The following is a 57,362-nucleotide window of genomic DNA, read 5'->3' as shown; positions in this document are numbered from 1 at the left end:
AAAGTATACTGGTGGCGGTCGTGAAGCTGGTTCAGATGCGTGGAAGGCATATATGCGACGTCAAACTAGCACTATTAATTATGGTAAGGATTTACCGTTAGCACAAGGAATCAAATTTAATCGGGAAGATTAGTTATGAGTTTTAAGATTTTAGATAAACTTTGGGATCAGTATATTGAGACTAATCCACATGTCAAACAGGTTTATGACGCATTTGTAGAGGAGGGTGAAAAACCTGTTAATGACCATATAGCTTTAAGGACTTTAGATAATCCAAAAATAGATATAAATGTATTATCAAAGCCTTTTATAGATATTGGTTATAAGGTATGTGGATATTATGACTTTGAGGTCAAGAAGCTAAAAGCTATACATCTTGAGCACAGTGATCATACTCAACCTAAAGTTTTTATTAGTCAGCTTTTGGTTAAGGAATTTAGTTCATTTTTACAAAAAACAATAGAGGTTTGTGTAGAAGCTATACCTAATAGTTTACTAAAAAATCCTGAAGCTTTGTTGACATCTGGAGCTAGTTGGAGTTTTATAAGTTACAAAACTTACCAAAAGCTTCTCGAAGAGTCTGAATATGCAACTTGGTTTTATGCTTTTGGTTTTAGAGCGAATCATTTTACTGTCTTTATTAATGATTTGAAAAAGTTTAGAGAAGTTTCTGAGGTTAATGATTTTCTAAAATTAAATGGCTTTGTATTAAATACTTCAGGCGGAGAAATCAAAGGAACACCCGCAGATTATTTAGAACAATCAAGTACAGTTTCAGGTAATTCTGAAGTTAAATTTATAGAAGGTAAGAAAGAGATTCCTTGTTGTTACTATGAGTTTAAGACTAAATCAAAGTGGAACATTTTGGATGCATTCTCACTATGGCTTTCAAGAGCAAACATATGTTGAGGCGCCGTTAATAGTCTATCCAAAAAATTATGATAATAAAAATGATATTGTTGTGATGTTTCAGGATTTTAGTTTTAAGAAGCCTGAAAAAATAATGAGTGATTTAAAACATAATGATAATAGTAATGACCATATACACCATATGTATAAGGGTTATATGGCTATGAAGCCAAATATGCAGATGGATTTAAACGATGTTGAGTATGATGATTTTTTAACTAATTATAAAACAGATGATAATCCTGAGATTAAAACTGTCATACTAGGTCAAACATACAGATTAAGGTTTATAAATGGTTCTACATCGACAAATTTCTGGATAAATTTAGGTGATTTAAAAGGCAAGGTTATTGCTATAGATGGAGTAGATGTTAAACCTTATCAGAGTAATATTTTTCAGTTAGCAATTGCTCAAAGGATGGATATTGAGGTTACAATTACTAAAGCAGGAACTTTTCCTATTTTAGGTCAAGTTGAAGGGCAGAAAAAACAAACAGGAGTTATCTTAATTACTGATAAAAGTAATAAAGACCTTACAGTTTCTAAAGAAGCAAATACTGATTTAGGAGCTTTTAATTATAAACAACTAGAGATGTTACATCCCCAAAAAAGATTCTATCAAATTAGATAATGTTGAAAAAACTATAGATTTAAAGCTAACAGGCAATATGAAGGATTATGTTTGGAAAATTAATAATCAGACATGGCCAAATGTCACTCCTATAGAGTTAAAATATGGTAAGATGCATTTGTTTGAAATAGATAATGAGACAGAGATGTCTCATCCTATACACATTTATGACTATGATTTTAAAGTTGTTAAAATTAACGGAAAATCTATAGATGATGGGGTTATAAGAGATACATTATATGTAGAGCCTAAATCTAGCGTAACCATAGCACTAAAAGCAAATGAGTTAGGAAAATGGTTTATTCACTATCATATGCATTCAGGAATGATGACTTTTATAGAAACCAAAAGAACTAACGTTTAACAGTATTTGAAATTATCTCACTAATTTTTATAAATAAATCTTCATAAATCGAGCTTTTACGCATAACTAAATCTATTTCTCTGAAGAAATCACCATTATCAATATCGATATATTTAACATTTTCAGCTTTAGTACAAGCTGTCTTAGGAATTAATGTAACACCCTCATCAATAGATACCATCTGTCTTAGAGTTTCTAAGCTACTGCCTTTGAAGTCATTATTATTAAAATCCTTTAATGAACACAATTTCAATGTTTGATCTCTTAGACAGTGTCCTTCATCAAGCAACATAAGATTTTGTTTAACAATTTCAGTTATACAAATTTTTTTATTTTTTGCTAGTGGATTAGTCTTTGCCACAGCTACATAGAATTTATCGTCAAAAACTTTTTTTCTTTTAAACTGATAGTTATCCGTAGGAGTCGCCAAAAGAGCAAAGTCGATCTTACCTTGATCAAGCATATTTACAAGAGTATCAGTTTTTTCCTCAATTATAGAGATACTTAGATTCGGAAATTCTTTTTTGATTTCAGGTAAAACTTTTGGCATCAAGTATGGGCATAATGTTGGAAATGCTCCTATTGATATGCTTATTTTTCCGTTATTTAAATGTAGTTCAGATATCTTTTCTAAATTTTTTACTTCATCTAAAATCTTATAAGCTTGATTAACTATTTTCATACCGGCTTTTGTAATTAAAACTTGTTTCGTACCACGCTCAAAGATTTGAATACCAATAAGTTCCTCAAATTTTTTTATTTGCATACTTAGAGCTGGTTGACTAACATAGCACTTTTCTGATGCTGTAATAAAGCTTTTAGTTTCATATACGGAAATGATATATTCAAGAGTACGAGTATTCATATAAGTAAAGCTTATAGTTTCTATAAAGATTATATATTTTAAATTATCTGTCAAAGTAATACAATATCAGTGTAACTTAACAAAAAAAGAGTTAGATATGACTAAAAGAGTTCCTAATGTAACTTTTAAAACTAGAGTAAGAGATGAAAGTATCGGTGGATCAAGTCCATTTAAATGGCAAGATGTTACATCTTCAGATATTTTTGATAACAAAAGAGTAATAGTTTTTTCATTGCCAGGAGCATTTACTCCAACTTGTTCTACTTATCAGCTACCTGGTTTTGAAAATAACGCAGCTAGATTTAAAGAACTAGGAATAGATGAAATTTATGTTTTATCTGTAAATGATAGCTTTGTAATGAATAAGTGGATACAGGCTTTAGATGTTAAAAATATTAAACCAATTCCTGATGGTAATGGTGAGTTTACAGAAGCTTTAGATATGTTAGTAGACAAATCAAACCTAGGCTTTGGTAAAAGGTCTTGGAGATATGCGATGATCGTTAATAATCACGAAATTGAAAAGATGTTTGTAGAGCCAGGTAAGCGTGATAATGCTGAAGATGATCTATATGGAGAGTCTTCTCCTGAGAATCTTCTAAAATATTTAGAAGCTAAATAGCAATAAAAGGAGTCTCTAATGAGCAAGAAAGTAGTTCTAATAGGTACAAGCGGAGTAATAGGATCAGCAACTTTTAATAAGTTTATTAGTTCTGGTTATGAAGTTATTCCCGCAACATTTAGTGGAAGTAATGGTTCACACCATATTGATATCTTAAGATATAGAATCTATCGAGAATTTCTTTGAAAAAGTAGGTTCTTTTGATGCTTTAATATCTACTACTGGTAAAGTTGCTTTTAAAGCTGTTGATGAACTAACTCAAGAAGATTGGAGTTTTAGTTTTAGAAATAAGCTACTTGGACAAATTAATCTAGTGCAAATTGGTGCAAAATATATTAATAAAGGTGGCTCATTTACTCTAACTACTGGGATATTAAATGTTGAGCCAATTGCTTTGGGTGTTGTAGCAGCCACTGTTAATGTTGCAGTAGAAGGATTTGTACAAGCGGCAACTCTTGAATATAAAGATTTCCGTATAAATACTGTTAGTCCAACTGTAGTCAAAGAATCGTTAGCAAAGTATGGGTCATTCTTTGTAGGCTATGAACCTATAGAAGCAGAAAAAGTAGCTAACATATGTCTAAAATCAGTAGCTGGTCTAGCTAATGGAATTGTTATAAAAGTTGTTATAATTTTTAATTATCAAAAACCTATTCTATATTTGAAGTTCCTAATAATATTGACCAATTTATATACTATTTTAGTTAGTAATTACTTTTACGATTATATCTGATAATTATTGTTATACTTGTGATATAAGTAATTGATATTTATCTAATGAGGAGAAAACATGAACAAAATATTAACCGCAGCGAATGGTGCTCCAGTACCTGATGATAATACAAGTATTAGTGCAGGTAAAATGGTTCACTCACATTTGATAAATTTCGATTATTTGAGAAGTTAGCACATTTTAATCGCGAGAGAATTCCTGAGCGTGTAGTACATACAAGAGGTACTGGTGCATATGGTACTTTTACTCTTGAAAAAGACTTATCAGATTTGACAGTAGCAGATTTTTTAATAGATCAGAACAAACAGACTGAGGTTTTTGTATGTTTTTCTACTGTTGGAGGAGGTCAAGATTCAAGTGATTATGTTAGAGATGTGCGTGGCGTAGCTATTAGATTTTATACCAAGCAAGGTGATTTTGATATTGTAGGTAACAATACTCCAGTATTTTTCATAAGAGATCCTAGTAAATTTCCTGATTTTATTCATTCTCAAAAAAAGAATCCTCAAACTAACTTACCAGATCCTGCAGCCCAGTTTAAATTTTGGTCAAAAAATCCACAGTCTTTGCATCAAATGACAATATTGATGTCTAATAGAGGTATTGCAAAGAACTATAGACATATACATTTATTTAGCTCACATACATTAAGCTTTTATAATGAAAAGGGTGAACGTTTTTGGGTTAAATGGCATTTTAAAACACAACAAGGAATTAAAAATCTTACAAATGAAGAAGCAGCTAAACAACCAAGCTATGGAGCTCAAAAAGATTTGTTTGATGCTATAAAGAGTGGTAACTATCCCAAGTGGGATGTTAAATTACAAATTATGACTGAGGATCAAGCAAAACAATATAACATAAATCCTTTTGATTTGACTAAGGTTTGGTCTCATAAAGATTTTCCACTCCAAAAAATAGATGTTTTAGAGTTAAATCGTAATGTTAATAATTATTTCGCTGAGGTAGAGCAAGCTACTTTTGCTCCTAATAACCTAGTACCTGGTGTTAGTGCATCTCCGGATAAGATGTTACAAGCTAGACTACTAGCTTATCAAGATGCTCATAGGTATCGAGTAGGTGTAAATGCAAATCATATACCAGTAAATGCTTCAAAATGTCCCATACATAATTAGCAGCGTGATGGAGCAATGGCTGGTACAACTCTTAATATATCACAGAATGAAAAGCCTAATTTTTATCCAAATGCGTATTCTGATTCTCCTTCAGATGTCAAACAATATATAGAACCTCCTTTAAAAATAGATGGTTATATTGATTATTATGATGCTCAAAGTGAAGATAACTATTCACAAGCTGGAGATCTCTTTAGATTAATGAGCGAATCTCAACAGCAACAGTTAGCTAGTAATATCGCAGAAGGGTTGGTACATGCTAATCAAGAGATTCAAGAAATAATGCTTGACCAGTTTGCTCAAGCAGATAAAAACTATAGAGTTAAGGTCAAAAAAGCTCTTCAAAATATCTAATTAGAAATTATTTTTACGTCAGATTATCAGATGTTAATAGAAATAACTTAAAATAGAGCCGCGATATAAAATAAGTTTTTATTTTCTAATAGATAATTATTAAGTGATATTTTATATATTATGGACTTTAAAAAGTTTTTATAAAACATTATAGTATTAAAATCGAACCATAAATTTTGTACTTTATGAAAAAATACATATTAATTTTACTCAGTCTGGCTGCTTTTAGTTTATCATTTGCTATGAGTCCAAGTAGTTTTGTTGCTAAATCGACTTCAGGGAAATATGAATCTGAAATTATGGACGCAGATGAGCAAATCATAAAGTTCATAGCAAAGCGTCAAGAGTTAAGAAATCAAATGTTGGATCTTCAGAAAAATCAGAAATTACCTAGTAATGATCCATTTGAAGATAAAGATTTAGCGGCTACGCGTACTAATTTTGCAATACAGTATAATGCAAGCCCTAAGCTGGTCGATCAAGTATTTGATGTTCTGAATTCTTCGTCTCAAAAACCAGCAAAATAATATTTTAAATAAAGTTTATAAGAGGTAATACAATGTCAATTTATGACTTTAAATTAACTAGGAATGATGGCTCAGAATATTATTTACCCAAGAATAAGGTTCTCTTGATAGTAAATGTTGCGAGTAAGTGCGGATTCACTAAGCAATATAGAGGACTTCAACATTTACATAAATTACATCCAGATCTAGAGATAGTAGCTTTTCCATGTAATTCATTTGGTGGACAAGAACCTGGTAGTGATGAAGAAATTAAAAACTTTTGTCAAACTAACTATGATGTTACATTTCCAATAATGAAAAAAACAAAAGTAAATGGTAAAGATGCAGAACCACTATATGAATATCTTAAAGAAAGAGCAAAAGGTGTACTTGGTACCGAAGCTATAAAATGGAATTTTACAAAATTTTTAGTATCAAAAGATGGTGGAACTGTCATTAGATATGCACCTAAAACAATTCCTGAAGATCTAATCGCTGATATCGAAAATTTTCTTAAAGATTAAGTTCAAAAAAAAAAACTGTATAATTTGTTTATCTGTGTTTTAAATTCTAAAATATGATTTCAACTTCATTATCTTATATATCATTTTTATTGCTAATATGCGGTCTTATAGTTTTACTATCAAGTAAGTCAAAATCGAAATTATTTGAATATTTTCCAGTAATTGTAATTATTTATTTTGTCATAGTACTGCTTTCAGCTATGGGATTTTGGGATTCAAAATCTTCAGAAATTATTCAAACAAGGTCTCAGCTTCAAGATTTAATATCTGCTAAGACTTGGACAATTCTGTTGGTAACATTATTGGGTTTTGTAGGAGCTATGACTCCAATAGCCAAAATTAGAAGTGATAGCATTATTGCAAGTATCTTCTTATATTTTTTGGCCGCACTTATAGCATCAGGCTCAAGTTTTAAAGGATTTTCTCAAGCGCTAATATATATATAGTTTGTGGGCTTATGGTACTTGTTATTCATGCTATACTTGTGGCAATAATTGCTAAGATATTCAGGCTAAATTTAGCAATGTGCTCTATTGCCTCATTAGCAAATATCGGAGGAATAGCAGGAGCACCTATATTAGCAAGTGCATATACTAGAAGCTTGGTATCTATCGCAGTTGTTATGGCTTTATTTGGGTTTTTGATTGGTACCCAAGGTGGATTAATCGTAGCTAAGATACTTTCAGGATTTGCAGTATGAGTAAGATAATTGAGATAAAAACATCTATTATTAAAATACCTCTTAAGAGAACATTTATAACAGCTGTACGAAGTATAAACCATATTGATTCTTTAGCAGTTGAGTTAACTTCAGATAATGGAGTTAAAGGTTATGGTGTAGCTCCAGCAACCACAGCAATTACTGGGGATACGCTGCAGGGTATTCAATATATTATTATTAGTAAAATATTTGCCCAATGATACTTGGCTCAGATTTATCTGATTATAAACAAACTTTAGAACTAGCTTTTAAAAAAGTTATGTTTAACTCTGCTGCAAAAATGGCTATAGATTTGGCGTATCATGATTTATTAGCTAAAGAGCAAAATATATCTGTAGCTAAATTACTTGGTGCAAAAAAAATATCATTGAAACAGATGTTTCTATAAGTTGTGGTAGTATTGCAGAAACTATACAAAATATTCAAAATGGTGTAGAAGCTAATTTTACTGCTATTAAGGTTTAAACAGGAGCTGATTTTAATAGACATATCGAGTTGCTGAAAGCTCTTGATAATGAGTTTAGTAAAAACATTAAATTTAGGTTTGATGCTAATCAAGGTTGGAATAAAGCGCAAACAAAGCAGTTTATCGAGGAGATAAACAAATATAGTTTAAATGTAGAGATAATAGAGCAACTAGTCAAATATTACGATATAAAAGCAATGGCTGAGATTACAAAATTTAGTAATATTCCTGTGGTGGCAGATGAGTCAGTATTTGATGCTAAAGATGCAGAGTGAGTTATAGATGAGCAAGCATGTAATATGATTAATATTAAACTTGCAAAAACAGGCGGTATTTTAGAAGCTCAAAAAATTAAGAAACTAGCAGACAGTATTACAGTAGCTGATCTTGATCCTTTAGACTGGGTAGCTAAAGATTTATATAGTAATTATATTACGTTTAATGAACCTGATATTATCCTAAAAGATAATCTAAAGGGTTTCGGTTTTAATCTCTAAGTAATATATATAATAATGAGTAAAGACATGTCATCTTTAGCTAATTTTTTGAAAGATGGCTATGATGAGATTATAGCCGTTGATTTACCAACAACATTTGTAAGCATTGATATAGCAGTTAATAAACTATGTCAAATTGTAAAAAATATTCCATCATCAAAGTCGTTGATATTGTCCTAATAGGTGTAGGTGTACGTAAGGATTATGATTGTTTTTACTTATTTGAAAAATTAGTCAACGTAGTTCATCAATATGCAACTACTGCAAAAGTTTGTTTTAATATAGGACCAACTGATAGTGTACAAGCAGTTCAGCGTTGAGATTTTTAACTTATCCCTAAAGATATTTTATGATATCAAATGTCTTATCTTTCGCTTATCATATTTACAGACTTAGTAATTTTTAGGATTTTAAAAAGTGTATTTCTTAACAGAAAAACAAAACCGTGAAATTGAAGAGTATGCTATTTCTCAAGGATTAAACCTAATCGAGAATGCTTCAGATGAAATTGTTAAACTTATTAGTGCTAAATTTGATAAACAGAATAAAGTATTAGTAATTGTAGGCTCAGGTAATAATGGCAGTGATGGAATTGTTGTAGCTATCAAGTTGTTTAATTTAGGATATAATGTTGATGTTTATCGAGTTTTTCCAAAAGGTAATCTAGATAACTAAAGTTATTATCAAGAGTTTTCAAAGTTAAAGGCTCCTTTAGATAAATTGCTGGATATTAATAATTATGATGTTGTAATAGATGGAATATTTGGCATAGGGCTAGATAGAGATTTAAAAGGAGATATTTTAGAACTTGTTAAAGTTATAAATCAAAATTCAAAATACACATTAGCTATAGATGTACCAAGTGGATTAGGCGCTTTTAATGCTAAAGTATATAGTGAAGCTATCCAAGCCAATGAGACAATTACATTCTTAGCAGATAAGCAAGGGCTACATACAAGTGATGGTCTTGATTATGCTGGCAAAGTAACTGTTAAAGAGCTGATTGATAATCAAAATATCAAGATTACTCAATCAGAGTATCAAGTTTATAAAAATGATATTCAAGATATAAATATAGACAATATTATCAGAAAAAAGAAAAATACTAATAAAGGTACTTATGGCAATCTAGCTATAATTGGTGGTAATGTTGGTATGAATGGGGCTTTACAATTAGCTGGGAAAAGTTCGCTATATAGTGGCTGTGGTAAGATCTCAATGATATCTCTAGATAAAGACTTCCGTGCTGATATGTCTATGCCTGAACTAATGACAAAATTCCTAGGAGATATTTCTAAAAATCTAAATACTTTCTCAGCTCTAGCGGTAGGGGTTGGTTTTGATATAACTGATGAATCTAAACAAGTCTTAGAGTTAATAATTGATAATTTAACTCAACTTGCAATTTTTGATGCAGATGCTTTAAATATAATCTCAACAAATCAGCAAATTAGAGAAAAGTTTATTAATTTAGAAAATAAAATAATAACTCCACATCCTGCAGAAGCAGCAAGACTACTTGGTTGCACCACCAAAGAAGTCCAAGATGATAGATTTGTTGCAGTTAGAGCTTTAGCTAAAAAATATAACTCCATAGTAGTACTAAAAGGAGCTGGTAGTCTAATTTGTAAAGATGATGAAATCTATATAAATGCTACAGGAAATCAAGGCATGGCAATAGCAGGGTAAGGAGATGTATTATCTGGAATCATAGGAGCATTTTTAGCTCAAGGTTTGGATACTCTATCAGCAAGCATGTTAGCAGCATATATACATGGTTTAGCTAGGTGGCTATGTTAGAATATTTCCTAGTAGAGCGGCTGAGGAGATTAGTATTATTTTGAATAATTATTAGTTGTCAATAAGTCATTTTTAAAACTCTTATTCAAAATCCTCAACACATCATCATGAAATCTTTCTCTTTTTTGCTGTGTGTATCTACCACAGAACAACTCAGCGAATCTACTAGTTGGTCATTCAGCATCGACATGGACAGCCCCATTAATTTTGATAAGAGTATTATCTTTTAGACTTATTATGAAATCTTTGTAGTTATTATTGGCATTATATGCGCTTGCTAGTGCAGCTATTATATAGGTAGGGCAGTTTATATTCTTTGCAGCTTGAGAGCCAAAATTGCCTACATCTACAGGGTCTAATCCTATCCAAAGTTTGACCTTAGTATTCTCTGATGTCGCTATCAAAGTAGCTAATTCTCCAGCAGAGAAACCAACCAAAGCGAGATCATTATTTATAGTGCTCGTATAATCGCTATTGCTATAGATATAGTTTATTAGCTCAGATATAAATTCAGCATTTTTACTATGATTAGCCCAAAATGGTAGATTAGGCACTACTACAAAATATCCATGGCTAGCTAGGAAATTCCCCCAACCAAACATATTATCTTTTGATCTTGAGAAACCATGTACTACTATAACTACGGGTAGGCGTTGATTAGATTTTTGATAAAAACATTATAGTTAGAGCTAGCAATATTTAGAGAAATATTAGCTAATTCTTTGATAATTTTAGATGAGCTCTTGTTATTTATGGTATTTGACATACCAAAACTAAAAACAAGTGCAAATACAGAGTATAAGATGAAACTAAGAGAAAATTTAGTTATAGACATGAAATTATAATTAAGAATCGATTTCTATATCACTAAACTGGATATCCATAACATTATTTTGAGCATCAACTACTTCTACATAAGTTATAGTTTCACCACCTTTTAGAGTTACTTCTTTAAGAGCTTTTGATAGTAATTCAGTTTTTGGAGTCAGTACTAATGTCCAATTATTCGTAGTACCACTAAATTTAGTGTTAAAATTATCATAAATTACTTTTGAATCACCCTCTAATATGGATAAGAATATTTTAGTGAATGAGAATACCATTGGACTATCTTCTTCACCAAATACATATTTAGGGCTATCTGCTGTCTTGATTGTAATAGTATCTTTTGTTGCTTTTAGAGAAGATTTAAATGGCTTCTCTTGATTCCATTCTAGTCCTTTTTTCTTAGGTAGCTCAAATTCACCAGATGCAAGAATAGGCTTATCTAATCCTTGAATTTTGCGTGATTGGATGAAGTGACCAGAGTAGTTATCATTTTTAACTAGTTGCTCTTCTACTTTGGCAAAATCTGGTGAAGGAGCAGTATAAACTAGACCACTGACTAATATACTTGTAGCAATAGCAACTTTTTTAACATTGACATTTCTCCTGTATTTTCTATAAATTGACAATATCAGCTTTGTAAGCTAAGCATGGTAAATATTACATTTATTCGCTGAATATACTAGAGTTATAGTATAGATATTAACAAAAATTAATAATCTATGGGTGTTTTAATAGAGGTGATCTGTGATTCTAGGTTTAGATTAAAAAGGAGTAATATCATGAAAAACATCATCTACAATTTGGAAAGGAAGTTTTAATATACAGCTATTCAAATTGATGCAACAGATAGCAATTGAGAAAGCAAATAAAACTTTTTTTAATTTCATAATTCTTAAGTTATGTATTAACACTGTAACATATATTATAGTACTAAAATTTGTTTTTCTAGAGGTGTCTTTTATTTGATATAATATTCAATAATGTCTAAATTGGCAAATATAGTGAAACATCAACTTAAATGGATGGCATGGGAGACAACTAGACGTTGTAACCTTAAGTGTGTGCATTGCCGTTTATCTTCGGAATGTGAAGTAATAGGACATCCAGATTTCTCAACTGAGGAAGGCTTTAGAATCATTGATAACATAGTGGAGTTTGCTAAACCTGTATTAGTACTCTCTGGAGGAGAACCTCTTTTACGGACAGATATTTTTGAACTAGCTGAAATATGGTGCTAGTAAAGGTCTACGTATGGCTTTAGCTACCAATGGCTCATTAGTTACTGATGAGATTTGTGAGAAAATCAAAAACTCAAGCATAAGTATAGTATCTTTGAGTATAGATGGTGCTACAGCTGAGACGCATGATGATTTTCGTAGCCAAAAAGGTGCCTTTGAAGCAACCATAAATGCTGCAAAACTATTTAAGAAACATAGTGTACCATTCTTGATAAACTCATCATTTACCAAACGTAATCAACACGAGATCAAAGATGTATATAAACTAGCAAAATCTCTTGAAGCTACAGCATGGTATTTGTTTATGATAGTACCAACAGGACGTAGTGAAGAGCTTATGCAAGAGTTGATAGATATTGATGATTATCAAGATATCCTAAATTGGCACTATGATATGGAAGCTGATGAGCAAGATATGCTTGTGCGTCCAACGTGTGCGCCACATTATTATCGTATTTGTTTCGAGCGTAATAAAGAAGATGGAGCAAAAGTTCGCTCAAGAGCTCTTAGCTTTGGTACTGGTGGTGGTAAAGGTTGTATAGCTGGGCAAAGTATATGTCTGCTAGATGTTGATGGTAATGTTTATCCATGCAGCTATCTACCTGTTAGTGCAGGAAATATTAAAGAAAAATCATTTGCAGATATTTGGCAAAACAGTGATGTAATGCATGATATGCCTGATTTTAGCGCTTATGAAGGTAAGTGTGGCTCATGTGAGCTCATCAAAATATGTGGTGGCTGTAGAGCTAGAGCTTATAATATTCATGGTAGCTATCTTGCAGAAGAGCCATTTTGTAATCACATGCCTATTAAAATGAAGCAAAAAGAAAATTAGGTCTTATTTTTACTGTCTTTGTAAACCAACAACTTCAGACATTTCAATAATTTGTTTGATATTTTCTTTTGGAGTTGGTTTTTTTCCTCTACCTTGTACTTGTGGTGGGATATCTGTGAAATTCATAGCCTTCAGATCATAAGTAACATAACCAGTATCTATACTCATAACATACACACCAACAGATCCAGTTCCTTGATATGCGGCATTATCTTTATAAGCCACGGTTAGATTCTTTAGATCTTTGATAGTAGTCCAAAGGGTCATAGACTTTTCATAAGGTAGAACAGAAACATTAGCTATAATAGATGTAGCATGATAAATAGCCTCTCTATTTGATCTTGGTTCAAGCATAAGTTCAAATAACGTATAGGCTTTCACAAAGCGAGATGTAGAGCTAAAGTCTCCGGGCATACCAATTAGTTGGCAACCTCTGGTCGTGAGCTTTTCACAGTTTCATCATAATTTATAAATTTACCAGCAAAAGTTTGGTTAGAATCTTCAAAAGGCTTAAGTAGCGATCGGTATTCTTTGATATTTTCTAAATGCCAATTATAGCTAGGAGCATTGGTTAAGACATTACCAGTATTTTCGTATATATAAATTTCACCATTAAGAAATTCGATCACAGCACTATTACCCAGAGAATCTCTAAGCGAGATATGTAAAGGAATATTTTTGACAAAAACACCAGGTTTTAGTTCGATTGTACTATTTACGAGTTGATATTCAGATATCAGTTTAAGAGCCTCAGGTACATCTTTTGCCATTGTTAATTGGAAGTTACCAATATCATATATCGCAAGGACAGGGCGTGTATCTTTAGGATCGTATTTAGGATACTGTGTTATATCTAGATATAACACGCTAAATGATAATCCTTGTGTATTTAATCCGTCAGAAATAGATCTGTCAAAGCCAAATCTGCCAAAATAGCCATATTTATTTTTCCTATTTGCAAGTTGATTTGTAGGAATTTTGTCTGCATCAATTATTACATTTGTAGTATTCTCAACCCCCACGTAATCCCAGCCATTTTCAAAAGCGATATTAATTGGAAAATCCATAGATCTTGCTTCGATTTTATATTCATTTTTATTTATAAAAACATTTGTACACATAACTTATCCCTTTTTTATATATGAGTTTATATTTCTAGGTGGTATACTTTACGTTATCAAATATACAGTATTCAGAGTTATAAAAAAATGACAAATCAATTTAAAAATATAGTCCTATACAGAATGGTAACACCAGAAAAAACTTGTCCATATGGTTTAAAAGCAAAGGCACTTTTCGAGGAAAAAGGTTGGTGTTTTGAAGATCACATTTTAAAGACTAGAGCTGAAACAGATACTTTTAAAGAAAAGTATAATTTAGAAACTACACCTTTGATCTTTATCGATGGAAAGCGAATTGGTGGCTATAGTGATTTAGTAAATTTTTTAGGTAAAAAATGAAAGACCAATTAAAATATTTTGTTTATGAAACAAAAGTTTTACCTGAGCATATCGATCCTAATAATCATTTAAATAACATAGTATATTTACAATGGATGCAAGATATTGCAATTGCTCATGTAAAGGCTAATGGCGTATTTGATGTTACAGAGGCTCATGGTCTGACATGGTTCGTAAAGAAGCATACTATCGAGTATTTAGCTCAAGGTTTTTTAGGTGATGATATTGTGGTAATAACTTGGGTAGAGAGCATGACAAAGATCTCAACGTTTAGAAAATACCACATTTACAGAAAGTCAGATAAAACCCTCTTATGTAAAGCAGATACTATATGGGTAATGGTAAATACTCAAAAAGGGCGGCCTGCAAGGATTCCTGCAGAACTAGTTGAAATATTTGATGAGTATAATGATTTCGAGATTGCTAATATTGAGAGCTTAATTTAAAAAGGGCATTTAAACTATTTTTTATTATTTGTAATAACTTCTACTGGTCCATGATCATCACAATGATCACCATGAGGGTGGTGTAATTTACCATCAACAATATAATCTATGTGGTTACCATGTGGTACGGCTTCATGACCACAATTAGGTCCATGAGTATGTCCAGAACAATCTTCTTTAATTGGATGACAGCCCTCTATATTTTTTTCTGTTACTTCTAACTTATGTTCATCATAGTGACCACTATGCTCATGATGAAGATGACTATCATGTATGTAGTCGTAATGATCACCATGTTTAATTTTTGTGTGGCCACAGCCATCTTTGTGTTCATGATCATGATTTTGATGTGTTTTACATTTGCTCATGGTACTTCTCCTCTTTCGATTTGTATATTTATTTTAGCATCTTTTGTCTTAGGCCTTCAAATAAATATATCGTAGCAGCTTGAGCCACATTTAAAGATTCAATATTACTTAGAGTAGGAATCATTGTTTTTTCACCTGCTGAAAAGTCTTCTATACCATTGGCTTCTTCTCCAAAGACTAAGATACTATTATTCAACTTAAATTCTTCAGAGTAACAAGAAACTCCCTCATGAGAAGTCGTTAGCCAAATTCTTCGTTCTTTTAGTATAGGATAATTTCTTACAGCACTTAAATTTTCAAAATATCTGAATTTCAGACTAAATTGTGCACCCATACCTGCTCTTATGGCTTTTGGGTTAAAAGGATCTACAGTGCCATCTATAAGTAATATTTCTGTTAAGCCAACTGCTATAGCAGTTCTCAATATAGTGCCAATATTACCAGGGTCTTGTATTCTATCTAGTACTAAAGTGAAATCATCTTTAAATTCAAAATCAGATGAGGTATCTTTTTTCTTGGCTAAGATTAACACTCCTTGAGAATTTTGTGTTTGTGCTAGTTCATTAAAATCTTTTTCAGAGAGAGTGTATTTTTTATCTATAGGATAATCTACGCTATCAGAATTATCTGTTGTAAGTATTGAGATTATATATTCACGAGGTAGTCTTGATAGAGCTTCATCACAGCATCTTAGCCCTTCTATAATATAGTAGATAGATTTTTTTCTACCTTGAGGTGAGCGAAGCTTCTTTATTTCTTTGAGTAGTTTTTGACTTAGATTTTTCATTAAGCTATTAGCTGTAATATTTTGCTAGATATTGTATGTTTTTTACTAATCAGATTAAATAGTTATGGTATGTATTTTTGATATAGGTAGTTATAAATGTTAAGGTAATACAACTATTATTTAAACAAGAGTAATATTATGCAACGTGAAAAAGGTGCTTATGCACCTGTTTTTTATCCTGCTATTATTTTAGCCATCATTCTTTCGTTGTCGGGAATTTTTTATCCAAATCAATTTGCTAGTCATATCCAATATCTACAAAATTTAATTCTAGAGAAATTTGGTTGGGCTTATATATTGGCAATGAGTGTTTTTTTATGTTTATGTTTGATTCTAATGTTTAGCCGCTTTAGTGATATCAAGTTAGGACAAGAACACGACTTACCTGAATACCCTAATATTTTATGGTTTGCTATGTTATTTGCAGCAGGCATGGGAATTGGTTTAATGTTTTATGGAGTAGCTGAGCCTCTAAAACATTTTTTAGCACCTCCTAATGTATCTTCAGATGAATTAGTGCTTGTTAAAGAGGCTATGAATACAACATTCTTTCACTGGGGAGTAGAAGCTTGGTCTGTACTTAGCGGTTTGCTTGCAATATCATTAATTTTAGCAGAGGGACTACAAGCTTTACAATCTGCGACTATAATTAGTGCTTTTCCATTGTTGTTTATTTTATTTTTGATGTGTGTTTCACTAATCAAATCTTTAAGATTAGATTATCTAAGGCTTAAAAGTATTGAGACACATTCAACTGTTGTTCAATTTGCAAAAGCAAATACATCTTGGCAAAAAAAATTAGAAGCAATTGCTCATAAACCATCGAAAGATCAGGCTATAGAGTTTTTACAAAAGGATGTCACAATAGCTTTAATAGAAGTTGTAGATGAAATGGAAAAAAATGGCATTAATACAGAAGTGATTAGAGACCATGATCATATACAATTAAGTATTTCAATAGAAGGTAATGAAGATTTTATATATAGTGTGATGTTAAGAACTTATCAGTCAAAATTAGGTAACTATAATAGGGTATAGAGGTACTTTTAAGTCATGGAGGTCAGTATTATGACATTATGGGATACTCAAAAGATCAAGTCATTGCTGATATCGTTAATCAGTATGATAAACATTTGCATTACTCGCATCTAGTCGTTGCAGATAAGGATATTCTTAATTGAGCATCACATAGTTAAGATTAAGTATCCATGCAAAACCTACCCATAAAAAATATTGTATGAGCAAATATCCAGCAACTTTGTTTATATCCATAAATATTTTAAGATTTCATGCGATAAATATCCATAAAATTGACATTTCTAAAAAAGCCAAACTAATATTTTGTCAACAAAAAAATAAAAAGCTCCATAAGAAGTTTAAACCTAGCTGTATTGCATAGATCATAAATACTTTTTGTCTAAGAGCTTTTGTTTGAATACTAGCTATCCAGATATTGCAATCATAATATATAAAATTGTCCAAACTGGAGCAATATCCAATTAGGCGGAGCAAAAAAAGGATGTTCTAAGTTTGCAAACAAAGTCAAAATATTTGCTGATGTTAGAGCTCCTGAAATCATCCCTGTACCTAAGATGACTATTATAAAAACACCAAGAGAAATATAGTCTTTATTTTTTATATTACAACTCATACAAACTCCTTTTGTATTTATGCTAAAAAATAACTTTAAATATCATATAAATATTGTAGATTAGAATATACATTTTTTTTGAGTTTATATGATAATTATTAACAATATTTAATAGCTAGGGGTATTGCAATGTTAAAAACGAAAAGCCTAACACCACATCAGTATGAGATAATAATTAACAAAGATACAGAGCGTCCTTTTACAGGTAGATACAATGATTTAGATCAAAAAGGTACATATATCTGTCGTAATTGTGGTACACCGTTATTCAAGGCTGACAGTAAATTTATTTCAACATGCGGTTGGCCAAGCTATAATATTCATATTGATAATAATGTAAAACAATTACCTGATGCTGATGGCAGAAGGACAGAAATTCTGTGTAATAATTGTGATGGACATCTTGGTCATATATTTCATGGTGAAGGATATACTAAACTAAATACACGTTATTGTGTTAATTCGGCATCTGTAGATTTTGTACCAGTAGAGAGCTTAAGTGAAACCGAAGAAATTATTGTAGCTGCAGGATGTTTCTGGGGTGTAGAATATTACATGAAAAAACTTGATGGAGTTGTATTTGCAGAGTCTGGATATTGTGGTGGGGATCAACCAAATCCTGATTATAAAAAAGTTTGTGCAGGGAATACTGGATATTTAGAAGTTGTTAGAATAATTTTTGAGAAGAAAAAAATATCTTTAGAAGAAGTTTTAAAGTATTTCTTTGAGATACATGATTTTGAGCAAGTTGATGGCCAAGGTCCAGATATCGGAGAGCAATATAAATCAGCCATATTTTATTATAATGATAAGCAAAAGCACATTGCAGAAAATATCAAATATGAACTTAATAAAGGCTACAAGGTAATAACAGATATAAGAGTGGTTAAACCTTATTATGTAGCTGAAGATTATCACCTAGATTATTATATGAAGAAAGGAACATTACCGTACTGCCATACTCGTAAAAAAATATTTTAAATAAACTGTTACACTACATCTTTAATTCGCAAAAAGTCTATTTTTAATACTCATAAATATGACAATTGAAATTACTATAAATGCTAATTGTTGAGCAGGGATACCAACCATTAGTTTTGATACTGATAGAAAACTTAAGAGAAAACCTGCCAATGCAGCAACTATGAACTTAACAAGTCTAATTATCGCATTACCAGCAGCATAGCCTTCTTTAAGAATATCAAGAGCTTTTGATGTGGTTATGATATTTACTAGAGCAAACAACCTGTTGCTAGAGCATTTAATATAATAAAAATATAAATATTATTTAAAAAATACGAGTTCAATATATTAAGTAATATTACTATTATAGCTAAGTAGTAACCAACAAAAATAAGACCTTTTGATTGTGCCTGTCTGTTTTTTCTTGATAAAATTACCCGCAAAGATTATACCAAACATATTTAATGCAAATAATATACAGTATTGAGTATACCTAAGATGATAATATTCAATAATCAGATTTGATGATGTGCTAATAAAACTAAACAATGCACCAAAACATAAAGCTCCTGTCAGAGTTCCAACAACAAATGGTAAGTTAGCTACGTGAATAATATATACCATAAAACTTCTAGCTAAGCTCTTAGAGCGCTTATGTATAGGATGAGTTTCTGACATAATTATTGTAATAACCAACAAAATAATTCCGTAGATAGTTAGGAAATGGAAAATATCTTGCCACCTGCCAGTTGTGTAAATAATGATACTACCTATTATAGGAGCAATCATAAATATCATTACCATTGTTGCTACAGTTTTTACTAACTTTTGACCTCTATAGCAGTCTTTTAGTATAGCCATAGCAGCAACCGATGCTGGAGAGTCTCCAAGACCTTGTAAGAATCTCATAAATATTAAGGTATCAAAACTATGTGTAAATGAACATAAGATAGTACTCACAATATAAATAAGCATACCAATAATAAGTATTTTCTTACGACCAAAACTATCTGATAATGCATCCCAAAAAAACATACCTACGCCAAAGCCTATGAGGTATGTAGATATAGTAATAGTAAGCTTATTTACATCAACATTAAAGAAACTAAGATATTACCAAAAGCAGGAATATAAGCATCTATAGCAAAGGGTGGAAGAGCGACAAAGATTACGACAAAGAAAACAAGATATTTACTACCCTTTCTAATTTTATACATAAGAATTATTATGATTAATTTTGATGATATATTTTAACAGATAAAGCCAATAATATTTAGCAGTTAAATATCATCATAAGAGTAAAAGTAATATAAAGAACAAGTATGATTAATTATGCTTCAACGTCATCATCTTGACCATTAGATTGATCCGCCGTTACTGAACTACCAGAATCTGTTACTAGAGCTTCTGTTACGTTTGATTGAGCTTGAGTATCATTTGCTGTAGCTGTAGGAGTTGTAACTGCTGTAGTGTTGTCTGTAGTAGCTACAGTTTTTGGAGCTGTTTTAGCTTTATCTATCGCAGATTGAATATTATCAGCATCTGTGTAACCACCTATCACAGTTGTATTATCAGCATTAGAATTGACAGCTGGAGCAATTACCAAGAATGGAGTACCTTGAATACCTAGACTTTCAAAACCTAGTTTTAACGTATCTTTTAGATGATTTGCAATTCTATCATCTTTGATAGCTTTTTTAACTTTAGTTAAATCAGCACCAGATTGAACAGCAACTTTGTCGATAGTTGAATCTTTTAGTTTACCTTCATCCTCACCTGTAGCGAAGATACCATTATGATACTTAACATAAGCATCTGCACCATATAGTTTATATATTGCAGTACCTACTTCAGCAGCATATTCAGAAGTAGGAGCTCTTTCACCAAATATAGGGAATTCTGCAAAAACTACTTGTACATTACTGTTATCTTGCATTACTTTTTCGATTTGTGGAGCAAGTTTAGAGCAGTACATACATTGATAATCAAAGAACTCATATATAATTACTTCAGGATCTTTTATATCAGATTTAGGTGTAAGATCAGAGCCATAAATACTATCTTTAACTTTTAGGAAGCTAGAAACTCTTTCTTCACTCATTTTTTGTTGTACTTTATTACGTAGAGTATCCATATTTTTCGCTATTTCTTCAGGAGATATAGCCAGCTTCTTTGCATTTAAAGCATCAGAAAAACCTTCAACTATTTTATTATTGTTTAGGTTGTAAGATTTTACGTTTTTATCCGCTTCGATAGTTGCACCCATACCATAACCAATAGTATAGCTAGCATTCTTTGTCACAGTATCATCAGTACTTGATACGGCTGGAGCCACAGTAGCTACAGAAGATCCAGAATTAGTAGTAGCCTCAGTAGTTGCTTTATCTTTACTTGATGTACTATCTGAACATGCAACCAAACTTGTTGCAATTGCAGCAACGGCCAAAGCCTTCAATAATTTCTTTTTAGTCATTATAATTAGCTCCTTTAATTATTTCTTTTGAGCAGCTACTGCTTGTTGTTGAAATTGTAACATTGCATTTTGCATTTGATCTGGAGTAAGTTTAGACTTGCTACCAGATATTCCATCTGTTAGACCACTAACGACTTCTTGGTTATCTGTCGTTATGTTGTTTTGATCCATTTGAGTTTTTAAAGCTTGCCCCATAGTGTAGCCAACTGAGTAGCTAAGATCATCTTGATTATCTGTCGCTGCGAAAGCGCCAGTCATAAGTGAGCCAGCAACTAATGGCGCTAAAAATATAGTTTTAGTTAGTTTCATTATTTAATTTCTCCTTTAGTTTGGAAATGTCTATCCTAAGTTATTCTAACAAACCTGCACTAAATCACAATCATTTATCTATTTTACTTAGATTAATTTGTTTGTTTAACGCACATATTATATGTTCTAATACAATTTCTTTATCAAGAAATTCGTTTTTCTTATTTTCTAATGCTAGTATATTTTCTTGTTTATATGGTGAATTTCTGATACCGATGGCTATATTTCTTATCCAAGCACCATAACCAATTCTCCTAATTGCAGAACCTTGAGTATATTTATCAAAATTATTTCTAGACCATGAAAATAGTTCAAGAAGAGGTTTGCTGATCAGGAAATCTCGTTGTTGGAAGTCTTTTTCAGTAGTTACTGGAGTATTATTGTTAAATGGACAAACTAACTGACAGTCATCACAACCATATATTCTTGTACCAATTTTATCTCGGAGCTCTAGAGGTATAGATCCTCTGTTTTCTATTGTTAGATACGAGATACATTTTCGTAAATTAATCATTTTATCATGCTGAATTGCTCTAGTTTGACATAGTTTGATACATGCTTGACATTTACCACAAGAATCTTGATGACTTTAGCAAGTCAGGTAAGTCTAATAAATCAAGATTACTATAAATTACACCAATAAAGAAGAATGAGCCTTGTAATTTATTCATAAGCATAGAGTTTTTGCCTTGCCAGCCCAATCCTGCTTTTTCAGCTAGCGGACGCTCAAGTACTGGAGCACTATCTGTAAAAACTATGAATTGATGATCGCCTATAATTTCATTTATGTACTCACCTAATCGTTGAAGTTTTTTTCATTACTTTGTGATAATCTCTACCATGAGCATATATAGATATATCTGCTATATCTGTTGAAGATTTTAATCTTTTAACTTCATTTTTGATAGTTATAGGTCTGTTAAGGTAGTTTAATGTAGCAACAATTACGCTATTAGTGCCAGGTACCAATTCATTTGGGATAAATCTTTTTGAGCCATGTTTTACCATGTACTCAAGATCAGCATGATAGTTATTTTCTATCCATTTATTATAGTAAGGAATATATTCAGATAAATCGCAGTCAGCTTTAGATATGGATGATAAACCGAGGCTATCAGTAGCAAATTTTTGTACTTCTTGCCACTGCATTGCAGAAAGCTTTAGCTTCATTATTAGTCTTCTTTGCGCTTGATACCCCAAAGTTTTTCTAGTGCATAAAGTTCCCTAGTTTCTTCAAGCATTATATGTATAACAATATCACCGATATCAACTAAAACCCAGTCAGATTTATTATCGCCTTCAATACCTAGTATTGTAATTTTGTTATCTTTAAGTTCTTGTTCTAGATTTCTTGCAAGTGATTTAGCATGAGTAGTAGATGATGCTGTTGTAATCACTATTTTATCCATCATATCAGTAAGATGCTTAACGCTAATAGATTGAATGTCTTGACCTTTTAAGTTATCTAAAGCTTCTAGAATGATTTGTAGTCTTTGATCAGTCGTCATGAATTATTTTAATTTATTGTTTCATAAATTTGGACTAATATTATAACATAAGTTAGCTTAAATAATGCTATCATTATATAAGCAAATAGTTTCAGAGATGCAAAGATGAAGAAAAAATTTATTTCTATTTATACTTCTAGTTATTTTGACTGTGATAGTTTTGGTTTTATTTTATAATTTTATAGATTTGCTCAATGGTATGAGCAGACATTAAGATCTATATTTTCTTATATTGTAATGATTGCACTATTATTATTTGTATTTGCGCCTTTAAAATTTATCAAGGATAAAAAACTAAAGTAAATATATTTACGTACTTTAAATATTTAGGAGTAACTATTCTAGAAATTGTTAAAATATTAGCTAATATAGTTAAACAAGCAGCCTTAACATTAGTGTATCTTGTTAAACGATTATTTACTAAAGATTCACCAGAAAAATAAATAACAAAATTCTTAGATGCAGTATACAGCTGAACAACAAAAAATTATAAATCATGATTTGGATAAACATGCTTTAGTTTCTGCGGTCGCCGGGAGTGGAAAAACTCAAACTTTGATAGCAAGAATTGAATATCTAATCAATAACAAAGTTCCTCCAAATAAAATATTGGTTTTAATGTATAACAAATCAGCTCAACTTGATTTTGCAGAAAGACTTAGAAAAGTTATTAAAGTCGATATTGCAAAGTTAGTTAACGTAAGAACAATGCATTCATTAGGAAATAGTTTCTTACAAGCTTTTGCAAAAGCAGGATTTGTTAAGGCAGATAAGATTCTTAAAGAGTATGAAATAGATGTAATTATTTCAAAGCTACTTAAATTATATCAAAAAGAATTTAAAATAACTAAAGATATTGATAACGAAAGGGTTGAAACATTTAAAGAATATATTTCATTATTAAAATCAGACTTATCTCTTACTAACAAAAAACTCAGTGAACTTAATGCTAAAGAGATGACGCTTTTAGATAAAGTATTTTTAGAGTTTAGCAAAGAATGTGAACATCAAAAAGCTATAACTTATGATGATATGATTTATCTTCCTGCAAAGCTTTTTGAAAAAGATAAAAATAGCATAGCTCAAGCAAGTAACTTGTATTCTTATATAATTATAGATGAGTATCAGGATATTAATCAGGCACAACAGTTTTTTTTGAAGTGCTTAGTTGGACAAAATACTTATGTTATGGCTGTAGGAGATGTTGATCAGACAATATACCAATGGCGTGGCTCCACCCCATATTATATGTTAGAGGGTTTCAAAAAAGATTTTAAAAATGTAAGACAATACAGCCTTTCTTATACTTTTAGATATGGTGACTTAGTATCTTTGATGGCCAATAATATTATTACTAATAATAAAAAACGCCATGATAATCTATGTATTACATACCCTAAACTAGATAAAACAACGGATATTAGTATTCTTGATAGTAGTGATAAAGTAGTTCTTAAACTTAAAGCATTGATCAATAGTGGTGTAAAAGCCAGTGATATAGCTATTCTTGTACGTAAATATAACTCAACAACTGTATTTGAATTGAGTTGTTTGTATCACGATCTAGCTTATAATGTGGTAGCCGATAAGAATATTTTTAGTGAAAATCTATTTAAAGCTATATATGGATATTTGATGCTATTTAATAAGAGTCAAGGATTTGCTAAACATAGTATTGAACAACGAGTTGAGTTTATAAAAGCAATGCTTGATTATCCATCACTATATCTCAAAAAAAATGTTAAACAAAATTTGGCAAATAAAATAGCTCAAGATATTTCAGCTAGCATGAATATAATTTCAGAATTGACCAAAACAGTTGATAAGTCATTTAAAGAAAAAAATATATTAGCAGTATCAGCTAGTTGGAGAGCTATTTTTAATAATACTCGGATTAAAAAGTCAGAAAGAGCGATAAGTTTTATATTAGAAACTCTAGATCTCAAAAAACAAATTTCTAAAGTCTCTGGAGAGACGCACTCAAGCAAATCTAAATTACAAATTATAGATGGAATGAGTAGTTTTGCTAAAGGTAAGAAAAGTTCATTATCAGAATTTATCGAACTTTTATATGAGCTATACATAAAATCAAATCAGCAGGGTGAAAATGATCCAAATCAGATCCAGATCATGTCAATGCATAGAGCCAAAGGTTTAGAGTGGGATTATGTTGTTGTACATGATGCTACAGAAGGAGGCTTTTTCGGTGAAAAAAATTCTAAGGCTTGTGATGAAACAATCGAAGAGGAGCGGAGATTATTCTACGTTGCTATTACACGAGTTAAGAAACATTTGTTCATCGTATCTTCAGATGATATTAATCGTTTATCATCATGGTATGAGATCAAAAAAAATACCTACCCAAAAGATTTGAAATGTAAAAATAGCTTGAGATTCTTATACGAAGGCAATTTAATAGACTGTCAAAATCATTTAGAGACAATTAACAATATCAATATTGAGGATAATAAATTTTCTAACAAGATTTTTAAACGTTATTATGAAGGTTTATCAAAGTAGAATTAACTAGTTTTATCGTCTTGTAATGATTCGTTTGGAGTATCTACTTTCGGTGCTAAGTCATCTTTAGACTCAAAAGGTTGATCTGAGAAGTACATAGCGGGATGAGCTATTATTTTATTGTCATCAATTTTGTTACACCATTGGCCATTTTTATCGATACTTGCTGAGAAACCATCTAGAATTTGGATATACTTTTTCCAGCATTGTGCTTTGAACATAGGCTTTTTGCCCGTTGTTACATTAGTCTTGTGCCATGTTTTACCATCATCAAAAGATTCTAAATACGTGATTAAACAGTAGTCATGAGGTTTTGGCATTTCCGCTTCTTTTGCGGCTGCTTCAGCTGCTTTTTCTTCAAGTTCAGACTGGTAGTGGAAATAATACGCAATACTAGATACTGCTGCTACTACACCGATAATTACTGAAAAGATAAATATCTTTTTTTTCATTTTAAAACTTACACAAAATCAACAACTTATTTACGATTATATACTTATTTATATTCAAATGCGATTGGTAGAGTTTATTTTGTTTACTAAAATGGTTTATAATACTAGCTGTTTTGAATTTAATTTAAATATCTGTAGCGCTATCTACTATAAGGTAAACTATGATTTCTACTAAAGAGTTACGTAATAAATTTATAAGCTATTTTGAGTCTAAAAGCCACTCGCATCAACCAAGCTCATCTTTAATACCATTTGGTGATGACACTTTATTATTTACGAATGCTGGAATGGTGCAATTTAAGGATGTTTTTTTAGGTTTAGAGAAAAGAAATTTTTCTAGAGCTGTTACAGTTCAAAAGTGTCTTAGAGCTGGTGGTAAGCATAATGATTTGGACAATGTAGGTTATACAGCTAGACATCATACTTTTTTTGAAATGCTAGGTAATTTTAGTTTTGGTGATTATTTCAAAAAAGATGTTATCAGCTTTGCTTGGGAATTTTTGACTAAAGAGATTGGATTACCCGTTGAAAAATTATGGGTAACTATATATGCAACAGATGATGAAGCATTTAATGTATGGCACAATCATATTGGTTTACCAAAAGAAAGGATTATTCGTATAAATTCAAATGATAATTTTTGGTCAATGGGTGATACTGGTCCTTGTGGTCCATGTACTGAGATTTTTTATGATCATGGTGCAGATGCTCCAGGAGGATTGCCTGGCACTCCAGAGGAAGATGGAGATAGATATATCGAGATTTGGAATATAGTCTTTATGCAATTTAATCGCCATGCTGATGGCACAACTACAGATTTACCTAGGCCATCTGTTGATACGGGTATGGGCTTAGAAAGAATAGCAGCTGTATTACAGGATGTTCATAGTAATTACGATATAGATTTATTTCAAGCTCTGATTAGAAAAGCTCAAGAAGTGACTAATGCTGATGATATAAATTCACCATCTTTAAAAGTAGTAGCAGATCATATACGTTCAAGTGCTTTTTTAATTGCAGATGGAGTTTTACCATTGAATGAAGGTAGAGGATATGTGCTAAGAAGGATTATTCGTAGGGCAATTCGTCATGGTAATAAGCTTGGTGCTAAGGATATATTCTTTTACAAATTAGTGGCAGAGCTTATTAATCAAATGGGTGAAGCATATCCACAGTTAATAGATAAGAGAGAGCTTATTGAAAAAACTCTTATCAAAGAAGAAGAATTGTTCCTAAAGACTATTGAAAATGGTATCAAAATTTTTGATGCAGAAATTGCGAGTCTAAAAGGTGGTACTATTTCTGGAGAGATAGCATTTAGACTTTATGATACTTATGGTTTTCCCTTAGATTTAACTGTTGATATGGCTAGAGAAAAAGGTTTAAAAATTGATGAAGAAGCATTTAAAGAGCAAATGCAACAGCAAAAACAAAGATCAAAAGAAGCTGGGAAGTTTAATGTTGACTATAACAGTATCATCAATTCACAAGCAAAGTCAGAATTTAGAGGTTATTCAACATTAATTGAAGATGCTAAAGTACTTGAGATATTTCAAGATGGGCAGTATGTAGATGTAATCAAAGCTGATTCATTAGCAGTTATTGTCCTTGATAAAACTCCTTTTTATGCTGAATCTGGTGGTCAGGTTGGTGACAGAGGAGTTTTGGAAGGCATTGGTATTGAATTTATAGTTGAAGATGTACAAAAATCTGGTGAAGCAATTTTACATATTGGTAGATTATCTAAGGGTATATTACATACTAATGATGAAATAACCGCGAGGGTTAATGATTCAAGAAGGCTTGCTACTACTGCTAATCATAGTGCAACACATTTATTACATAAAGCTTTAAAAATCGTTTTAGGTAATCATGCTGAGCAAAAAGGCTCACTTGTTGATGATAATAAATTAAGATTTGATTTTACGCATGAGAGGGCTATCTCTCGTGGTCAGATTGAACAAATTGAGATGCTAGTTAACCAACAGATTAGAGCTAATTATCCTGTAGCGACTATAGAAACATCTCAAGAAAAAGCTAAATCTCTAGGGGCAGAGGCTTTATTTGGTGAAAAGTATGGAGATATTGTTAGAGTAATTTCAATCGGAGATTTCTCCATTGAGCTTTGTGGAGGAACTCATGTTGCATATACTGGAGACATAGGCCTATTTAAGATAGTATCAGAGGGAGGCATTGCATCTGGAATTAGAAGAATAGAAGCAGTTACAGCTGATAAAGCTATAAAACATACTTTTACTATCGAAAATAAGCTGATAGCAATAAAAGGTATTACTAAATCTAATGATTCTAACTTGTTAGACAAATTACAATTAATGTTAGAACAACTCAAAAACCAAGAAAAAGAAATCGCTAAGCTTAAAAAAGATCTGTTATCAGGAGCAAATAGTGATATTAAAGAGCTCATAATTGGTGATATCAAAGTGATAATAGCTAATTTAGAAAATGTTGATATCAAAACATTGAGAGAAAAGATTGATGATTATAAGTCAAAAAAAGATAAGATAGTCTCAGTGTTAAGTACTATAAATGCTGATAAAGTGCAATTTGTAATTGGAGTTAGTAAATCTATCACACCATTAATCAAAGCTGGTGATATTGCCAAAGAATTTAGTGGTTATATAGATGGTAAAGGTGGTGGTCGTCCAGATATGGCTCAAGGTGGAGGTAATAACTCTACCAATATTGATAAGGCTCTAAGTGACTTAGAACAATATATTTTGAATATTATAAAATAGTAGAGTTTAGTCTTGAAACAGTTGTATAGGCATTTATTAATATCTTTGGGAATTTTTGGTTTTTGTATCAGTGCTGTAGCTAATACTGTTGCTGATTATACGGATACAATAAAGCAGTCTATACAGAATTCACCACAATATAAGTTTATTGGTTTTCAGTTAAACTCTAGACAGATGGATCCAGCCATTCAACTAGGTAGATTATTACCTAGCATAGATATTGGAGGATCTATAAAAGCTACAAATATACTAGATCAAAAAACTATGGCTGATAGTAATATCGCTGGTGGACATTTTCATTCAATTCAAGGTGTAGTCTCATTGACGCAACCTTTGTATGATTATGGGGCCTACAAAGATCTTCAATCAGCTCAAGAAACAGCTCAATTTGCTCAACAAGACTATAGAACAAATTATCAACAATTCTTATATGATACCAGCTATGCTTATTTTAACTTAGCTAAGGCTATAAAAAATGTTGAATATACCTCATACAATTTAAAGGCTAACAAACAAAGCTTGAATGAACTAGAAAGTAAGTTTAAAGCAGGTACAGCTGATATTGCTGATTATGAAACTGTGAAAGCCAACTATTATATAGCAGAAGCTAGCTATGCAGCTGCGCAGAGAGAAGAAAAAGTCGCTCGTGCTGAATTACGTAAGTTTACCAATAATGATGATGAGGTTATTTTATATAGTAATGACTTCAAAATTAAGGAGCCATCACCTAATACAGAAGAGAGTTGGGAAGAACTCACAATGCGAAGCAGTCCATCATATTTAGGCTCTATGCACACAAAAGAAAGTAATTATTATAACTATCAGTCAGCTACAAGCTCATTTATGCCTAAGGTTAATTTTGAGGTTAAATACTCACCTGGTTATAATGATGTCAGTTTACTTGGTAATCCAGTATTTGATAATTTCTTATCGTCAAAAGGTATGGTAAACGCCTTTTATTTTGGCATTAATCTTACATGGAATATTTTTGCGGGTGGCACTAACTATGCTGAATTAAAAAAAGCTGCGTATGATTATCAGTCCTCAGAATTTGATATGATCCAAACAGGAAGGGTTGCTCAAAACGATGCTATGTATGCTTTTAGATTTGTTGAGCTTAAAAAGAAAGAGATAGAATCATTACGTAAGTCCGTTGCAGCAGCAAAAATTGCTTATGAAAAGTATAAAGAAAGGTACGATCAAGGAACAACGACTATTACTCAGTATTTTATACTTTTAAATAACTATTATCAGTTTTTGATTCAGTTAAATAATACTGAGTTTGATTATATTATGGGTTTTTTGAGCTTATATAAAACAGCTGGTATTTTTACATCAAGTACAGTACAAGATTTTAATAACTGGCTAATACTAAACCAAGATGTGGAGCTATAAAGTTATGCATATTTCAACGCAACTACAGTGTTTTTCTTTACAAAAAGAATTTGATTCTAAACCTATTTATCTAATACATAAGGTTAATTTTGATAACTGGCTTAGCCAACAAGATTCTTTTAGTCAAAACTATATTAAACAGTTTACTGATAAGAAAATAATAGCTATGCCTAGTAAATCAGGAGATATTCAAAAGATTATCTGTATTGTCTGTGAAAATATGTATAGTTTAGCACCTTTGTCTAGTCAGTTGAGCAAGGGTAATTATCATATTGAGTATTCTGAAATTTCTGATTTAACATTGCATTATATTGGTTTTGGATTATCAAGTTATAAGTTTGAAAGATATAAGTCTAATCAGCAAGGTGTAGATGTGAAATTATTTTTACCAACACAATATAAATACATCTTAACTACAGTTGAGGCGAATTTTATTGTTAGAGATATGATTACAACGCCTGCTGAAGATATGGGGCCTGAAGATATCTCTAATATTATCAAATCTATTGCTAAAGAATTTGATGCTAGCTTTGATGAAATAGTTGGAGAAGATCTCAAAAATCAAGGGTATATGGGTATTTATACTGTGGGCAAAGCAAGTCATAGACCTCCAAGATTAGTTAAATTAAATTGGGGTAATGAAAATCATCCTAAAGTTTCTATAGTGGGTAAGGGCGTTGCTTTTGATACAGGTGGACTTGATATAAAAGCATCACAATTTATGTTGCTGATGCACAAAGATATGGGTGGTGCTGCAAACGCTATAGGTCTTGCTTATATGATTATGAAATATAATCTTCCAGTAAGATTAAGTCTATCAATACCTACAGTTGAGAATGCTGTGGGTGCAAAGTCATATCGTCCTAGTGATATCATTAAAATGAAAAATGGAACTACGGTTCAAGTTACAAATACTGATGCAGAAGGAAGATTGATCTTAGCTGAACCGTTATATGAAGAGGCTACTAAAAAACCGGAATATTTAATAGACTTTTCAACTCTAACAGGTGCTGCAAGAGTAGCTGTTGGTGATAAAATTTCAGCATTTTTCTGTAATAATGATGATGTTGCAAGAGATATTTATAACTATGGGGAAACCGAGCAAGATCAGACTTGGAGACTTCCATTAGCTGATTGTTATAGAAAAAATCTTGAAACAGAATTCGCAGATATATCACACTGTGAACTGTCAACTTTTGCCGGAGCTGTAAAGGCGGCACTATTTATCGAGTATTTTGTAGGTATTGAGAATGCTCCTACTTGGATTCATTTTGACATAATGGCTTGGAATGTTGCTAACTCTCCAGGTAAACCAAAAGGTGGAGAGATGATGGGTGTTAGAGCAATGTTTAAAATGTTAGAAGAGAAATACAGCAAATAAATTTTAAATAATTAATATTTACTTTATTTACTAATACTCTTGAAGTTGTATACTTTATTAATGAAGTGTAAAAGTCTTATTAGAAAACTATGCAAAAATCGTTATTAAAACAGCTTAAAAAAGTAACTATGGTAGTCGCTGATACTGGTGATTTTGAGTTAATTAAAAAATATAAACCTGTTGATGCTACTACGAATCCTAGTTTGATACTTAAAGCTGTTAAAGATCCAAAATACTCTAAGTTAGTTATAGATACTATAGATAAGTTTAAGCAGAATAATCCTGAGTTTAAGAGAGATGAGCTTATTAGAGAGATTACTATCGAGATACTGGTATTTTTTGGAATAAAAATATTGGATGTGATTGACGGAAAAGTATCTAGTGAAGTAGATGCAAGAGTATCTTTTAATTCTGCAGAAACAATTTATTATGCTAGAAAAATTATTAAAAAGTATGAATCTCACGGAATCTCAAAAGATCGAGTTTTGATAAAAATAGCAGCTACTTGGGAAGGTATAAAGGCGGCTAAACTTTTGCAAAAAGAAGGTGTTAATTGTAATTTGACACTTATTTTTGATAAAGTTCAAGCACAAGCTTGTGCTGAGGCTAGAGTTTATTTGGTATCACCATTTGTAGGAAGAATTACAGATTGGCAAATGCAACAAAACAAACTTGATACTTTCCCTGATGTGAACGACGATGATGGTGTTAACTCTGTAAAATCGATATATAAGCTATACAAAGATTGCGGGTTTAAAACAATTGTTATGGGAGCAAGCTTTCGAAGTGCTAATCAAGTAGTTGCTCTTGCTGGTTGTGATGCTTTAACTATATCACCAGTATTACTTGAAGAGCTTGAAAATAATTTTGAAAATTTAGAAGTTAAGTTGAAAAAATCTAATGATGTAAATACACAAGTACCACAAATTGCAGAGTCTAATTTCCGTTGGCAGATGAATGAAAATCCTATGGCGACTAATAAATTAGCAGAAGGAATTAGACAGTTTGCAAAAGACACCGTTGAATTAGAAAATATAATAACTAAATATCTATAATTAAGAGGTTAATATGAAAAAAACTTTATTAGTATCAGCATTGAGTTCTATTTTTATGACTCCGTTTATTTCTTTTGCTAATGATGATCAAGAGTACTTAAATCCTAGAAGTGAGACGCAACTACACTCTCAACGTCAAATGATTAATCAAAAAAATAGTCAAGCTTCACAAATGCCTAAAAAACATCAGTTAGGTATTACAGATGAAGATATGAGAATTCCCAGTGAATCAAGCAGTAAATCTCGTAATATGGGTACTAAAAAGGGTTGGGGAAGTACTAACGCACAGGAAAAAAAATCAAAGAGTAATGAAGACTCTGATGATGATAATCCTGATTTATCTGATCTAGCTACTCCAGCACCTAAAAATATTCATAGTAATTTGGCAATTAGTGATGATGATAGGGCATTAAATAGACAGATGATGCTGTCTGGTCCTAAAGGTGGTTTTCAAAATAGTCAGCTAAGAGGTATCGGCGGCTCGAGTGCTAATTTCTAATTAGAAACATAATTGCTAACATTATCTAAATATAATAAAATCTACTAGTTCAATTATTTAATTAGTTTAGGTTCCTAATGAATTTTCAATATAATGATTTTAAAATTTTAGAAGTAAGTGGAATAGATACCATAAAATTTCTTCAAGGCTTGGTAACATCTGATTTAACTAAGCTATCTGATGATAATAATTTATTGATGACTGCTTTTGCTAATTTAAAAGGACGAATTATTTCCTTATGTTTTGTGAAATATGTTTCTAGCCAGAAACTATTACTCTCAGTTGAAAAAAGTATTATAGATAATCTACTTTCTTGGTTAAAAAAATATAGTATGTTTTCTAAAGTTAGCTTTGCTGTTAATGAAGATTATTCATTGTTTTTTACCGAGAAAGGGTTTTTAAATCATGATATTTTAGTTAAAGATGCTTTAAAGTCTAAAATAGCATACGAACAAATACAAAAGATTAATATCGTAAATAAGCTTGCAATTATAGATCAGACTAATGTAGAGAAATTTCTTCCAGCAGAGTTAGATCTTGATAATGTAGATAAAGTTGTCAGTTACACCAAGGGTTGCTATATGGGTCAAGAGGTGATAGCAAGGATGCGCTATAAAGCTAAATCAAAAAAAGAATTAGCAGTTGTTAAATCAGTCACAAATATTCAAGATTTTGATTTAAAAACAAGTGATGGCAAACCTCTAGCAAATGTTGTAAATAGGATTTACGTTGAGGATGTTTACTATATGCTAGTAGTGTTTCATAAAGAAGCAACAGAAGTTGAGTATCAGCTTGAAAATGAAGTAATCGTAACTAAATGCTAAATAATCTTAATCAACAGCAACAACAAGCTGTTAAATATACTAGCACACCTTTATTAGTATTAGCGGGGGCAGGCAGTGGCAAAACTAGTGTAATTATTGAAAAGATTTCTTATCTGATAGAGCAACTTTTGTATCCAGCTAAAAGTATCATAGCTGTAACATTTACAAATAAAGCAGCCAAAGAAATGCAAGAGCGTGTTAAATTACGACTTGATAAAGAAAAATCAAAAGGTTTGATGATTTCGACATTTCACTCTCTTGGCTTATCAATTTTAAAAAGACATTTTTCTGATTTAGGATATAAGAAAAATTTTACACTTTTTGATAGCCATGATTCACTTGCACTAATATACGATATTGCATATGAGGAATATCAGTTGCCCAAACAAAATGCTGGATTTATTCAATCAAAAATATCATTTTGGAAGTCAGTTCTACTTACACCTGATGAAATACAACCTAAGGATGACCTTGAAGAGCGAGCGGCTTTTATATACAAAGAATATCAAAAATATCTAAAATCTTATAACTCTTTTGACTTTGATGATCTGGTATTTCAACCAATACAGTTATTTAAAAATTTCTCAAGCATTCAAAAATTATGGTCAGATAAATTTAGATATATTCTCATAGATGAATACCAAGATACTAATGAATCACAATATCAACTTTTGAAGTATTTGACACAGGACAAAAATAAATTCACTGTTGTAGGAGACGATGATCAGTCTATATATGCATGGAGAGGTTCTCGACCAGAAAATTTACGCCATTTGCAAGAAGATTTCAAAGATCTAAAAGTTATTAAGTTAGAACAAAACTATCGTTCCACAGGTAGAATACTTAATGTTGCAAATAAGCTTATTGAAAATAATAGCCATATTTTTGACAAAAAACTTTGGTCAAACAAAGATTACGGTGAGCAAATTAAGGTTATTAGTCTTACAAACGATGAAGATGAGGCACAATTCATAACTAGTGATATTTTCTTTGATAGGGTAAAAACAAAATCTAAAAACTCTGATTATGCAATATTGATAAGGAGTAATTACCAAGTATACTTACTTGAAAGATATATGCAAATGCACAAAATCCCTTATACAATTAGCGGGGGAAGTTATTTTTTTTCCAAATCAGAAATCAAAGATATTATTTCGTATTTAAGGCTAATAGTTAATCCTGATGATGATAGAGCATTTTTGCGTGTGGTAAATATTCCTAAACGTGAAGTTGGTAGTGCAACTATTCATAAATTAGGAGAATACACAAGTGAACATCACTGTAGCTTTTTTCATACTTTATATAATTTAGAAAAGTTTGAAATACGCGATTTTACCAAAAAAAACTTATCATCTTTTAAAGATTTGATACTTAATACGCAGCAGGAGATAAATTCAAGTATATCTGCTCAAGAGCTAAAAAATATAATTAATAATTTTATTGATAATATTTCATACCGACAGTGGCTTATAGATTCTAGCTCCTCAGAGAAACAAGCAGAGTTTAGATATGCGAATGTCAAAGAGGTTACTAAATGGATTGTCAATCAGCTTGAGGGTGACTCATATAATGCTCTTGAATCGCTAGCTTCAGTTCTTAATAAAATGTTACTTATAGATATTTTGGATAGAGATAACGAAGATAAAAATGATAATCAGGTTCAAATTATAACTATGCATGCTTCCAAAGGTTTAGAATTCAAAAAAGTTTATATAATGGGTATGGAAGAAGGAATCTTGCCACATCAACAAAGTATTGAAGAGGACTCTATAGAGGATGAACGTAGGCTTGCATATGTGGCGATTACTAGAGCTAGAGAAAATTTGACTATAACAATGACAAAACATCGTAAAAAGTTTGGCGAAAAACATATATCTATTCCAAGTAGATTTATTGACGAATTACCAGAATCTGATCTGTATTGGGTCGGCACAGAAAAAGAATGTGCAGAAACTCGTCAGCAAAATTCTAAACAGAATATATCCGCACTTAAAGATATGTTTGGATAATTTAGAATTTTTTAATAATTATATAGGTTTTAATCATATAGCTGTATTTAGTAAACGGTTATTAAATACTAAGATCTATGATAGTATTGGAATTGTTTTAAATTAAAGGTATGCATTTTGATTTCAAAAGGAAAATATTCTAAGTTAAAAATTCTTGAAAAAGCACGAGATATATTTGTTTTAGATGCTTTAGAGCTTGGTACAGCAAGTATTGCTAGTTCGGAGCTTAGCGATACAGTAAGTGTTGATGATAGTATAGACGTTTTTTTATATAATAACTCTAAGTCTGAGCTTGTAGCAACTACAAAAAAAGTCCCAACAGTTGGTCAAATTGCTTATTTGCAAGTCAAAAGTATTACAAAAATTGGTGCTTTTTTAGACTGGGGATTAGAAAAAGATCTTTTTGTACCATTAGCAGAACAGCATCGACCTTTAGAAGTCGGTAAGCCATATATTGTTTATTTGTATCTTGATAAAGTTAGTGGTCGTATTACAGCATCATCAAAAGTTGATAAATTTATTACAGATTATGCTGGCGATGAATTAAAACCAAATCAAGAAGTAGATCTTGTAATTGCTAACTCAACAAATATAGGATACAAGGCAATAATTAATAGTAGTTATTGGGGAATTATCTATTCTACAGAAGTTTTCAGAAGACTTAGCTTTGGTCAATCTATCAAAGGATATATAAAAAATATTCGAGATGATGGGCGTATAGATTTATCATTACAGTTAGTACATAAAGATCTGGATAAAAATGCAGAGTTAGTAGAAAAATACCTAATAGAGCATAATGGTTCTGCTCCTTTTAACGATAAATCTAACCCTAATGATATAGTGCTTGAGTTTGGAATAGGCAAAGCTGCTTTTAAAAGAGCTATCGGAACTTTATTGAAGAAGAAAATAGTTATTAGAGAGAGTGGAATATACTTAAATGGCTAATATTCTTTAAGTATTATATTGTCATTGGATATTTATGATAGTATAATGATCTCCTGCTCTTTGCTATGCAAAAAGTTTTTGTATAGCTTATCAGTAAAAAAAACTAACAATGATAAACCGGAAGGAGTTTACAAAATGAAACATTATGAAATCGTGTTAATGATTCATCCAGATCAATCTGAGCAGCTTGATGCAATGCTTGGCAAATATCGTGGAATCATTGAAGAGAAAGGCGGAAAAATTCATAGATTTGAAGATTGGGGACGTCGTCAACTAGCTTATCCTATCGAGAAACTTCATAAAGCACACTATGTGTTATTCAATGTTGAATGTGATGTTGAGTCTCTAGAGAAGCTTCAAGAAAACTTAAAGTACAACGATGCAGTTTTACGTCGTTTAGTAATTTCTAAGAAAGAAGCTGTTACAGAGCCATCAATTATGATGGAAACTAATGAAAAAGAAGTAATTTAATAGAGGGATTTTAAGATGAGTCGTCGTAAAGTTTGCCGTTTCACTGTTGATGGTGTAAAAGAAATTGATTATAAAGATGTAAATAAGTTAAAAGCTTATATTACTGAAACAGGTAAAATCGTACCTAGTCGTGTAACTGGTACATCAGCTAAGTATCAAAGACAGCTTTCTACAGCTATCAAAAGAGCTAGATTCTTAGCATTATTACCTTACTGTGATCGTCACTTTAACTAATACCGGAGGTTGATTACAATGCAAGTTATTTTAAAAGAGAAAGTTGAAAACCTTGGTGTATTAGGTGATATCGTTAATGTTAAACCAGGGTATGCTAGAAATTTCCTTATCCCATTTGGTAAGGCTGTACAAGCTACTAAAGCTAACATTGAAACTTTTGAAGCACAAAAAGCTGAACTTGAAAAAGCTGAAAAAGCGAGATTTGATGCAGCAGTTGCTACTGCCGAAGTTATCAAAGATAAAGTTTACACAATTGCTGCTCAAGCTGGTGAAGGTGGTAAACTATTTGGTTCTGTTGGTACTGCTGGAGTTGCTGAAGCTGTATCGCAAGCTTCTGGAAAAGAAATCGAGAAGAGTCAAGTTCGTATGCCAGAAGGTGTGATTAGATCTATTGGTGAGTTTGAGCTTACTATTCATGTTTATACTGATGTGGATGCTGATATCAAAGTAAATGTTGTAGCCTCAGAAGCATAGTTTTATAATATATAAACTAACACAATATCTGTATTTAATATAAAAACCATGTGTTAGGCATGGTTTTTTTGTATATAAGGGTCTTGATGTCAATGGATTATCAATTTAAGGTTGCTGAAACTACATATTCAGTTGATGCTGAGAAAGCAATATTAGGAAATATTCTTCTAAATAATGATAATATAGAGCTAGTTGAAGATTTTCTTTTGATTGATGATTTTTTTGATAAAAGGCATAAAATTATCTACAAACAAATTACTGTTTTGAATCAATCAAACACTCCGTTTGATGTTTTGATTTTAAGTGAATATTTAGCTACCGAAGGTCTATTATCTGAGGCTGGAGGCGAGTCATATATTATTGACTTGGCAACAAATACACCAGCAGTTTCAAATATCAAGACCTATGCAAATATAGTTAAAGATAAAGCTAAACTTAGAAGCCTTCAGGCTAGTGTTAATGATATAGTTCAAAAAATATACTCTTCAGACTCAAAAAATCCTGATGAAGTAATCGATTATGCAGAGAGTAGAATTCTTGATGTGGCTAAAGAGAGAGAAACTTTGGTCAAAGGACCTGAATCAATTAAATCTGTCATACCTAAGTTAGTTGATCGGATGAGTGCTATTGTAGATTCTGGAAGTGGTTTAACTGGTATATCTACAGGATTTATTGATCTTGATAAAATGACATCAGGCTTACAAAGAGCTAACATGGGTATTATAGCTGCTCGACCTTCAATGGGTAAGACTGTACTAGGTATTAATATAGCCCAAAATGTTGCAAAAATTGCAGATAAGCCAGTATTAGTTTTTAGTTTAGAGATGCCATCTGAAGATATAGTAACAAGAATGTTAGCTTCTCAAGCACGAGTAGAGATGAGTTTGCTGAAAGAATGTAATCGTCTAAATGATGCTCATTGGGTTAAGATTATTAGTGCTATGAAGTCTTTAAGCGAGATGCCTTTATACATTGATGATACATCAAGTCTTACTCCTTCTGAAATGCGTTCAAGAGCAAGGAGACTCTATAATGAGCAAGGAGGTCTTTCTATGATATTAATAGATTACCTTCAATTGATGAAAATACCAGGGTATGAGACTAATAGAACACTTGAAGTATCAGAAATATCAAGGTCACTCAAAGCTTTAGCCAAAGAGCTTGATATTCCAGTTATAGCTCTTTCTCAGCTTAATAGGGCAGTTGATGATCGTAAAGATAAACGCCCAATGATGTCAGATCTTCGAGAGTCAGGGGCGATAGAACAAGATGCTGACTTGATTATGTTTATTTATCGTGATGAAGTTTATAATAAAGATAAAGAAGATAATAAAAATCTAGGTGAAATAATAATTGGTAAACAGCGTAATGGTCCTATAGGAACCGTACATGTTCGCTTTGACGGTCAGTTTGTGAGTTTTGCTAATCTGACACATGAAAATGATAATATTTTACCTGGTGATATAGGGTACAACGAATAATTTTATATACAAAAGAGAAGTTTAATGCAACAAGATAAAACAAACTTACTTGGATTAAATCAAAAAGCTATAGAAGCCTTTTTTATTTTGATAGGCGAGAAGAAGTTTCATGCAAGACAAGTTTTTAAGTGGATTCATAAAAAGGGTGTTATTGACTTTGATAGCATGACTGATCTTGGAAAGAATTTACGTAATAAATTAAAAGAAAATGCTGAAATAGTCATTCCTAAGGTTGTATTTAATAAAGCATCAAAAGATGGTACTCACAAGTGGCTTATTGATGTTGGTGGAAGTGCAGTTGAGACAGTCTTTATACCTGAAGAAGGAAGAGGCACACTTTGTGTATCATCACAGGTTGGCTGTACTTTAAATTGCAGTTTTTGCTCTACTGGTAAACAAGGATTTAATAGAAATCTTTCATCAGCTGAAGTTATTTCACAACTTTGGATAGCAGCTAGAACATTATCAAAAAATAATGGTGAACATGATTTTAGTGTGACAAATATAGTTATGATGGGCATGGGGGAACCATTGATGAATTTTGAGAATGTGGTTCCTGCGATGGATATTATGATGGATGATTTAGCATACGGACTATCACGTCGTAAAGTTACTCTTAGTACATCTGGTGTCGTTCCAAAAATTTATGATTTGCTAGAACAATCGGGAGTTTCTTTGGCTGTATCATTACATGCACCTACAGACTCCTTACGTAATGAAATCGTGCCTATTAATAAAAAGTATAATATTGATGAGCTTCTAGAGGCGTGTAAGCTCTATGCTGAAAAAGGTCCGCATAAACATATAACATTTGAATATACTTTGATGGAAGAGGTTAATGACAATTTATCAGATGCTGAACAATTAGTTGAGTTATTAAGATCTCGTGAAGTACCAGCTAAAATTAATCTGATACCATTTAATCCATACCCAGGTACGCCATATAAAAAACCTAGTAATAATCGTATTCATAGATTTAAAGAGTTTTTACAACATAATGGTTTCGTTACTACAGTAAGAAAAACTAGAGGTGATGATATTTATGCTGCTTGTGGGCAGTTAGCTGGCAATGTTATGGATAAGACAAAAAGAAAAGAAAGATATTTAAAGAAACTTGGTGATAAAAATGCAGTCTGATTTTAAAAAGATTTTAGCTACAACTATATTATCAGGAATACTAGCTTCATGTATGACCTCTAGTAATGTGAATAATAAAAATCCTAGTTCACAAAATCAGAATGAAGTAAAAAATCAGAATGCAGAACAAGCGGAGTATTCAGCTACAGGCGGTTCTTTTCCTCAGGCTAACTATGAAGAAGCAACTAAAATTAATTCTGAATTAGCTATAATTTATTCAATAGAAGGTTATCTTGAAAGAGCGAAGACTAAACTTATAAAAGCACAAGAACTAGCAAATAATCATAATCAAAATTTAGCTATTGTAGATTATGCTAGAGGGTATTATTACCAAAGTATAGTAGCAAATTCAATTGCTGAAAAGTATTATCAAAAGGCTCTTGATAAGCATCCAAAAAACTATGAAGCAATGAACTTTTATGCACAATTCTTGTGTATGGAGAAGGAAGAATATAGTTGTGCTCAAGAACTTTTTTGAGAAAGCTCTATTTATGCCAAATAATAATGATATGGCTCAAACATTATTTTTATACGCTCAATGCGTGTATAAACAGGGCAAGAAAGATGGCGCTTTAGCATATATGCAACGAGCTGATAAATTTAGAATAGATTATAAAGCTGCTAAATTAAGATTAGCACAGATGTATTTTGAAAGAGGTGAATATAAAGAATGCTATAAAGTTATTTACAACATGAAGAATGATCCTCAGTTCTTTAATATAATAATAAACTTGTTTTAGACATGAGGTTAAAGTTAGCAGAGTACGCTAACAATAAAAATGAAGCTGCAGCTGTAAGATTAGTTTTATCTTCTAATAACTATAATGATGAAGATATAGATAAATTCTTCTCAGCAGCAGATCAAAAGGATATCGATAAAAATGCGTAGAATTAATCAAAATACTGAAAACACTCCAGAAAGACTACAAAAGCTATTAGCAAAATATGGCATTGGCTCACGTAGAAAAATTGAAGAGTTTATAGAACAAGGTAGAGTGCGAGTGAATGGTAAAGTCACAACTCTTGGCGATAAAGCGACAGACAAAGATAAAATTAGCTTTGATGGAAAGGCTCTACACTCTTATGGTCAACCTATGACTAGACCAAGAGTTATTATTTATCATAAAAGAGAGGGGGAGGTTTGTACTAGTAAAGATGAGAAAGATAGAAAGACTGTTTTTGATTCATTACCTAAGCTAGCAAAATCACGTTGGATAATGATTGGGCGATTGGATATAAATACTACAGGGTTGTTACTTTTCACAACAGATGGAGATTTAGCTAATAGGTTAATGCACCCATCTTATGAAATTGAAAGAGAGTATGCTGTACGTGTTTATGGTCAAGAGTTATCAGATGAAACTTTAAATAAACTGAAAGATGGCATACAGTTAGAAGATGGCATGGCAAAATTTAATAATATAAAATTCTCTGGCGGTGAGGGTGCAAATCTTTGGTATTATGTAACTTTGTCTGAAGGACGTAATAGAGAAGTCAGAAGAATGTTTGAAGCGGTTAGTGTTACGGTTAGTAGACTGACAAGAATTAGATTCGGTGATATTATTTTGCCTAAATTCGTTTCTCGAGGAAAAACATTGGAGCTTAATCCTACAGAGGTCAATAGACTAAGAAAATCTGTTAAATTAAAAGAATATAGATTCCCTAAAAAATTAGTTGAAAGATTAGAGAAAAAATAATGGATTTTGTACGTCAGCTAGAAGATATTTTTGGTATTGATGTCTGGGAGTTGAAGCCAGAGTATAGGTTTACACAGCAGATTGAAACGCAAACAATAACTGAGAAATTAGTAGACGTAGAACCTTCAGGAAAAAATTTAGAGATTGTTTACACAAATGAAGTAGATAGTTCTAAGATTATAAATATTCTGTTAACTGATAAATTAGATATTAGCTTTTTAAAACAAATTGTTACTAATTTATTTTTTAAGTCTAATGTATGTATATATAAAACGAACAATATTAATTCTTTCTATAGTTTAGAAGGAGTTAATCTTGCTGAAAATGATTTTATAAGTAACGATTATAAATTATTAGATATTCAAAATAAAAAAACAATATTATCAAACTTATATAAGTATGCAGATTTTAGAGCTTGATATTACATTTCTAACAAAAACCATTCAGCTAGTAAGAGCTATTGATAAAGATTTTAGCTGGTCAGATAAACAAATCGAAGATTCATTAACTAATGATACCGTTTTAGGTTTAATGATTGATAGTGAGCTTGTTGCTATTGCTATTTTTAACTATATATTTGAAACAGCAGAACTTTTGTATATATGTGTTGATACTGCTATGCAAAGTAGAGGAGTTGCGTCTAAGCTTTTGAAATACTCAATTGATCATCTTGGCAAGAAAGAAGTTAAAGAATTATTTTTAGAAGTTGATATAAATAATACCAAAGCTATATCTCTATATAATAAACTCAATTTTATTAAAGTATCACAGCGTAAAAACTATTATAAAAAAATTGATGGTAGTCTAAGTAATGCCTTAATCTGCCGATTAGATATATCAAACTAAACTTAACTATGTTATATTAATGCCTTAAAGACAACAGGGGTGCTATTTTTATAAAAATAATAGCTGAGAAAATAACCCTTTGTACCTGATCTAATTAGTATTAGCGTAGGGAGTTTGTTTGATTATTTTTTCATATAAGAAATATCACACAAACTCTTATTATTTATTTTTGAAATAATAGGAGATTAATCATGGAATATTTAGGCTATATAACGTTAAACATATCTTTAGTAATATATTTTATTCATTTATTACCACAAACTATCCATAATCAGTTTAAACATAAAACATTTGAAATTAGTCTCTGGACTCATTCTTTAATGATTTTTGCTAACTCTTTGGATCTTGTATATGCGATAGGATTTAATATGCAATGGCAATACATTTTGGTTGATATTATTCTTTTAAGTTTTTTAACTATTCAACAATTTCAGATCCTTAATGATAGAAGACAGAAAAATATAGTTATACATACCATATTCATTTTGATATTTTTATTAATGGTAATATATATATCTAAATTCATAGCTCTAACCGAACAGACTTTATTATGGAGTGGGTCAATTAGTGGTGTTATATATAATGTATATTGGATACCTCAGATATATAAGAATTTTCGACAAAAGCAAGCTGAAGGGTTTAGTATTTTCTACTTAGGGCTTTCAGTGTTTAGTCTTATGTGTGATATAAATAGTGCTATATTTTTAGGCTGGCCTATGGTATCAATAACAATCTCTAGTTGTCTATTTATTTTGGTATCTATACAAATTATTCAATATTTCTATTATAAAGGAATGCTTTCAAAGCAAATATTAAATACTTCTATAAACTAGAGTTATAGAACACCACGTGTTTTATGTTAAAATTAATGACTAGTATTTTTAGAAAAAGTTAAAATATGAAAAAAATTATTAGATGTTTAGTATGTATCTTAGTTTTAGGTGTCTACTCTCAGGTATTTGCATTAGATAATACCTCAAAAACATACACAGCTTATTCGATTGGCGATGCACTAGGTAAAGCCTCACATAAAAGCTTTAGTGCCATGAATCAAGAAATTATTAAGAAAGACTTTATCTTAGGGTTTGATGATACTATTTTAGATCATAAACCTGATATAAATAAAATCTCCGATAAAGACTCCTATGAAGTCGGAATGATTATTGTAACTCAATACAAATCAAAATTAAAAAAAATGGTTGTCATAAACAAACCAAATTGTGAAGAGTTTGTTAAAGGTTTCAATGATGGTGCTAATAGTAAAGATCAGTCTTTAACCTCAGAAGATAAAGAAATATTAAAACATTTTAGAATCTCAAAAGATGATGACAACTAGATAATATCAAGTAAATATGGTTGATAAATATATTCTGCTACTTTATTCTTAAGTCTAACTAACCAAAAGTCTTAAAAATTATAAATAAAATGCAAAGCTTAAAAGATATTCGAAACTTGATTAAACAAGATATTGAAAATAATAATCAATTTATAATTAATTCACTTTCATCAGAAGTGGTTCTTATTAATCAAATTAGTCACTATATCATAAATAGTGGCGGCAAAAGACTTAGACCTTTGTTAGTAATGCTATTTTCTAGAGCTTTAAATTATACTGGTAATGATCATCTAGCATGTGCTGCAATTATAGAGTTTATTCATACAGCAACTCTATTACATGATGATGTAGTTGATGACTCACACTTACGTCGAGGCAAAGAGACAGCTAATAATGTTTTTGGTAATGCTGCAAGTGTACTAACTGGAGATTTTTTATACTCTAGGGCTTTTCAAATGATGGTGAGTCTAGATAATATGCAAATTATGCAAATATTAGCTGATGCTACTAATAAAATATCTGAAGGTGAAGTACTTCAATTATTAAACGCTAGAAATATTGAGTTGTCAGAGGAAGATTACACTAATGTGATATATTGTAAAACTGCTAAACTATTTGAAGCAGCATGTGAGTTAGCCGGAGTAATTAGTCTTGATAAACATAGCTATAGTAAATTTCAAAATAGTATTAAAAACTATGGTGTTTACTTAGGAAATGCATTTCAAATAGCTGATGATGTATTAGATTATGTTTCTGATGCAGAAAGCCTTGGTAAAAATATTGGTGATGATCTTGATGAAGGCAAAATGACGCTACCAACAATTTATGCACTAGCAAATACCTCAAGTGTTGAACAAAAGAAAATAAAAGATGCCATTGAAAAAAGGCAATATGACATAAATGAAATTATCAATATTGTTAAAAGTAGTGGTGCAGTGGAATACTCTTATCAAGTTGCATGTAAATATGCTGATAGAGCAAAAGATTCAATAGATTTCTTACCAGAATCAGAATATAAACAAGCTATGATCTTACTGTGTGATTTAGCTGTGAAAAGAAAAAGTTAATATTTTAGAAAAATATTTTATTACTTAAAATCTTTAAGTGTAATTTCAAAAGCTAATGCTTGGTTAGGTCCTATTGTAGCAGGAGCTCTAGTTCCATATGCTTTATTTGGAGCACAGTATAGTATAAATGTAGAGCCATTGGGTATTTTAGGAATTGCATCCTTCCAACATTCTATTAGATTTCTAAGAGGGAAAGTAGCACTCTCACTCGAATCAAAGCTTGGTCCGATAAGTTTAGCTTCTTTTACACTATTAAGCTTAGATTTATCATCTTCATATGCTATTACAGGAGTAGTTCCTTTATAAGCAATAGTTACTGTGCTATCTATAGAAGCTTTTTTACCATCCCCTTGTTTAATCATTTGATAGTAAACACCATCATTTACTTCAATAGCATTATCCATTTTAGCAATTTGTGACATAAACTCATCTGATTTAACCTTATTTAGCTTAGCTATATCTAACTGCTTTTTAATCATCTTATCTTTTAGAGTTTCCATATTTCTTCTAATCTGACTTTCAGAAATTCTAGGCTTATCACCATTGATAGCTTCAGCAAAACCTGCGATTGTCTGTTTGTCATATAGTCCAAAATCTTGTCTAGCAATTCCAGACCCAACTTGATATCCGACTACGTAACTAGCATTAGAGCCCATTTTTAAACTGTTATTAACAGCAGAATCGTTTGTTTGTGCTTGTGTCGTAGTACTTGGACTAGTTGTAGTATTAGCTATAGTTTGAGTTTTAGCATCGTTAGTTGTTTCTTTGGTAGAGCATGAGCTTATTGTTAGTCCTAGAACAGTGCATGACATTATTGTTACTATTTTTTTTAGTTTCATCTTATCTCCTTATTTATCTTTGAATATCATTTTTGGTGATATTAAAAAAATCAAAAAGCTCTTTATCTAACATTTGAGATGGAGAAATATTTGATAGAGCTTTGAATATAACATTCTTTCTTTCAGTATTATTACTCTCCCATCTGTTAAGCATATCTTTTATGAATACTCTTTGCAAATTATCTTGTGAACCACATAGATTACAAGGTATTATCGGGAAGTTCTTTAATTGAGAGTATTCTAATGTTTCTTTTTCACTCACGAAAGCAAGAGGACGAATTACAATATTACGTTTATCATCGCTTAATAGCTTTGCGGGCATCGCCTTGATAGAACCGTTATAAAAGAGATTTAAAAAAAATGTCTCTATAATATCATCACGATGGTGCCCTAAAGCAATTTTGGTAATATTATTTTCTTCAGCAAAATCGTATAGAATACCACGTCTCATTCTCGAGCATAGTCCACATGTTGTTTTACCATCAGGTATCACTCTTTTGATAACACTATAAGTATCTCTTTCAATAATATGAAATTCGATATTTTTAGTTTTAAGATAATTAGGTAAAACTTCTTCAGGAAAACCTAGTTGTTTTTGATCTAGATTCACAGCTACAATATCAAATTTTATAGGGGCTTTTTGTTGAAGAAGAAGTAGCATCTCAAGTAGACAATATGAGTCTTTACCTCCAGACAGGCAAACCATTATTTTATCGCCATCTTCAATCATGTTATATTGATTTATAGCTTGAGCAATTTTTCTTAGAATTTGTTTTTCTAATTTTTTTAAAGATTGTTTATTTATTTCAGTCATTTTTTTCTAAAATCATTTTTTTAGTTCATTAGGTATTTTTGTAACCTATGTGTTTTTGGATTGTAACAAGCAAGTTTTGCACTTGCTTTTGTAATAACTTGTTCATAACCTACTAGACGTATTTCATACTCAAACTCAAGACTTGTAGCACTAATTTTTGCTATATATTATGTTACCTCAATTTTATTGGGGTGTAACAACGGTAGTATATATTTACAAGTTTGTTCGGTAATTACTAGTTGGATTGAGTTTTGTGTGGCCCAAGACATTAGCCCAGTATTTTCATAAGCCCACGTTGTACGGGCTTCTTCCAAATAATTAAAGTAGGTATTGTTATTTACATGCCCATATTTATCAGTGTCAGCAAAACGAATATTAACAATATGTTTAAATATATTTGATTTCATTATTTACCTTTAGAAAATATAAGAAGTAGAGGTTTTTGAGGGACTTCACAATTTTGTAGTTGTACAGCATATTTTTGAGCAACATCTGCAGTTTTACGTGCATAGCTCTTTAAAAACGAATTATTTCTGTGACTACCTCTTTTATATCCACCAATACCCTCATGATATGCAAGATATAGGTCATAAGCATTTGATTTGCTTATACCTGTTTTGTTATGAACATTGTTTAAATACCAACCCATAAAATCTACAGCATCAGCATAATCAGATCTTGAGACAAAAGATTGTTTAGTTTCTTTTTTATAGTGATCCCATGTGCCATCTAGAGCCTGTGCATAACCATAAGCGCTTGATGCTCTGCCTTTTGGAATAAATCCAAAATAATATTGCATAGAAGGTTGAGCATCAGCTCTAAAAGATGATTCCTGTCGTACAAATGCCATCTGTATATTCAGAGGTATTCCCCAGCGGTCATAAGAATCGATCATATCATAATACCAGTTTGGATATTGATGAATTATGCTACAAGCATTATTGATATTTTTTGGAGGCTCCGTTGAACATGATCCTAATATCACTATGGCTATTGTTAATGATAATAGTTTAAGTATTTTTTTCATTATAAATTCCTATAAAAAACATCTACAACTTTATCTTGGAATCTACGTGCATTATAACGATCAGAATGTTTAAGATCATTAAGCATAATAGAGAATGAAATACGATGGTTTTTTGCAGTTAGGACATAACCAGATAGTGTTGATACTCCAGACAAAGTTCCCGTTTTTGCATGTACTCGACCAAGTAATTTACCCCCCATTATGTATGATATTGTACCACTCATGCCAGATGCTGGAAGATAGTTATAGAACTGCTTACCAACTTCACTATTATAAGCTTTGGTTAAAAAATCTACCATAAACTTAGGGCTAACACGGTCTAGATGTGATAGTCCAGATCCATCATACATAGTCAAAGCAGAAGTATCTAACCCTAATTTTTTATATAGTATACTTTGGACTACTTCTATGCCTGCTTTAGTTGAGCCAATTCCTTTTTCTTTTAAACCAATTGTATTTAGTATAGTTTCTGTATACAAGTTGTCCGAATGCTTAAGTGTTTGATCAAAAAAATGACCTATTGTTGCTGATTTTGTAATTAGTTGTGCATCGTAACCAGCTGGAATGGTGTTGGTAATAAGAACATTGCCATGCTTTATTCCGTTTGAACTTAAGAAATCGTTAACTGTATCAACAGTTTTAAGAGAGGGGTTCTTAATAGCTAGTTTAAACATTTTTTCTGCAGCTCTTGACAAGTAGCCACTGATATATAAAACATTATTATCATTCATGGATAATAATGTTGCTTTTGATGTGCTAGTATATTTTGCTGAATTTTTTATATCAATATTGCTGGCATTGCTTAATTCAACAACTCTAGTTGACAAGCTATTTGGATTTTTAACTAGTTTTATGACTGTACAGTTTCTATTTAGCGTAAAACTAGAAGCTGGAGCTCCATAGCATAATGTACTATCTTCTTTTGACCAACCTTCTGGAACATATGGACCAGAGAATACTCCAACAAGATACACATCTCCTGTGATTTTAGATATTCCTTTTTCTGTTTTGATTTTTTCTATTAATGAGCTTAGTTGCCCTCCAGTAAGTGCTGGATTGCCTGTAAACTTAATATACATATCTCCATGTAAGGTATGATTATTTACTCTATTGGATGGGTACAAAATCGTAGTAGTGAATCTAAAATCATCAGGAATAGAGAACAATCCGGAAACAATAGTAAATACTTTATTATTACTTGCTGGTTTCATAGATCTATTTTGAGCATAAGAATACAAATCATTCCCAGTCATGGTTCTTTGAGTTGCTATAGCAATTTTAGCGTCAGCTAAGTTGTATTTTTTTACTAGAGATTGTATTTCGCTACGAGTAGATGCATAAGAAGCATTTGTACTAATTACAAATATAGATAGAGCTATCAAAAGCTTAGTTCTTTTTACCAAAGCGATAAACCTATGTAAGTTTCTAAGATTCTTAATTTGGAATAATAGCATTTTATGCAATATAAATATAGTGCGATGAATGCAATATATTAACGATATATTAGTTATAAGCCATGTTGTATTTATCATCTTATATGATAGAATAGTAGCCTATAAATTTTGTTATGGGACTCTAAAAGTCCTATAGTTTGTTAGACTTATTAAACTGGCACTTAAGTGAGGTGAGAGGGTATGCCAAGCGTTAGAGTTAAAGAAAGAGAACCTTTTGATGTTGCTCTTAGAAGATTCAAAAGATCTTGTGAGAAGGCTGGAATAGTATCTGAACTACGTCGTAGAGAGTACTTTGAGAAGCCAACTTGGGCACGTAAAAGGAAGAAAGCTGCCGCTGTTAAAAGAGCCATAAGAGCAATATAATTGCTAGAAGGTAGTATATTATTTAATTCATCGTTGAGAGTTTAACTCTCCCTTTAACTAGGAATTCTTTTAATAAAATGTCACAAATTTTTGATCAATTGACTCTTGATATGAAAGAGTCAATGAAAAATAAAGATAAAAATAGATTAACTACTATTCGTATGGCTATGTCTGCTATTAAGCAGAAGCAAATTGATGAAAAAATTGAGATAACAGATGAGGTTGCTATAGCTGTAATCACAAAAATGATTAAGCAAAGACAAGATTCTTACACTCAATATATGCAGGCCGATAGAGCAAAACTTGCTGAAGGCGAGAAAAAAGAGATTGAGATCTTAACTAAATATATGCCTAAACAATTAAGTGATGAAGAGGTTGTTATTATAGTTCAAAAAGCAATAGAATCTGTAGGAGCCACATCTATGAAGGAGATGGGTAAGATAATGGCTAGTGTGAAAAAAGAGCTTGCTGGTAGAATAGATATGAGTAAAGTGAGTGCTATAGTAAAATTAAATTTAGTATAAGTTCTAGATATAATCAGTATGGCAAAAAAGATTTCTAATAATTTTATAAAGGAACTTGTTGCAAATGCTGATATTGCGGATGTCGTATCGAGATATGTTAATCTAACTAAATCTGGAAAAAATTATAAAGCCTGTTGTCCATTTCATAATGAGAGAACACCATCGTTCTTTGTTAACTCACAAAAAAAGTTCTTTCATTGCTTTGGGTGTCATGAGTCTGGTGACGCTTTAACTTTTGTAAAAAAAATCAATAATTTAGATTTTATTGAGGCTGTTAAAACTCTTGCCGAAATTGTAGGCAAACCAGTTGAGTATGAAAACTATTCTCAGGAAGATTTATATAAAGAACAGCTATTCAATAAATGTATTGGTTTTTTAGTAATTGCCCAAAAATATTACCGTTGGAATCTTGGTAATTCAGCTTCAAAAGAAAAGGCTATAGCCTACCTTAAAAAAAGGGGAGTTGATAGTGAGTTTGCCAAAGTTTTTGGTATTGGATATTCATCTGATGGATGGAATAATATTACTCAGTTGGCTAAATCTGTAAATGCATCAGAAGATATATTGATTGCTACAGGACTTTCAATAAAAAATGATAAGGGAAATATCTATGATCGTTTTCGCAATAGAATAATGTTTCCTATTAGAAATATTCAAGGTAATGTAATTGGCTATGGTGGTAGAGTAATAGATGATTCTGACGGTGTTAAATATATAAATTCTCCTGAGACTATAGTTTTTCAGAAAAATAACATTCTATATGGGCTTTATGAATATAGAGAAAAGAAAAAACAATGTCCTGATTTATTAAATCAAAGCCTTATTGTTGTAGAAGGCTATATGGATGTTATAGGTTTAGCTAAATATGGTTTTTATTGTGCAGTGGCTACATTAGGAACAGCGTTCTCTCAAAATCATGCAAAAATATTGTTTCGTGAAAACAATTCTATTGTTTTATGTTTCGATGGTGATAGTGCTGGTCAAAAAGCAGCAATTAGGACTATTAAGATAATTCTTCCTATTTTAGATGGCAATAAAAAACTTAGGATACTTACTTTAGAAAATGGTAAAGATCCAGATGACTATATTAAAGAATACGGTCTAGACAATTTTTCTAATTCATTAAAAAAATCTCAGCCTGTTTCAGATTTTATAATAAACTATATTATAGATGATAAAGATATCTCTAAAGCTGAGTGTAAAGCAGAAATAGTAGAAAACTTAAAAGAATTTTTGATTGATGTAGAAGGGAACATTTATTCAGAAAGTATTATTTCAACTGTTGCGGAGAAGATAAATATTAATTCTAATCAAATAAAGAATCTACTTAAGCTAGGTAAACAGAAGTCAAATATAGTTAATATAGATATCAATAATTATAAGGCTAGACAAAAAAGACTATCTAGGAACATGTTACTCGAAGAAGTAATGTTGGCAGAAATTTTCGTCAATATTACTGATTTTCGTATTCTATTAAAAGAAAACAACTTTGAAATATTTGCTACTTCAAAAAATCTTGATATTCTTGTTAAAAGCTTGAAAATTCTTAAAGAAGACTCATCTAATGAAATAGAAGCTGTAATATTGATACCGTTGTTGGCAGAGGACTATCCTGACTATAGAGAGTATTTTTTTGAGTTGCTAAGCTATGGCATTAATAAAGCTAGAAAAAAATCTGATGGTGAACAATACTACCATCAGATATTAAAAGATTTAAGAAGGATTGAAGCTAATAGTGTAAAAGAACAGCTTAATTACTTAGGATCTCTACCTTTTAGAACAGATGTTCAAGAGATGGAACGTAAGTATTTAGTAGCAAAATTGAGTAATAAAATATAAAAAATCTATTGGAGTATTAGTAGATGACAAGAGAAGATTTACTTTCTGATCTAAAAGATCTTATGGTTGATGGTAAAGAAAGAGGCTATTTAACTAGAGCAGATATTTTAGATGCATTGCCAGGAGATGTGTCAGAAGATCCAAAAAAATATGAAGAAATAGAAGCTATCCTCATAGATGCTGGTATTGATGTATATGATAGAACTCCTGAGTTAGATGAAGATGATGAAAGAAAAGTAAGCGAAGCAAACTTAGATGATTTAAAAGGAAAAACATCTGATCCTATTCGTATGTATATGCGTGAAATGGGGATAGTTGACCTTTTAGATAAAAAAGGTGAAACTGATATTGCTATTAGGATCGAAGAAGGTACTACTGAAGTTTTTAGTACTATTTTGAGTTATCCAATAGTTGTCAAAACTTATATTGAGCGTTTTCGTGAGTTAGAAGAGAAGGCGGTTGATTATATAGCTTCTCAAGATATTGAAGATGAGCCAGTTGCTAAATATATTCGTTTTAATGAAATTATGGCTGGGTTTAGTGATGAACAAATAGCTGAAGAAAAAGTTGCAGAAGATGATCATGATGAGAAGATTGATACTCAAAGGGCTTATAATTTCTTCACAAATCTTGAGAAAATGTTTGAAGAGTATCAAGAGAAGCCAAACAAAAAACTTTATAGCAAAATAGTCAAAGAGTTTGAAAGTTTGAGATTGTCTACTTCCCATTTACAGAAATTAGTTGATTATATTAGGCTTCCTTATGCAAGAGTTAAGGAGTTTGAGCGAAAAATTCTTAGATTGTGTGTGGAAAGATCAAGAACTCCTCGTCAAGAATTCATAAAAGTGTATGAAATAGGATCTGTTGAATGGCTACTACCATTAACTAAAAAGTATAAATTTACAGATAATACTATTAAAGAAATCCATAATTTAACAAAACAAATTAATCAATTCCAGAGTCTGATGATGATGGAAATTGAAGAGCTCAAGAAAGTTAATATTGAGATTTCTAAAAGTGAAGCAAAAATTACTCAAGCTAAAAAGGAAATGATTGAAGCAAATTTGAGATTAGTTGTTTCTGAAGCTAAAAAATATACCAATAGAGGATTGCATTTCTTAGATATCATTCAAGAAGGTAATATCGGCTTAATGAAAGCTGTAGATAAATTTGATTATCGCAAAGGTTTTAAGTTTTCAACTTATGCGACTTGGTGGATTCGCCAAGCAATTACTCGCTCAATTGCTGACCAGGCTAGAACAATTCGTGTACCTGTACATATGATTGAGACTATTAATAAAGTTAATAGAATTAAGCGTCAAATTCTTCAAGAAAAAGGTCGTGAGGCTACAGAGGAGGAAATTATAGAATATACTCCGAATATGACTAAAGATAAGCTTAAAAAGATTCTCAATATATCTCATACTCCAATCTCTATGGAAAGCCCAATTGGTGATGATGAAGATTCTACAGTTGGTGATTTTATTGAGGATAAAAATAATTATTCTCCGATAGAGGCTGCAAATTTAGAAAATCTAAGAGAAGCAATTAAGGAGCTTATTGATACTGGTTTAACTGAGAGAGAAGCAAAGGTTCTTATGATGCGATTTGGTATTGGTATGAATACTGATCATACTCTAGAAGAGGTAGGCAAGCAGTTTAATGTTACTAGAGAGCGTATTAGACAGATTGAGGCAAAAGCTCTTAGAAAACTTAAGCATCCATCAAGATCGACATTTTTGAAGACATTTTTATAATCTTTATAATAAGCAAAATTTATTTTTCAAAATAGCTTTTTATTTCTTGTTGTGCTATATTCTCGCTAAATTTTATTTATTCAGTTTTTTTAAATTAAAAAAATAATATTTCTATTCATATTGGTATTTAGTACTTTAAGTCTTAATAGTTGCTTGCTAATTGGTGCGGGTGTGTATGGTGTTGATCAAGCTGCATCATATTCAGAGAATCTTGATTACTCAGTTGTAGAAGTTAATGAATCTGTTCTAAATACTTTAGCAAAAATACCAGGTGTAACCATAACCAAAAATATCATAACTAATCAAGCGTCAGAAATTGATGGTAGTGTAAATTCTAGGAGATTTAAAGGTACATTCAATATTAGTATAGCTAGGATAGCTGACAATTCATCAACATTAACTATTAAATACGATATATTTGGTGATAAAGTTCAGTCGAAAAGATTTCTTGAAGATGTGAAAACAGATCTACATAAGAACTATAATTAAAAAATTTCTTACAATTTATTTATAGCTCAATCAATTCTATAAATTCATTGACATATTGGTTTTGTATAGTCTTAACATCTATTCTGTCAAAAAAATCAGATAATTGACACATCTCTAAATTGGTATATCCACATGGATTAATATAGCTAAATGGCATAAGATCCATTTTAGTATTTATAGCAATGCCATGGTAGCTTTTACCTTGCTTTATTCTTAAACCAAGAGAAGCAATTTTTTTGTTATTTATATATATGCCATGAGCATTTTCAATAGTGTGAGAATTGAGATTATAATGCTTCTGAAGTATATTTGTACAGGCTTGCTCAACTATATCGACCAATTTCTTTGCACCAAGTTTATTTCTTTTTATGTCAAGCATAAAATATATAACAACCTGACCAGGACCATGATATGTAACTTGTCCACCACGATCAGTTTCAACAATTGGTATATCATGTGGGTTTAAAACGTGCTCGGGTTTACTATGCTTGCCCTGTGTAAAGACACTAGGATGTTCAACAAGCCAAATCTCATCCTTAGTAGTGTTATCGCGTTCGATTGTAAAATCAGCCATTTGTTTAAAAACATCAGAATATGGCTGCAATCCTAAATCTCTAATTATGATATCTTCTTTCATAGAATAAGAATTATTATAAAACCATGTGTACTTTAGGATGACTAGAAATTTCTTTGTAAATATTATCTAGCTGTTCTTTACTATCAGCTGTAAATATGGCTGTAATAGATATATACTTGCCAGTTTTACTTTCTTTAGTATTAAAATCAATTTCATCATGTTTTGGTACATGTTTTTCAAAAACTTTAAGAATAAACTCAACAGTCTCTTTTTGTGGATTTGCCATTATTTTAATCGGAAACTGGCAAGGAAATTCAAAAAAAGTTTCTGGTTGTTCATTTTTATTATCTTCAGACATTGTAAACCCTTTATTTTAGTTTAAATTACCACCAGCCTCTCTGTGATATATCATTCATCGATACTACTGGTACGCTTGCTATTTTTTCTTTAGTATCACCAAGTGTTATAACGAGCTCACCTACAGTTTGTCCTTTCTTAATTGGGGCTTTTATGCCTGGAGTGAAGACTATACCTTGTTTTAAGAATGGTATATATGTTTTAGGAACTGTTTGGTATATGTTTTGAGTTGAAGCAACCGTTATTTTTTGTCCTGCCTTAGCATTAGGAATATTATCCGCACTTATCGTAACAGGCGAGTTAGCCTTGTATAGTAGAACATTTTCATATTTACTTATAGCATATCTTAGCAGTTTAGATGATTCTGAGTCTCTCTTAGCTGAACTGTTAGTACCAAGAACTACAGAAATGAATCTTTCACCATCTTGTTTCGCAGAAGAAACTAGACAGTAACCAGCTGCGTCCGTATAACCAGTTTTCATGCCGTCAGCACCATCAAAAGTGAATAGAAGTCTATTTCTATTGTTTTGAAGAACAAAATTATCACTCTTAGGAAATAATTTAGAACACTTATCCTGAGTTTGTGAATCTAAACCTTTAGCAGAGAAACTTTCTAATACACTGCCGCTAGAACGATCGAATTTTGGCAAGCATTGTTTACGGTCTGCAATGCTTACAGACTCCTGTTCTGTAGCATTCCATACTAAACCTCTATCATCATATATCTTATATGCATCTGGGAAGTTATATATGTAAGATCTTGCTAAAAGTGACATATCATGAGCTGTAGTGTATTGTTCTCCTCCTGGTAAACCATCGGGGTTAGCAAAATGAGTATTATTCATTCCAATCGCTTTAGCTGTTTGATTCATTAAATCTGTAAATGCTTCTGCTGTTCCGCCGATATATTCAGCAAGAGCTATAGTGGCATCATTACCAGAAACCACATCCATACCTGTTACTAAGTTTTTGACAGAAACTTTAGCACCAGCTTTTACATACATTTTAGATCCTCCAGTAGAAGCAGCCTTTTCACTTATCGGTACCATAGTATCCCAACTCAGATTTCCAGCTTTGATTTCACTAGCAATAATATATGATGTCATGATTTTTGTTAAGCTAGCGGGAGGTCTTCTAACATCCATATTCTTTTGACTAACAATATCTCCAGTACGATAATTCATAGCCACCCATGCTGGAGCATCTAATTCAATATTAACTGGTCTTACTATTATATCTTTTTGTTCTAGTCCATTACTGCCGTTAAAATATGGGTCAGAACTGGACGAAATATTTGGAGTTGCGAAAGCCGTAGTGGCCACCAAACTAGCTGTTAATAAAACTATCTTTTTAAATTTCATAATTTTCCTCTTTAAAATCTTGATTAAAGTGTAATTTGTAAATAATATCTCACAACATTTTAATATTTATAGGTTATAAATACAAAGGTTTTTATGATAGACTCTTTTGTAGTGTATCAAGCGTTTATGCTTTAGCAAAGATATAGGAGAAATTGTTATGCTAAAAAATATACCTTGTGGAAAAGATGTTCCTAATGATTTCAATGTTGTAATTGAAATACCTCAAGATAGTGATCCGATCAAATATGAATTTGATAAAGATAGTAATATGATTGTAGTTGATAGATTCATGTCATCTACAATGAGATATCCGTGTAACTATGGTTTTGTTCCAAATACTCTTTATGATGATGGTGACCCTATTGATGTATTAGTTTTAGCCCCATAT

At 31.3% G+C, this 57,362-nt stretch carries 61 protein-coding genes, 11 pseudogenes and 1 riboswitch (2 of these 73 cut by a window edge); of the genes and pseudogenes, 49 read left to right on the top strand and 23 right to left on the bottom strand.

Going from position 1 to position 57,362, the window contains the following annotated elements; translation table 11 throughout:
- From FNO12_RS05360 to FNO12_RS05345, 4 genes and pseudogenes are all read left to right on the top strand, one after another.
- Positions 1–133, top strand: a pseudogene (locus FNO12_RS05360) (aldehyde dehydrogenase family protein) (it extends 1,359 nt beyond the left edge of the window).
- 2 nt (positions 134–135) lie between these two features.
- Positions 136–909: a DUF1338 domain-containing protein gene (locus tag FNO12_RS05355; RefSeq protein WP_014715010.1), complete on the top strand. Its 774-nt coding sequence runs from the start codon at positions 136–138 to the stop codon at positions 907–909.
- The gene (locus tag FNO12_RS05350) at positions 869–1,540 is read left to right on the top strand and encodes a cupredoxin domain-containing protein (protein ID WP_014715009.1); all 672 of its coding nucleotides are present in this window, start codon (positions 869–871) and stop codon (positions 1,538–1,540) included. The genes FNO12_RS05355 and FNO12_RS05350 overlap by 41 nt, the downstream gene beginning before the upstream one ends.
- Before the next feature lie 37 nt (positions 1,541–1,577).
- Positions 1,578–1,904 carry a multicopper oxidase domain-containing protein gene (locus FNO12_RS05345; RefSeq protein WP_014715008.1) on the top strand — a complete coding sequence of 109 codons (327 nt, stop codon included), beginning with the start codon at positions 1,578–1,580 and terminating at the stop codon, positions 1,902–1,904.
- Here FNO12_RS05345 and oxyR read toward each other — a convergent pair.
- The gene (gene oxyR, locus FNO12_RS05340; protein ID WP_014715007.1) at positions 1,894–2,769 is read right to left on the bottom strand and encodes an oxidative stress transcriptional regulator OxyR; all 876 of its coding nucleotides are present in this window, start codon (positions 2,767–2,769) and stop codon (positions 1,894–1,896) included. The two genes, FNO12_RS05345 and oxyR, sit on opposite strands and share 11 nt — an antisense overlap.
- Before the next feature lie 97 nt (positions 2,770–2,866).
- Between oxyR and FNO12_RS05335 the strand changes: the two genes are divergently transcribed.
- The 12 genes and pseudogenes from FNO12_RS05335 to FNO12_RS05290 all read left to right on the top strand — a co-directional run bounded on the left by FNO12_RS05335 (position 2,867) and on the right by FNO12_RS05290 (position 10,183).
- The gene (locus FNO12_RS05335; protein ID WP_014715006.1) at positions 2,867–3,391 is read left to right on the top strand and encodes a peroxiredoxin; all 525 of its coding nucleotides are present in this window, start codon (positions 2,867–2,869) and stop codon (positions 3,389–3,391) included.
- Between the two features lie 18 nt (positions 3,392–3,409).
- Positions 3,410–4,016, top strand: a pseudogene (locus tag FNO12_RS11560) (short chain dehydrogenase); the annotation flags it as partial.
- A gap of 299 nt (positions 4,017–4,315) precedes the next feature.
- Positions 4,316–5,260 (top strand): annotated as a pseudogene (locus tag FNO12_RS05325) (catalase); the annotation flags it as partial.
- A 15-nt stretch (positions 5,261–5,275) separates the two neighbouring features.
- Positions 5,276–5,614: a catalase-related domain-containing protein gene (locus FNO12_RS11555; protein ID WP_269194668.1), complete on the top strand. Its 339-nt coding sequence runs from the start codon at positions 5,276–5,278 to the stop codon at positions 5,612–5,614.
- Positions 5,615–5,799: 185 nt separating this feature from the next.
- A complete protein-coding gene (locus FNO12_RS05320) occupies positions 5,800–6,141 on the top strand; it encodes a chorismate mutase (RefSeq protein ID WP_030005624.1) in 342 nt (113 codons plus the stop codon).
- A gap of 32 nt (positions 6,142–6,173) precedes the next feature.
- On the top strand, positions 6,174–6,644 hold the full coding sequence (locus tag FNO12_RS05315) for a glutathione peroxidase (RefSeq protein WP_014715004.1): 471 nt from the start codon (positions 6,174–6,176) through the stop codon (positions 6,642–6,644).
- 53 nt (positions 6,645–6,697) lie between these two features.
- The gene (locus FNO12_RS10635) at positions 6,698–7,090 is read left to right on the top strand and encodes a DUF819 family protein (protein ID WP_231138780.1); all 393 of its coding nucleotides are present in this window, start codon (positions 6,698–6,700) and stop codon (positions 7,088–7,090) included.
- A gap of 11 nt (positions 7,091–7,101) precedes the next feature.
- Positions 7,102–7,344 carry a DUF819 family protein gene (locus FNO12_RS10630; RefSeq protein ID WP_030005622.1) on the top strand — a complete coding sequence of 81 codons (243 nt, stop codon included), beginning with the start codon at positions 7,102–7,104 and terminating at the stop codon, positions 7,342–7,344.
- Positions 7,341–8,328: pseudogene (locus tag FNO12_RS11550) on the top strand (enolase C-terminal domain-like protein). Before FNO12_RS10630 ends, FNO12_RS11550 begins: the two are co-directional and overlap by 4 nt.
- Before the next feature lie 15 nt (positions 8,329–8,343).
- A complete protein-coding gene (locus FNO12_RS09660) occupies positions 8,344–8,508 on the top strand; it encodes a hypothetical protein (RefSeq protein ID WP_155728359.1) in 165 nt (54 codons plus the stop codon).
- Positions 8,457–8,648: a hypothetical protein gene (locus FNO12_RS05295; RefSeq protein WP_041257339.1), complete on the top strand. Its 192-nt coding sequence runs from the start codon at positions 8,457–8,459 to the stop codon at positions 8,646–8,648. The genes FNO12_RS09660 and FNO12_RS05295 overlap by 52 nt, the downstream gene beginning before the upstream one ends.
- Before the next feature lie 97 nt (positions 8,649–8,745).
- A pseudogene (locus FNO12_RS05290) lies at positions 8,746–10,183 on the top strand (NAD(P)H-hydrate dehydratase).
- Positions 10,184–10,301: 118 nt separating this feature from the next.
- Here FNO12_RS05290 and FNO12_RS10605 read toward each other — a convergent pair.
- From FNO12_RS10605 to FNO12_RS05280, 3 genes are read right to left on the bottom strand one after another with little or no spacing between them, the layout of a single operon-like run.
- The gene (locus FNO12_RS10605; protein ID WP_302846517.1) at positions 10,302–10,766 is read right to left on the bottom strand and encodes a poly(ethylene terephthalate) hydrolase family protein; all 465 of its coding nucleotides are present in this window, start codon (positions 10,764–10,766) and stop codon (positions 10,302–10,304) included.
- Positions 10,767–10,768: 2 nt separating this feature from the next.
- Complete coding sequence (locus FNO12_RS10600; RefSeq protein WP_231138784.1) at positions 10,769–10,963, bottom strand: hypothetical protein; 195 nt, start codon at positions 10,961–10,963, stop codon at positions 10,769–10,771.
- 10 nt (positions 10,964–10,973) lie between these two features.
- Positions 10,974–11,582, bottom strand: a complete 609-nt coding sequence (locus FNO12_RS05280) for a LolA family protein (RefSeq protein WP_030005619.1) — start codon at positions 11,580–11,582, stop codon at positions 10,974–10,976.
- A gap of 375 nt (positions 11,583–11,957) precedes the next feature.
- Between FNO12_RS05280 and FNO12_RS11755 the strand changes: the two genes are divergently transcribed.
- The gene (locus FNO12_RS11755) at positions 11,958–12,194 is read left to right on the top strand and encodes a radical SAM protein (RefSeq protein ID WP_233418129.1); all 237 of its coding nucleotides are present in this window, start codon (positions 11,958–11,960) and stop codon (positions 12,192–12,194) included.
- A gap of 13 nt (positions 12,195–12,207) precedes the next feature.
- Positions 12,208–13,029: a radical SAM/SPASM domain-containing protein gene (locus FNO12_RS05275; protein WP_231138786.1), complete on the top strand. Its 822-nt coding sequence runs from the start codon at positions 12,208–12,210 to the stop codon at positions 13,027–13,029.
- A 9-nt stretch (positions 13,030–13,038) separates the two neighbouring features.
- Here FNO12_RS05275 and FNO12_RS10590 read toward each other — a convergent pair whose 3' ends face one another.
- Together FNO12_RS10590 and FNO12_RS10585 are read right to left on the bottom strand one after the other, a co-directional pair.
- A complete protein-coding gene (locus FNO12_RS10590) occupies positions 13,039–13,443 on the bottom strand; it encodes a hypothetical protein (protein WP_233418128.1) in 405 nt (134 codons plus the stop codon).
- A gap of 5 nt (positions 13,444–13,448) precedes the next feature.
- Positions 13,449–14,150, bottom strand: coding sequence for a linear amide C-N hydrolase (locus FNO12_RS10585; RefSeq protein ID WP_233418127.1), 702 nt, complete (start codon positions 14,148–14,150; stop codon positions 13,449–13,451).
- Positions 14,151–14,237: 87 nt separating this feature from the next.
- On the opposite strand from FNO12_RS10585, the gene FNO12_RS05265 reads away from it, so the two are divergent.
- Together FNO12_RS05265 and FNO12_RS05260 are read left to right on the top strand one after the other, a co-directional pair.
- Entirely contained in the window at positions 14,238–14,489 is a 252-nt protein-coding gene (locus FNO12_RS05265) for a glutaredoxin domain-containing protein (RefSeq protein ID WP_014715002.1), read from the top strand.
- Complete coding sequence (locus FNO12_RS05260) at positions 14,486–14,935, top strand: acyl-CoA thioesterase (protein ID WP_014715001.1); 450 nt, start codon at positions 14,486–14,488, stop codon at positions 14,933–14,935. The genes FNO12_RS05265 and FNO12_RS05260 overlap by 4 nt, the downstream gene beginning before the upstream one ends.
- 14 nt (positions 14,936–14,949) lie before the next feature.
- On the opposite strand, the gene FNO12_RS05255 is transcribed toward FNO12_RS05260, so the two are convergent.
- Both FNO12_RS05255 and FNO12_RS05250 read right to left on the bottom strand, forming a co-directional pair.
- The gene (locus tag FNO12_RS05255) at positions 14,950–15,303 is read right to left on the bottom strand and encodes a hypothetical protein (protein ID WP_014715000.1); all 354 of its coding nucleotides are present in this window, start codon (positions 15,301–15,303) and stop codon (positions 14,950–14,952) included.
- A 28-nt stretch (positions 15,304–15,331) separates the two neighbouring features.
- Positions 15,332–16,090: a TrmH family RNA methyltransferase gene (locus tag FNO12_RS05250; RefSeq protein ID WP_014714999.1), complete on the bottom strand. Its 759-nt coding sequence runs from the start codon at positions 16,088–16,090 to the stop codon at positions 15,332–15,334.
- Positions 16,091–16,228: 138 nt separating this feature from the next.
- Here FNO12_RS05250 and FNO12_RS05245 point away from each other — a divergent pair.
- Positions 16,229–17,271: pseudogene (locus tag FNO12_RS05245) on the top strand (BCCT family transporter).
- Here the strand turns inward: FNO12_RS05245 and FNO12_RS11545 are convergent.
- A pseudogene (locus FNO12_RS11545) lies at positions 17,264–17,741 on the bottom strand (TspO/MBR family protein). The pseudogenes FNO12_RS05245 and FNO12_RS11545 overlap by 8 nt on opposite strands.
- 129 nt (positions 17,742–17,870) lie before the next feature.
- Here FNO12_RS11545 and FNO12_RS05235 point away from each other — a divergent pair.
- Positions 17,871–18,722, top strand: a complete 852-nt coding sequence (locus FNO12_RS05235; protein WP_014714997.1) for a bifunctional methionine sulfoxide reductase B/A protein — start codon at positions 17,871–17,873, stop codon at positions 18,720–18,722.
- 21 nt (positions 18,723–18,743) lie between these two features.
- Here FNO12_RS05235 and FNO12_RS11540 read toward each other — a convergent pair.
- The 5 genes and pseudogenes from FNO12_RS11540 to rsfS form a co-directional block, all read right to left on the bottom strand.
- Positions 18,744–19,921, bottom strand: a pseudogene (locus tag FNO12_RS11540) (MFS transporter).
- Positions 19,922–20,034: 113 nt separating this feature from the next.
- Entirely contained in the window at positions 20,035–21,177 is a 1,143-nt protein-coding gene (locus tag FNO12_RS05225; RefSeq protein WP_014714996.1) for a DsbA family protein, read from the bottom strand.
- A gap of 18 nt (positions 21,178–21,195) precedes the next feature.
- Positions 21,196–21,486 carry an FKBP-type peptidyl-prolyl cis-trans isomerase N-terminal domain-containing protein gene (locus FNO12_RS05220; protein ID WP_014714995.1) on the bottom strand — a complete coding sequence of 97 codons (291 nt, stop codon included), beginning with the start codon at positions 21,484–21,486 and terminating at the stop codon, positions 21,196–21,198.
- A 70-nt stretch (positions 21,487–21,556) separates the two neighbouring features.
- A pseudogene (queG, locus tag FNO12_RS11535) lies at positions 21,557–22,656 on the bottom strand (tRNA epoxyqueuosine(34) reductase QueG).
- 2 nt (positions 22,657–22,658) lie between these two features.
- A complete protein-coding gene (gene rsfS, locus FNO12_RS05205; protein ID WP_014714991.1) occupies positions 22,659–22,994 on the bottom strand; it encodes a ribosome silencing factor in 336 nt (111 codons plus the stop codon).
- A 459-nt stretch (positions 22,995–23,453) separates the two neighbouring features.
- On the opposite strand from rsfS, the gene FNO12_RS05195 reads away from it, so the two are divergent.
- Complete coding sequence (locus FNO12_RS05195) at positions 23,454–25,514, top strand: ATP-dependent helicase (RefSeq protein WP_014714990.1); 2,061 nt, start codon at positions 23,454–23,456, stop codon at positions 25,512–25,514.
- Positions 25,515–25,516: 2 nt separating this feature from the next.
- Here FNO12_RS05195 and FNO12_RS05190 read toward each other — a convergent pair whose 3' ends face one another.
- Positions 25,517–25,966 carry a hypothetical protein gene (locus FNO12_RS05190; RefSeq protein WP_014714989.1) on the bottom strand — a complete coding sequence of 150 codons (450 nt, stop codon included), beginning with the start codon at positions 25,964–25,966 and terminating at the stop codon, positions 25,517–25,519.
- 161 nt (positions 25,967–26,127) lie between these two features.
- Between FNO12_RS05190 and alaS the strand changes: the two genes are divergently transcribed.
- The 20 genes and pseudogenes from alaS (at position 26,128) to FNO12_RS05090 (ending at position 45,573) form a co-directional block, all read left to right on the top strand.
- Positions 26,128–28,722, top strand: coding sequence for an alanine--tRNA ligase (alaS, locus tag FNO12_RS05185; protein WP_014714988.1), 2,595 nt, complete (start codon positions 26,128–26,130; stop codon positions 28,720–28,722).
- 12 nt (positions 28,723–28,734) lie between these two features.
- Positions 28,735–30,117 (top strand): TolC family protein, encoded by a 1,383-nt coding sequence (locus tag FNO12_RS05180; protein WP_014714987.1) that lies wholly within the window; start codon positions 28,735–28,737, stop codon positions 30,115–30,117.
- Between the two features lie 4 nt (positions 30,118–30,121).
- Positions 30,122–31,498, top strand: a complete 1,377-nt coding sequence (locus FNO12_RS05175) for a M17 family metallopeptidase (RefSeq protein WP_014714986.1) — start codon at positions 30,122–30,124, stop codon at positions 31,496–31,498.
- Positions 31,499–31,587: 89 nt separating this feature from the next.
- Positions 31,588–32,553, top strand: coding sequence for a transaldolase (gene tal / locus FNO12_RS05170; protein ID WP_014714985.1), 966 nt, complete (start codon positions 31,588–31,590; stop codon positions 32,551–32,553).
- A gap of 13 nt (positions 32,554–32,566) precedes the next feature.
- The gene (locus tag FNO12_RS05165) at positions 32,567–33,052 is read left to right on the top strand and encodes a hypothetical protein (protein WP_014714984.1); all 486 of its coding nucleotides are present in this window, start codon (positions 32,567–32,569) and stop codon (positions 33,050–33,052) included.
- 77 nt (positions 33,053–33,129) lie between these two features.
- On the top strand, positions 33,130–33,876 hold the full coding sequence (gene ygfZ / locus FNO12_RS05160) for a CAF17-like 4Fe-4S cluster assembly/insertion protein YgfZ (RefSeq protein WP_014714983.1): 747 nt from the start codon (positions 33,130–33,132) through the stop codon (positions 33,874–33,876).
- Positions 33,870–35,885, top strand: a complete 2,016-nt coding sequence (locus tag FNO12_RS05155) for a UvrD-helicase domain-containing protein (protein ID WP_014714982.1) — start codon at positions 33,870–33,872, stop codon at positions 35,883–35,885. Before ygfZ ends, FNO12_RS05155 begins: the two co-directional genes overlap by 7 nt.
- A 117-nt stretch (positions 35,886–36,002) precedes the next feature.
- Positions 36,003–36,830 carry a CvfB family protein gene (locus FNO12_RS05150; RefSeq protein ID WP_014714981.1) on the top strand — a complete coding sequence of 276 codons (828 nt, stop codon included), beginning with the start codon at positions 36,003–36,005 and terminating at the stop codon, positions 36,828–36,830.
- Between the two features lie 135 nt (positions 36,831–36,965).
- Positions 36,966–37,301, top strand: coding sequence for a 30S ribosomal protein S6 (gene rpsF / locus FNO12_RS05145; protein WP_013923199.1), 336 nt, complete (start codon positions 36,966–36,968; stop codon positions 37,299–37,301).
- Positions 37,302–37,316: 15 nt separating this feature from the next.
- Complete coding sequence (gene rpsR, locus FNO12_RS05140) at positions 37,317–37,535, top strand: 30S ribosomal protein S18 (protein ID WP_014714980.1); 219 nt, start codon at positions 37,317–37,319, stop codon at positions 37,533–37,535.
- A gap of 18 nt (positions 37,536–37,553) precedes the next feature.
- On the top strand, positions 37,554–38,009 hold the full coding sequence (gene rplI, locus FNO12_RS05135) for a 50S ribosomal protein L9 (RefSeq protein WP_014714979.1): 456 nt from the start codon (positions 37,554–37,556) through the stop codon (positions 38,007–38,009).
- 86 nt (positions 38,010–38,095) lie between these two features.
- Positions 38,096–39,490, top strand: a complete 1,395-nt coding sequence (gene dnaB, locus FNO12_RS05130) for a replicative DNA helicase (RefSeq protein ID WP_014714978.1) — start codon at positions 38,096–38,098, stop codon at positions 39,488–39,490.
- Positions 39,491–39,514: 24 nt separating this feature from the next.
- Entirely contained in the window at positions 39,515–40,627 is a 1,113-nt protein-coding gene (rlmN, locus tag FNO12_RS05125) for a dual-specificity RNA methyltransferase RlmN (RefSeq protein ID WP_014714977.1), read from the top strand.
- Positions 40,617–41,516: pseudogene (locus FNO12_RS05120) on the top strand (tetratricopeptide repeat protein). Before rlmN ends, FNO12_RS05120 begins: the two are co-directional and overlap by 11 nt.
- Positions 41,509–42,324, top strand: a complete 816-nt coding sequence (rluB, locus tag FNO12_RS05115) for a 23S rRNA pseudouridine(2605) synthase RluB (RefSeq protein WP_014714976.1) — start codon at positions 41,509–41,511, stop codon at positions 42,322–42,324. Before FNO12_RS05120 ends, rluB begins: the two are co-directional and overlap by 8 nt.
- On the top strand, positions 42,324–42,743 hold the full coding sequence (locus FNO12_RS05110; RefSeq protein ID WP_014714975.1) for a hypothetical protein: 420 nt from the start codon (positions 42,324–42,326) through the stop codon (positions 42,741–42,743). The genes rluB and FNO12_RS05110 overlap by 1 nt, the downstream gene beginning before the upstream one ends.
- Positions 42,724–43,170 carry a GNAT family N-acetyltransferase gene (locus FNO12_RS05105; RefSeq protein ID WP_014714974.1) on the top strand — a complete coding sequence of 149 codons (447 nt, stop codon included), beginning with the start codon at positions 42,724–42,726 and terminating at the stop codon, positions 43,168–43,170. Before FNO12_RS05110 ends, FNO12_RS05105 begins: the two co-directional genes overlap by 20 nt.
- 25 nt (positions 43,171–43,195) lie before the next feature.
- A riboswitch (TPP riboswitch) is annotated at positions 43,196–43,300 on the top strand.
- A gap of 61 nt (positions 43,301–43,361) precedes the next feature.
- Entirely contained in the window at positions 43,362–44,003 is a 642-nt protein-coding gene (locus FNO12_RS05100; protein WP_014714973.1) for a PQ-loop repeat-containing protein, read from the top strand.
- 65 nt (positions 44,004–44,068) lie between these two features.
- Complete coding sequence (locus FNO12_RS05095) at positions 44,069–44,506, top strand: hypothetical protein (protein WP_014714972.1); 438 nt, start codon at positions 44,069–44,071, stop codon at positions 44,504–44,506.
- Positions 44,507–44,595: 89 nt separating this feature from the next.
- Entirely contained in the window at positions 44,596–45,573 is a 978-nt protein-coding gene (locus tag FNO12_RS05090; protein ID WP_014714971.1) for a polyprenyl synthetase family protein, read from the top strand.
- Positions 45,574–45,593: 20 nt separating this feature from the next.
- On the opposite strand, the gene FNO12_RS05085 is transcribed toward FNO12_RS05090, so the two are convergent.
- The 5 genes and pseudogenes from FNO12_RS05085 to dacB form a co-directional block, all read right to left on the bottom strand.
- Complete coding sequence (locus FNO12_RS05085) at positions 45,594–46,412, bottom strand: FKBP-type peptidyl-prolyl cis-trans isomerase (protein WP_030005616.1); 819 nt, start codon at positions 46,410–46,412, stop codon at positions 45,594–45,596.
- Between the two features lie 13 nt (positions 46,413–46,425).
- On the bottom strand, positions 46,426–47,226 hold the full coding sequence (gene ttcA, locus FNO12_RS05080) for a tRNA 2-thiocytidine(32) synthetase TtcA (protein WP_014714969.1): 801 nt from the start codon (positions 47,224–47,226) through the stop codon (positions 46,426–46,428).
- Positions 47,219–47,633: pseudogene (locus tag FNO12_RS11530) on the bottom strand (acyl-CoA thioesterase). Before FNO12_RS11530 ends, ttcA begins: the two are co-directional and overlap by 8 nt.
- Complete coding sequence (locus FNO12_RS05070; RefSeq protein ID WP_014714968.1) at positions 47,633–48,253, bottom strand: transglycosylase SLT domain-containing protein; 621 nt, start codon at positions 48,251–48,253, stop codon at positions 47,633–47,635. The pseudogene FNO12_RS11530 and the gene FNO12_RS05070 overlap by 1 nt, the downstream one beginning before the upstream one ends.
- Positions 48,253–49,656, bottom strand: a complete 1,404-nt coding sequence (gene dacB, locus FNO12_RS05065; RefSeq protein ID WP_041257495.1) for a D-alanyl-D-alanine carboxypeptidase/D-alanyl-D-alanine endopeptidase — start codon at positions 49,654–49,656, stop codon at positions 48,253–48,255. Before dacB ends, FNO12_RS05070 begins: the two co-directional genes overlap by 1 nt.
- Positions 49,657–49,887: 231 nt before the next feature.
- Between dacB and rpsU the strand changes: the two genes are divergently transcribed.
- The 5 genes from rpsU (at position 49,888) to FNO12_RS05040 (ending at position 54,679) form a co-directional block, all read left to right on the top strand.
- Positions 49,888–50,070 carry a 30S ribosomal protein S21 gene (rpsU, locus tag FNO12_RS05060; RefSeq protein ID WP_014714966.1) on the top strand — a complete coding sequence of 61 codons (183 nt, stop codon included), beginning with the start codon at positions 49,888–49,890 and terminating at the stop codon, positions 50,068–50,070.
- Between the two features lie 77 nt (positions 50,071–50,147).
- The gene (locus FNO12_RS05055) at positions 50,148–50,594 is read left to right on the top strand and encodes a GatB/YqeY domain-containing protein (protein WP_014714965.1); all 447 of its coding nucleotides are present in this window, start codon (positions 50,148–50,150) and stop codon (positions 50,592–50,594) included.
- 18 nt (positions 50,595–50,612) lie between these two features.
- Positions 50,613–52,433: a DNA primase gene (gene dnaG / locus FNO12_RS05050; protein ID WP_014714964.1), complete on the top strand. Its 1,821-nt coding sequence runs from the start codon at positions 50,613–50,615 to the stop codon at positions 52,431–52,433.
- Positions 52,434–52,456: 23 nt separating this feature from the next.
- The gene (rpoD, locus tag FNO12_RS05045) at positions 52,457–54,190 is read left to right on the top strand and encodes an RNA polymerase sigma factor RpoD (RefSeq protein WP_014714963.1); all 1,734 of its coding nucleotides are present in this window, start codon (positions 52,457–52,459) and stop codon (positions 54,188–54,190) included.
- Between the two features lie 153 nt (positions 54,191–54,343).
- Positions 54,344–54,679 carry a DUF3568 family protein gene (locus FNO12_RS05040; RefSeq protein WP_200146988.1) on the top strand — a complete coding sequence of 112 codons (336 nt, stop codon included), beginning with the start codon at positions 54,344–54,346 and terminating at the stop codon, positions 54,677–54,679.
- 19 nt (positions 54,680–54,698) lie between these two features.
- Here the strand turns inward: FNO12_RS05040 and lipB are convergent, their stop codons facing one another.
- From lipB to FNO12_RS05025, 3 genes are read right to left on the bottom strand one after another with little or no spacing between them, the layout of a single operon-like run.
- Positions 54,699–55,316: a lipoyl(octanoyl) transferase LipB gene (gene lipB / locus FNO12_RS05035; RefSeq protein WP_014714961.1), complete on the bottom strand. Its 618-nt coding sequence runs from the start codon at positions 55,314–55,316 to the stop codon at positions 54,699–54,701.
- A gap of 13 nt (positions 55,317–55,329) precedes the next feature.
- Positions 55,330–55,614, bottom strand: a complete 285-nt coding sequence (locus tag FNO12_RS05030) for an HP0495 family protein (protein ID WP_014714960.1) — start codon at positions 55,612–55,614, stop codon at positions 55,330–55,332.
- 25 nt (positions 55,615–55,639) lie between these two features.
- Positions 55,640–56,974 carry a D-alanyl-D-alanine carboxypeptidase family protein gene (locus FNO12_RS05025; RefSeq protein WP_014714959.1) on the bottom strand — a complete coding sequence of 445 codons (1,335 nt, stop codon included), beginning with the start codon at positions 56,972–56,974 and terminating at the stop codon, positions 55,640–55,642.
- Positions 56,975–57,131: 157 nt separating this feature from the next.
- Here FNO12_RS05025 and ppa point away from each other — a divergent pair, with 157 nt between their 5' ends.
- Positions 57,132–57,362, top strand: partial view of an inorganic diphosphatase gene (gene ppa / locus FNO12_RS05020; protein ID WP_014714958.1) — the 5' end (the start) only. 291 nt of this gene lie beyond the right edge of the window; the window shows 231 of its 522 coding nt (coding positions 1–231); the start codon lies at positions 57,132–57,134; its stop codon lies off the right edge, out of view.

Source organism: Francisella orientalis FNO12, assembly GCF_001042525.2.
Classification (GTDB): Bacteria; Pseudomonadota; Gammaproteobacteria; order Francisellales; family Francisellaceae; genus Francisella; species Francisella orientalis.
This window is presented reverse-complemented; position numbering and strand designations above follow the sequence as displayed.

Bases quoted from the DNA above. Each gene is read 5' to 3' on its own strand.
- FNO12_RS05250 (WP_014714999.1), bottom strand. From the start codon at position 16,090: ATGAAAAATCTAAGTCAAAAACTACTCAAAGAAATAAAGAAGCTTCGC.
- FNO12_RS05235 (WP_014714997.1), top strand. From the start codon at position 17,871: ATGTTAAAAACGAAAAGCCTAACACCACATCAGTATGAGATAATAATT.
- FNO12_RS05085 (WP_030005616.1), bottom strand. From the start codon at position 46,412: ATGAAACTAAAAAAAATAGTAACAATAATGTCATGCACTGTTCTAGGA.
- FNO12_RS05315 (WP_014715004.1), top strand. From the start codon at position 6,174: ATGTCAATTTATGACTTTAAATTAACTAGGAATGATGGCTCAGAATAT.
- FNO12_RS05155 (WP_014714982.1), top strand. From the start codon at position 33,870: ATGCTAAATAATCTTAATCAACAGCAACAACAAGCTGTTAAATATACT.
- rsfS (WP_014714991.1), bottom strand. From the start codon at position 22,994: ATGACGACTGATCAAAGACTACAAATCATTCTAGAAGCTTTAGATAAC.
- FNO12_RS10635 (WP_231138780.1), top strand. From the start codon at position 6,698: ATGATTTCAACTTCATTATCTTATATATCATTTTTATTGCTAATATGC.
- FNO12_RS05225 (WP_014714996.1), bottom strand. From the start codon at position 21,177: ATGACTAAAAAGAAATTATTGAAGGCTTTGGCCGTTGCTGCAATTGCA.
- oxyR (WP_014715007.1), bottom strand. From the start codon at position 2,769: ATGAATACTCGTACTCTTGAATATATCATTTCCGTATATGAAACTAAA.
- FNO12_RS05190 (WP_014714989.1), bottom strand. From the start codon at position 25,966: ATGAAAAAAAAGATATTTATCTTTTCAGTAATTATCGGTGTAGTAGCA.
- FNO12_RS10630 (WP_030005622.1), top strand. From the start codon at position 7,102: ATGGTACTTGTTATTCATGCTATACTTGTGGCAATAATTGCTAAGATA.
- FNO12_RS05320 (WP_030005624.1), top strand. From the start codon at position 5,800: ATGAAAAAATACATATTAATTTTACTCAGTCTGGCTGCTTTTAGTTTA.
- lipB (WP_014714961.1), bottom strand. From the start codon at position 55,316: ATGAAAGAAGATATCATAATTAGAGATTTAGGATTGCAGCCATATTCT.
- FNO12_RS05095 (WP_014714972.1), top strand. From the start codon at position 44,069: ATGAAAAAAATTATTAGATGTTTAGTATGTATCTTAGTTTTAGGTGTC.
- FNO12_RS05220 (WP_014714995.1), bottom strand. From the start codon at position 21,486: ATGAAACTAACTAAAACTATATTTTTAGCGCCATTAGTTGCTGGCTCA.
- ygfZ (WP_014714983.1), top strand. From the start codon at position 33,130: ATGAATTTTCAATATAATGATTTTAAAATTTTAGAAGTAAGTGGAATA.
- FNO12_RS05350 (WP_014715009.1), top strand. From the start codon at position 869: ATGCATTCTCACTATGGCTTTCAAGAGCAAACATATGTTGAGGCGCCG.
- alaS (WP_014714988.1), top strand. From the start codon at position 26,128: ATGATTTCTACTAAAGAGTTACGTAATAAATTTATAAGCTATTTTGAG.
- FNO12_RS05165 (WP_014714984.1), top strand. From the start codon at position 32,567: ATGAAAAAAACTTTATTAGTATCAGCATTGAGTTCTATTTTTATGACT.
- FNO12_RS05295 (WP_041257339.1), top strand. From the start codon at position 8,457: ATGTCAAATTGTAAAAAATATTCCATCATCAAAGTCGTTGATATTGTC.
- rpsR (WP_014714980.1), top strand. From the start codon at position 37,317: ATGAGTCGTCGTAAAGTTTGCCGTTTCACTGTTGATGGTGTAAAAGAA.
- rpsF (WP_013923199.1), top strand. From the start codon at position 36,966: ATGAAACATTATGAAATCGTGTTAATGATTCATCCAGATCAATCTGAG.
- FNO12_RS05265 (WP_014715002.1), top strand. From the start codon at position 14,238: ATGACAAATCAATTTAAAAATATAGTCCTATACAGAATGGTAACACCA.
- FNO12_RS10600 (WP_231138784.1), bottom strand. From the start codon at position 10,963: ATGTCTATAACTAAATTTTCTCTTAGTTTCATCTTATACTCTGTATTT.
- FNO12_RS05355 (WP_014715010.1), top strand. From the start codon at position 136: ATGAGTTTTAAGATTTTAGATAAACTTTGGGATCAGTATATTGAGACT.
- dnaG (WP_014714964.1), top strand. From the start codon at position 50,613: ATGGCAAAAAAGATTTCTAATAATTTTATAAAGGAACTTGTTGCAAAT.
- FNO12_RS05335 (WP_014715006.1), top strand. From the start codon at position 2,867: ATGACTAAAAGAGTTCCTAATGTAACTTTTAAAACTAGAGTAAGAGAT.
- FNO12_RS10585 (WP_233418127.1), bottom strand. From the start codon at position 14,150: ATGTGTACAAATGTTTTTATAAATAAAAATGAATATAAAATCGAAGCA.
- FNO12_RS05070 (WP_014714968.1), bottom strand. From the start codon at position 48,253: ATGAAAAAAATACTTAAACTATTATCATTAACAATAGCCATAGTGATA.
- FNO12_RS10590 (WP_233418128.1), bottom strand. From the start codon at position 13,443: ATGCCCGGAGACTTTAGCTCTACATCTCGCTTTGTGAAAGCCTATACG.
- FNO12_RS05175 (WP_014714986.1), top strand. From the start codon at position 30,122: ATGCATATTTCAACGCAACTACAGTGTTTTTCTTTACAAAAAGAATTT.
- FNO12_RS05090 (WP_014714971.1), top strand. From the start codon at position 44,596: ATGCAAAGCTTAAAAGATATTCGAAACTTGATTAAACAAGATATTGAA.
- FNO12_RS09660 (WP_155728359.1), top strand. From the start codon at position 8,344: ATGAGTAAAGACATGTCATCTTTAGCTAATTTTTTGAAAGATGGCTAT.
- rpsU (WP_014714966.1), top strand. From the start codon at position 49,888: ATGCCAAGCGTTAGAGTTAAAGAAAGAGAACCTTTTGATGTTGCTCTT.
- ttcA (WP_014714969.1), bottom strand. From the start codon at position 47,226: ATGACTGAAATAAATAAACAATCTTTAAAAAAATTAGAAAAACAAATT.
- FNO12_RS05105 (WP_014714974.1), top strand. From the start codon at position 42,724: ATGCAGATTTTAGAGCTTGATATTACATTTCTAACAAAAACCATTCAG.
- FNO12_RS05025 (WP_014714959.1), bottom strand. From the start codon at position 56,974: ATGAAATTTAAAAAGATAGTTTTATTAACAGCTAGTTTGGTGGCCACT.
- FNO12_RS05260 (WP_014715001.1), top strand. From the start codon at position 14,486: ATGAAAGACCAATTAAAATATTTTGTTTATGAAACAAAAGTTTTACCT.
- FNO12_RS05030 (WP_014714960.1), bottom strand. From the start codon at position 55,614: ATGTCTGAAGATAATAAAAATGAACAACCAGAAACTTTTTTTGAATTT.
- dnaB (WP_014714978.1), top strand. From the start codon at position 38,096: ATGTCAATGGATTATCAATTTAAGGTTGCTGAAACTACATATTCAGTT.
- FNO12_RS05110 (WP_014714975.1), top strand. From the start codon at position 42,324: ATGGATTTTGTACGTCAGCTAGAAGATATTTTTGGTATTGATGTCTGG.
- rluB (WP_014714976.1), top strand. From the start codon at position 41,509: ATGCGTAGAATTAATCAAAATACTGAAAACACTCCAGAAAGACTACAA.
- FNO12_RS11555 (WP_269194668.1), top strand. From the start codon at position 5,276: ATGGCTGGTACAACTCTTAATATATCACAGAATGAAAAGCCTAATTTT.
- rpoD (WP_014714963.1), top strand. From the start codon at position 52,457: ATGACAAGAGAAGATTTACTTTCTGATCTAAAAGATCTTATGGTTGAT.
- rlmN (WP_014714977.1), top strand. From the start codon at position 39,515: ATGCAACAAGATAAAACAAACTTACTTGGATTAAATCAAAAAGCTATA.
- FNO12_RS05255 (WP_014715000.1), bottom strand. From the start codon at position 15,303: ATGAGCAAATGTAAAACACATCAAAATCATGATCATGAACACAAAGAT.
- tal (WP_014714985.1), top strand. From the start codon at position 31,588: ATGCAAAAATCGTTATTAAAACAGCTTAAAAAAGTAACTATGGTAGTC.
- FNO12_RS05055 (WP_014714965.1), top strand. From the start codon at position 50,148: ATGTCACAAATTTTTGATCAATTGACTCTTGATATGAAAGAGTCAATG.
- FNO12_RS05100 (WP_014714973.1), top strand. From the start codon at position 43,362: ATGGAATATTTAGGCTATATAACGTTAAACATATCTTTAGTAATATAT.
- FNO12_RS05195 (WP_014714990.1), top strand. From the start codon at position 23,454: ATGCAGTATACAGCTGAACAACAAAAAATTATAAATCATGATTTGGAT.
- rplI (WP_014714979.1), top strand. From the start codon at position 37,554: ATGCAAGTTATTTTAAAAGAGAAAGTTGAAAACCTTGGTGTATTAGGT.
- FNO12_RS05345 (WP_014715008.1), top strand. From the start codon at position 1,578: ATGAAGGATTATGTTTGGAAAATTAATAATCAGACATGGCCAAATGTC.
- FNO12_RS05275 (WP_231138786.1), top strand. From the start codon at position 12,208: ATGGCTTTAGCTACCAATGGCTCATTAGTTACTGATGAGATTTGTGAG.